Genomic DNA, 57,671 nt, shown 5'->3' on the forward strand with positions numbered 1-57,671 from the left:
GACCTGGTGCGCGAGCCGCGCCGACCCGAAGGGCGTCCAGGCGAAGTGCGCGCGGCGGCACTTGCCGCGAGCGCGGCGCTGAACGCACGCCAGCAACCGGCGAAGAACTCGCCGCTCGGCTCTGCGGGGAAGACCCAGGCGAAGTCGCCGGCGAGGGCACAGGCCCAACCGCAAGCGACATCGCAAGCAAAGCCGCAGGCGAAGGCGCCGATCAAGGCGCCGGTGAACTCGACGCTGAACTCGCCTGTCAGCGCTCAGGCCAAGCCGCAAGCCAAACTGCAGGCCAAACCACACGCAACAACCGTCGGGCAAGGTTCGGCTGCGCGCGCCGCGCCAAAACCGGCGCCGGTGAACAAGCCCGCCGCCAAACTCAACGAGCGCGCCGCTGTGCCGAATGTCGCGTTGAACGGCGCTTTGGCACTGACTTCGGAACGGGTTCGCGAACGGATGGTCGAACGCCTGCGTGCGAACGGCGTAACCGATCAGCGCGTGTTGAATGCGATGTCGGTGGTGCCGCGCCACATGTTCGTCGACCCGGGCCTCGCGGCCCAGGCCTACGAAGATGCCGCGTTACCGATCGGCCATCACCAGACAATTTCCAAGCCCTCTGTGGTCGCGCGGATGATCGAACTGGCGGCCGCCGGGCGCGCGTTGAACAACGTGCTCGAAATCGGCACCGGTTGCGGCTATCAGGCGGCGGTACTGAGCCAGGTCGCGCGCGATGTTTACTCGATCGAACGCATCAAGCCGCTGTCCGAACGCGCGAAGACAAACTTGCGTCCGCTGCGCATTCCGAACATCCGGCTGCACTACGGCGACGGTCGCCTCGGGTTGCCGTCGGCGGCGCCGTTCGACGCGATCGTGATCGCCGCAGCCGGACTCGACGTACCGCAAGCATTACTTGAACAACTCGCGATCGGCGGCCGTCTGGTCGCGCCGGTCGGCTCGCAGGAAGGCCAGAACCAGGTGCTGACTCTGGTCGAACGCCTCGGACCCGCGCAGTGGCGCGAGTCGCGGCTTGATCGCGTTTTCTTTGTACCCTTAAAATCCGGAGTGATTTGACACCGATGAGTATGTTGCGCGCGATGCAAAGAACCAGACTGACTACCCCCATGACCGTAACCCAGCGTAGCGTGTGCGTGCTCGCCTTGTCCCTGTTGATGTCGGCCTGTGCGACCCGCCTCGATCAGGCGCCGGTCGTCGACCGTTCCGGCAGCGGTGCGCTCGGCACGCAGGCCGCGCAGCAGCCGGCCGTGCCGCTCGGACCGCCGCCGCCGGGCTACTACCGCGTGAAGCCGGGCGATACGCTGTATCGGATCGCGTTGGAGAACGGCCAGAACTACCGCGATATTTCGACGTGGAACAATCTCACTAACCCGAATCAGATCGAAGTCGATCAGTTGCTGCGCGTCGTGCCGCCAGGCGCGAACACCGCCGCGCTGACGCCGGGCGTGTCGACGGCGCCGATCGGCAACGGTGGCACGGTGCAGAGCGCGCCGCTTGGCAGCACGGGTGCCGCAGCGGGCGTCGCGGCGCCGCCGATCTATGGTTCGGGTGCGAACAACGCCTCGCTAACGCCGCCGGCCAACCCGGGTGCTGCGAGCGATTCGAGCGCCGGCGCATCCGGCAACGTCGCGTTCTCATGGCCTGTGCGTGGACCGATGCTCGGCACGTTCAACGATTCGACCAACAAGGGTATTAATATCGGCGGCGCGGCTGGCGATCCGGTTAAGGCTTCTGCGGATGGGCGCGTGGTTTATGCCGGAAATGGGCTGCGTGGTTACGGCAATCTCATTATCATCAAGCATGATGCAACTTATCTCACGGCGTATGCACACAACCGCGCTTTGATGGTAAAAGAGGGAGATGCGGTGACCAAAGGGCAGAAGATCGCCGAGATGGGCAATAGCGATTCCGACCGCGTGATGTTGCATTTCGAAGTTCGCCGTCAGGGTAAACCTGTCGACCCACTGAAGTATTTGCCGCCGCAATAAGCGATACGACCATGCCGAAATCGAAGCGCCGCCTGCCGCAAGCCGAGTCTGAGACGATTAGCCGCGTCACGCCCGCTTCGGTGGAGGAAAGCGGCGCTTCGGAAGTTGAAGAAGAGATCGCAGAGGAGCGCGATCTCGACGAACGTCAGGGTGGCGCGGAAGAGCCCAGCGAGGCCCGCGAAGTTCCTGCCGACGCAGACGACTTCCGTGCGCTTCTGCAAGCCGAGCTGACGGCCGACACGATTCAGCACTACCTGAACCGCATCAGCGTCAAGCCGCTCCTGACTGTCGAGGAAGAGCAGAAGTATTCGCGTCTGGCGAAGGCGGGCGAGTTCGAAGCGCGGCAAGTGATGATCGAGCGCAATCTGCGGCTCGTCGTCAGCATCGCAAAGGGTTACCTGAACCGCGGTGTGCCGCTGCTCGATCTGATCGAAGAGGGCAATCTCGGCCTCATGCACGCCATCGAGAAATTCGATCCGACGCGCGGCTTCCGTTTCTCGACGTATGCCACCTGGTGGATTCGCCAAAGCATCGAGCGCGCGATCATGAACCAGGCGCGCACGGTGCGTTTGCCGGTGCACGTGATCCGTGAGCTCAACCAGGTGCTGCGCGCGAAGCGCCATCTGGAAAAGAATTCGATGAATTCCGGCGAAGCGGCCGAGCGTCGCGACGCCAGTATCGACGACATCGCGTATCTGACCGGCAAGACCACCGACGAAGTCACCGACATTCTCGCGCTGAACGAACACACCGCATCGCTCGATGCGCCGCTCGATCTCGACCCGGCGAGCAGCCTGCTCGATCTGCTGTCCGACGACCAAAGCCAGTCGCCGGACGCCGAAGTGCAGCATCGCGAGCTGGAAACGCTTACACGCGCGTGGCTCGCGCGCCTGTCGGACAAGCATCGTCATGTGATCGAGCGCCGCTTTGGGCTGAACCATATCGAGCCCGCCACGCTCGAAGAGCTGGCCGACGAAATGGGCCTCACGCGCGAGCGTGTGCGCCAGATCCAACAGGAAGCGCTGGTGCGGCTGAAGCGCTTCTTTGCCTCCAACGGTGTTCGGAAAGACGCCGTTCTATAACCTGATGACACCGATTCTTGTTTTCGACATCGAGACGATTCCCGATGTCGCCGGCATTCGCCGCCTCGAAGATCTGCCCGCCACGCTGAGCGACGCCGAAGTCGCCGAGCATGCTTTTGCGGCGCGCCGCGAAAAGACCGGGAGCGATTTCCTTCCGCACCACCTGCAACGGATCGCGGCTATTTCCTGCGTGTTCCGCGACAACAACGGTTTCCGTGTCCGCTCGCTCGGCACGCTGGAAGACGGCGAGGCGGCGCTCGTGCAGTCGTTTTATCGTGTGATCGAAAAGTACACGCCGCAGCTCGTGTCGTGGAACGGCGGCGGGTTCGACCTGCCGGTGCTGAACTACCGCGCGCTGGTCAACGGCATTCCGGCCTCCCGTTTCTGGGATCTCGGCGAGGACGACCGCGAGTTCAAGTGGAACAACTACATCAGCCGCTATCACTCGCGTCACACCGATCTGATGGACGTGCTGGCGATGTATCAGGCGCGCGCCAATGCGCCGCTCGACGCGCTCGCGAAGATGTGCGGCTTCCCAGGCAAGATGGGGATGGACGGCAGCCAGGTGTGGCACGCTTACCAGGAAGGCCGTATCGAGGAAATCCGCAATTATTGCGAGACCGACGTCGTCAATACGTACCTGCTGTATTGCCGCTTCCAGCTCATCCGCGGCGCGTTTTCGGCCGAAGAGTATGCTGACGAGATCAACCTGGTCAAAAATGCGCTGGCGCTGGAAGCGGCGCCGCAATGGGCCGAGTATCTGGCCGCATTCGATCAGTAAGCGGTTTATCAGTCTTGTTGTAACGAAGCCGTTCGCCGCACACTAACGTGCTTGACGGCAGCCGCCGTGGTGCGAAGTCGTGCGCACGCGCCAGGGTTCGCCTTATGCTAATCGTGATCGAAGCGATCGGTGGGCGCGGCGCTTCGTCTACAATCTCGCCTTTCCCCCAAGTTTGTCAGGAAGTCGCAGGTGTCCCGAACTGCCCCCCAACGTCGCTCGCCGAAGCGCCAGAAGGCGCCCGCTCCGGCGAAAGCGCACGTCATTACCGGCACTGAGCCGATCATCGAAATCGTGTCGCTCGACATGGAAGCGCGCGGCGTGGGCCGCATCGAGAGCGAAGACGGCACGCCCGGCAAGGTGATTTTTGTCGAAGGCGCGTTGCCCGGCGAGCGTGTCAGCTACTCGACGCATCGCAGCAAGCCGAAATTCGAGCAGGCTGAGGTCGTCCAGGTATTCCGCGAAAGCGTGCTTCGCACCAAGCCGAAGTGCACGTACTTCGATATCTGCGGCGGCTGTTCGATGCAGCATCTCGACATCCGCGCCCAGATTGCCGTCAAGCAGCGTGTGCTCGAAGACAATTTCCAGCATCTGGCGAAGTTGCGTCCGGAGACCGTGTTCCGGCCGATTCACGGGCCGGCCTGGGGATACCGCTACCGCGCGCGTCTGGCGGTGCGCTATCTGCCGGAAAAGGGCGGCATGCGCATCGGCTTCTACGAGAAGAAGAGCAGCTATATCGCCGACATGAAGACCTGCGAGATACTGCCGCCGCATGTGTCGGCGATGCTGATGCCGCTGCGCTTCATGGTCCGCAAGCTGTCGATTTACGATCGTATGCCGCAGATCGAGCTGGCGGTCGGCTCATCCGTCACTGCGCTGGTGCTGCGCAATCTCGCGCCGATCACCTCCGCCGACGAGCAGGTGCTGCGCGATTTCGCCGACGAACACAAGATTCAGTGGTGGTTGCAGCCGGGCGGTCCTGACACGGTGACGCCGTTCTATCCGCTCGACATGCAACTCGACTACACGCTGCCGGAATACAACATCCGGATGCCGTTCAAGCCGACCGACTTCACCCAGGTGAATCACGCGATCAATCGCGTGCTGGTGAGCCGTGCGCTGCGTCTGCTGGCCCCGGCCAGAACGGACCGGGTGCTCGACCTGTTTTGCGGAATTGGCAATTTCACGCTGCCGCTTGCCCGGATTTCGAAGGAAGTGATGGGTATCGAAGGCAGTGACGTGCTGACTTCGCGCGCGCTTGCCAATGCCGAACTGACCGGTGTGGCGGGGCATCCCTCGTTCGCCTGCCGCAACCTGTTCGAAGTGACCGCCGACGATATGCGCGCGCTCGGCCATTTCGACAAATTCCTTATCGACCCGCCGCGCGAAGGTGCGCTGGCTGTCGCCAAGGCGCTCGCGGAGATTGCGCAGAGCGGCGATGGGCCGTTGCCCAAGCGTATCGTCTACGTGTCGTGCGCGCCAGCCACGCTCGCTCGCGATGCGGGCCTGCTGGTGCATGAGGCCGGCTACCGGCTGGTGGGTGCCGGTGTGGTGAACATGTTCCCACACACCTCGCACGTGGAGTCGATTGCGTTGTTCGAACGGGACTGAGGGCGCCCGGTTGCCGGCTGGTGCTGCATAGGCTGACGGCGCTGCACAAACAGAAACGCCACGACCGAAGTCGTGGCGTTTCTGTTTAAGGCAGCAGCTGGTCGAGGCTTAGAACTGCCACCACGACTTTTCCTTACCCGGCCTTGCATGGCCCGTGATGTACGGGCTGTCGGGGAAGGTGCCGGCCAGAATGCGCTTCGTGTCGTCGGCCATTTGCGGCTGGTTCAGCTTCTCATACGACAGCATCATGATGTGCAGTGCGTCTTCGATAGCCGGCGCGTTCTTGTATTCCTTCAGCGCCAGTTGCGCGCGGTTGATCGCGGCGACATACGCGCCACGGCGGTAGTAATAATCCGCCGCATGAACTTCGTGCGACGCCAGCGCGTTCACGATATAGCGCATGCGTTGCGCGGCGTCCGGTGCATACTTGCTGTTCGGGTACTTGTCGACCACGATCTTGAACGCGTCATACGACTCGCGCAGCGACTTCGGATCGCGCTCGCTCATGTCCTGGCCGGAGAAGCGGCCGAACAGACCGAGGTCGTCGTTGAAGTGGATCATGCCCTTCAGGTAGTACGCGTACGCGATGTCCGGGTGATCCGGGTGCAACTGGATGAAGCGGTCGATCGCCTGGTCGGCGGCGGCGTTTTCGTTATCTTTCCAGTTGCAATACGCGACGTTGATCTGCGCTTGCTGGGCAAAGTGGCCGAACGGATCACGGCCTTCGAGCATCTCGAAATACTTGGCGCACTTGCCGAAATCACCACCGGTCAGAGCGTCGTTCGCCTCCGTATATAATTTGTTGTTGTTCCACGTAGCCGTCTCGTCGGTCTTTTCCGGCAGGCCGTGGCAAGCCGCAACAACGGCGACGGCTGCGGCGCACGCAATGTATCCGGCCACTTTCCGGGCCATCTTCTTGATGACCGCCAAATTGATCGCCGCTTTAGTGATGGTGTTCAAGGCTCGCATTTTCCAGTCTAGCTTTACGTCCAGGTGACCCAGACTCAATGACCCGCTCAAATACTCCAGGCGCCGCAACCGGTGCCGGGAATAGCAACAAAGATTATAGCGTAAGCGCTGACCCCTCCGACGCGTTGGGCGTCGATTCACTCGACGACGATCTCGGCAGCGACGCGCTTGCCGCTGCCGGCCCGCAAAGCAGGGTGCCGACGGTGGCGGGCCCCGTGGCGGACGAGTCGCCGCGCAGCGTCGTCGTGCCCGACGAACTGGCCGGCGAACGCCTCGACAAGGTGCTCGCCCGAATCTTTCCGGAGTTTTCACGTAACCGGCTGCAAAGCTGGATCGAATCGGAGCGGGTGCGCATCGACGGCAAGCCGGCCAAAATCCGTCAGCCGGTACCGCTTGGGGCCACCATAGAGCTCGTGCCCGATCTGCTGCCTGAACAACTCGCGTTCACGCCTGAGCCGGTGCCGCTCGAAATCGTCTACGAGGACGACACGCTGGTGGTCATCAACAAGCCGGCCGGCATGGTCGTGCATCCGGCGGCCGGCAACTGGAGCGGCACCGTTCTTAACGGCCTGCTGTACCGCTACGGCGACGCCGCGGCAGGCCTGCCGCGCGCCGGTATCGTGCATCGGCTCGACAAGGAAACGTCCGGACTGATGGTGGTGGCGCGCACGCTCGAGGCGCAGACGGATCTGGTGCGCCAGCTCCAGGCACGCACGGTGAAGCGCCGTTATCTCGCGCTGGTGTGGGGCAACATGCCCGAAGAAGGCACGATCGACGCGCCGATTGGCCGCGATCCGCGCGAACGCACGCGCATGGCGGTGGTGACGAGCGCATCGGGCAAAGCGGCGCGCACGCATTTCCGGCGCGTGGACACGGCGATCTGGCAGCGTCAGCCAGTCACCGCGATTCATTGCGATCTGGAAACCGGTCGCACCCATCAGATTCGCGTGCATTGTGCGCATATCGGCCATCCGCTGCTCGGCGATCCGATTTATGGGCGCGCGCGCGGCAAGCGCTCGGTGACGCCGTTGCCGGACGGTTTCGCGCGTCAGGCGTTGCATGCATGGCGCCTCGGTCTGATCCACCCGAAAACCGGCCGGACCATGCAATGGCGCGCCGATGCACCGGAAGACATGCAGGTGCTGTCGGCGGCGCTTGGCTTGGGGCGTGACGATGCAGGCGAGTTCGACGAGACGTACTACGAGGAAGACGACTACGACGCTTCGCTGGACGACGACATCGATGAAGACAGCGCACACAGCGACGACGATCACGACGAAGACCAGGATCACGACGACGAACACGACGAGGACGGTCACGCATGAGCTTGCCCGCGCTGAGCTTTGCCGATGTTGTGCAACCCGCATGGAACGTGTCGCCGCGTGTGCGCGCGCTCGTCACCACGCGCAACGGGGGCGTGAGCGAGCCGCCGTTCGGCCGTTGGCAGGATGGCGCTGACCAGCCTGGCGGCCTGAATCTGGGGATGAAAAGCGGTGACGATCCCGCCGCGGTCGCAACCAATCGCGCACGCTTGCTGAGTCTGGCAGGCGTAGGCGAGGCCGCGTGGCTCGAACAGATTCACGGCGCGGGCATCGTGCGCGCGGAAGATGCGATCGCGCAGACTCATGCAAGCGGTACGCCGACCCGAGCGGACGCTAGCGTCACCGATCGGCCCGGCACGGTGTGTGTCGTGATGATCGCCGATTGCATGCCGGTGCTGTTGTGCGACGAAGCGGGACGCGCGGTCGGCGCGGCCCATGCCGGCTGGCGTGGTTTGGCCGCGGGTATCGTCGAGCAGACCGCGCAGCGCGTCGCCGCTCTCGCCGGCGTGGAGGCCGCATCGTTGCATGCCTACCTGGGTCCGGCGATCGGACCGGACGCATTCGAGGTGGGTGCAGATGTGCGTGACGCCTTCATGAACGGCGTGGGCGGCGCGCAACGCGACGCCACCGCAAATGCATTCATTACGCATCCGCAAACCCCCGGCAAATATCTCGCCGATCTCACGGCGCTGGCGCGTTTGCGCTTGCAACGGCTCGGCGTGACGCGCGTTATTGGCGGCGATCTGTGTACGGTCACGCAACGTGATCGTTTCTATTCCTATCGCCGTGATCGCGAGACAGGGCGCATGGCCGCGCTGATCTGGCTGGACGATCAGGCTACGCATTAGTCCGGCACTCAATCATCCACGCACGGCCGCATGATGGCGCTTTGTTTTGTCAGCGCAATCATGCGGCCGTGGCGCTTCTCGCCGTTGCCTCGACCGGCGCGACGTCTTCCTGCGAGCATCCGTATGAGGGTTTATTCGGAGGCGCGTTGCGTGTTTTTGCTGCGCTGCCGGATTTTGCCGCGCATGAGTTAATCTGCCGCTAAAAGTGCCCGCGGGTGAACGGATAAATGCGCGTAAATACACATAAGCCCATGCAATACGGGAGCTTTTTTTGCTTATGCGGGCACTTATCAACCCATGTTCCAAAAGCGCGATCTGCTATACAGGGAAAACGATAATTAAAAAACTATCGCACTGCGGCAAAATCGGGAACAAGCATTGACATGCCTTGCGATGGGGAGCAAGAATGTTCCTCACAGCTCCTCGTACATGGGACAGGGCGTGACGAGGTCGCGAGCAATCGCCCACGTGCGCATGAACCTGCCTCTCAACCCGTCCGCAAGGACTTACCGGTCAAAAGCAGGTATGGCAGCATCACATTCCTCAGCTTCTCCCAGCACGGACTCCTCGACGGAGCACACGCAGCAGGCCGGTACGAGCGGCGCATCACCAGCCGCAGGCATGCAGCAGTTATTGGACGCCTGGATGAACGCATGGCGGTCGCTGGGCACGCCGCCCGGCGGCAGTGACATGCCTTTCCAGATGCCGCAAGTGCCCCAGATGCCGCAAATGGGCTTGCCGCAGATGCCGTCGTTCCCCGGTATGCCTGACTTCAGCAAACTGGCTGCGGGATCCCTGCCGTCAATGCCGTCATTCGCCGGACTCAACATTCCGAGCGCCGCGATTCCATCGGAGCGCCTGCAAAAGCTGCAAGCCGATTATTCGCGCGAGGCGATGGAACTGATCCAGCAGGCAACCACCTCCACGGCGAAAGCCCCCGAACTCAAGGACCGCCGCTTCAGTTCCGACGCGTGGAGCGCGACCCCGGCCTATGCATTTACCGCTGCGTGGTATTTGTTGAACGCGCGCTATCTGCAGGAAATGGTCGACGCGCTCGAAACTGAACCGAAGATGCGCGAGCGCGTTCGGTTCGCGGTTCAGCAATGGACCGCAGCCGCATCGCCGAGCAATTTCTTCGCGTTGAATCCGGAAGCGCAAAAGACCTTGCTCGATAGCAAGGGCGAGAGCTTGCGCCAGGGCGTGATGAATCTGCTGGGCGACATGCAGCGCGGCAAGATTTCGCAGACGGACGAATCGCGTTTCGTGGTCGGCGAAAATCTCGCGAACACCGAAGGCTCAGTGGTGTTCGAGAACGACCTCATTCAGTTGATCCAGTACAAGCCGCGCACGGCCACCGTGCGTGAGCGGCCGTTGCTGATCGTGCCGCCTTGCATCAACAAGTTCTACATTCTCGATCTGCAGCCGGAGAATTCGCTGGTCGCGCACGGACTCGATTCGGGTCATCAGGTGTTTCTGATTTCGTGGCGCAATGCGGACGCATCGATCGCAGGCAAGACGTGGGACGACTACGTCAGCGAAGGCGTGCTCAAGGCGATCGAAACGGTTAGCAAGATCAGCGGCCGCGAGCAAATCAACACGCTGGGTTTCTGCGTGGGCGGCACCATGCTCGCCACGGCGCTGGCGGTGGCGGCCGCGCGCGGCGAGCATCCGGCTGCGTCGATGACCTTGCTCACCGCGATGCTCGATTTCTCGGACACGGGCGTGCTCGACGTATTCGTCGATGAGGCGCATGTGCAGATGCGCGAGCAGACCATCGGCGGAAAGAACGGCGGCAAGCCCGGATTGATGCGCGGCATCGAATTCGCCAACACCTTCTCGTTCCTGCGGCCGAACGATCTGGTGTGGAACTACGTCGTCGACAATTACCTCAAAGGGCGCACGCCGGTACCGTTCGATCTGCTGTACTGGAACAGCGATTCGACGAGTCTGCCGGGGCCGATGTATGTCTGGTATCTGCGCAACACGTATCTCGAGAATCGTCTGCGCGAGCCGGGCGCGGTGACCACCTGCGGCGAGCCGGTCGACCTCTCGAAGATCGACGTGCCCACCTTTATCTACGGTTCACGCGAAGACCATATCGTGCCGTGGCAAACCGCCTATGCGTCGGTGCCGCTGCTCTCCGGACCGTTGAAGTTCGTGCTCGGCGCGTCGGGTCATATCGCTGGCGTGATCAATCCGCCGGCAAAGAAAAAGCGTAACTACTGGGCGCTGGAGGGCGACGTCAAGACGCTGCCGGAAAGCCCGGACGAATGGCTCGACCAGGCGACCGAAGTGCCCGGTAGCTGGTGGCCGGAATGGACCACGTGGCTTGACCAGTATGGCGGCAAGAAAGTGAAGCCACGCGCCACGGCCGGCTCCGCCGAATTCCCGGTGATCGAACCGGCGCCAGGGCGATATGTGCGGCAACGGGAGTAGGCTTCAGCGCGCCTGAGGGCGCGGTGGTGTGGCGGTATGAGTGCGCGTCCTGATATATGCAAGGGCGCATTGGCAACAAGATTTTTAACTTGACGGGCAGCGGCGTATTTAGCCGATGTCCCGGAGGATATGGAAATGACTGATGTTGTGATCGTATCGGCCGCCCGTACGGCAGTTGGCAAATTCGGTGGGTCGCTGGCGAAGATCGCTGCGCCTGAACTCGGCGCTACCGTGATTCGTGCCGTGCTCGAACGGTCTGGTCTGAAGCCTGAGCAGGTCAGCGAAGTCATTCTGGGGCAGGTGCTGACGGCAGGCTCGGGTCAGAACCCGGCGCGTCAGTCGCTGATCAAGGCGGGGCTGCCCACGGCGGTGCCCGGCATGACGATCAACGTGGTGTGCGGCTCGGGCCTGAAGGCCGTGATGCTGGCGGCCAACGCGATCATCGCGGGCGACGCGGACATCGTGATCGCCGGCGGTCAGGAAAACATGAGCGCCGCGCCGCACGTGCTGCCTGGCTCGCGCGACGGTTTCCGCATGGGCGACGCCAAGCTGATCGATTCGATGATCGTCGACGGCCTGTGGGACGTCTACAACCAGTACCACATGGGCGTGACGGCAGAAAACGTCGCCAAGGAATACGGCATCACGCGCGAGCAGCAGGATGCGTTCGCGGCGCTGTCGCAGAACAAGGCGGAAGCCGCGCAGAAGTCGGGCCGTTTTAACGACGAAATCGTGCCGGTCGAAATTCCGCAACGTAAGGGTGAGCCGCTGCGTTTCGCAACGGACGAGTTCGTGCGTCACGGCGTGACGGCTGAATCGCTGGCGGGTCTGAAGCCGGCATTCTCGAAGGAAGGCTCGGTGACGGCGGCCAATGCGTCGGGTCTGAACGACGGCGCGGCGGCGGTGGTGGTGATGTCGGCGAAGAAGGCTGAAGCGCTCGGCCTCACGCCGCTCGCGCGCATCAAGGCGTACGCCACCTCGGGTCTGGACCCGAAGGTGATGGGCATGGGTCCGGTGCCCGCATCGCGCCGTTGTCTCGAACGTGCGGGCTGGACGCCGGCCGATCTGGACTTGATGGAAATCAACGAAGCGTTTGCCGCACAGGCGTGCGCCGTGAATCAGCAAATGGGCTGGGACACGTCGAAGATCAACGTGAACGGCGGCGCGATTGCGATCGGCCATCCGATCGGTGCGTCCGGCGCCCGGATTCTCGTCACGCTGCTGCATGAAATGCAGAAGCGCGATGCGAAGAAGGGTCTGGCGTCGCTGTGTATCGGCGGCGGCATGGGCGTGGCGCTGGCGCTCGAACGCGCTTGATAGACCTCCAAGTCCCTGGGGCCTCAGGTTGTCGGCTCAAGCAGGCTTAGATAGGTTTTAGCAGGCGGTAAGCAGGGTTGCCGCGCGCCACATTGCAGCAGGTAGCGCGCGGTGAGCAATGGCCTCGTCGGCCGGTCGCCCGGCGGCAGTGGAGATGAAGCACAGGCGAGGGAAGAGGTAGCCGGTCGGCACCTCGAAAACGAAAAACGGAGTGTGGTTTATGACACAGCGAATTGCGTACGTAACGGGCGGGATGGGTGGCATCGGCACAAGCATTTGCCAGCGTCTGCACAAAGAGGGCTTCAAGGTAGTCGCCGGCTGTGGCCCGAACTCGCCGCGCCGCGTGAAGTGGCTCGAAGAGCAGAAGGCACTCGGCTACGATTTCATTGCGTCCGAAGGCAATGTCGGCGATTGGGAATCGACCAAGGCGGCGTTCGACAAGGTCAAGGCCGAAGTCGGTGAGATCGACGTGCTGGTGAACAACGCAGGCATCACGCGCGACGTCGTGTTCCGCAAGATGACGCACGAAGACTGGACGGCGGTGATCGACACCAACCTGACCAGCCTCTTCAACGTCACGAAGCAGGTGATCGACGGGATGGTCGAGCGCGGCTTCGGGCGGGTCATCAACATTTCGTCGGTGAACGGCCAGAAGGGGCAGTTCGGCCAGACCAACTACTCGACCGCGAAGGCCGGCATTCACGGCTTCACGATGTCGCTGGCGCAGGAAGTGGCCACCAAGGGCGTGACGGTCAACACCGTATCGCCTGGCTACATCGGCACCGATATGGTCAAGTCGATCCGCCCGGACGTGCTGGAAAAGATCGTTGCAACGATCCCGGTGCGCCGTCTCGGTCAGCCGCAGGAAATCGGCTCGATCGTGGCATGGCTCGCCTCGGACGAATCGGGTTTCTCCACGGGCGCGGATTTTTCGCTGAACGGTGGTTTGCATATGGGCTGAGTCACCGGCACGCCGCTCACAAGGCAGCGTGCTTCGGCTCAGATGGTTCCGGCGGCGTCCCGGCTGCACAATTGCCCGATTGTGCGCCGGCATGACGCCGTTTCCGCGCTCAACTCGCGCTCAAAGGCGTTACATGACCACTACTACAAAGAAAACAGCCGAACGATTGATCAAGAAGTACCCGAATCGCCGGCTCTACGATACCGAGACAAGCACGTACATCACGCTGACGGACGTTAAGCAGCTCGTGCTGGATCAGGAGGATTTCAAGGTCATCGATGCGAAGAGCAACGAGGATCTGACGCGCGCCATCCTGTTGCAGATCATTCTCGAAGAGGAGAGCGGCGGCTTGCCGATGTTCTCGTCGTCGATGCTGTCGCAGATCATCCGTTTCTACGGCCATGCCATGCAAGGCATGATGGGCACGTATCTGGAGAAGAACATCCAGGCCTTCATCGACATTCAGGCGAAGCTCGCCGACCAGTCGAAGAATCTGTACGAAGGCAAGGCGATGAACCCCGAAGTCTGGTCGCAATTCATGAACATGCAGGCACCCATGATGCAGGGCATGATGACCAGCTACATCGAACAGTCGAAGAACATGTTCGTGCAGATGCAGGAGCAGATGCAGAACCAGGCGAAATCGATGTTCGCCACCTTCCCGTTCACGCCAGGCGGTCCGGTGAATGCGGCAGGCGGACCGGCTACGCCGGCTACGCCGCAAACCAATCCGGAGCCGGAGAAGAAGTAACGGCACGACGCTGCGCGGTGGGCGCGTCTTTACGCGTCGGCCCCATGGCCAAACGGCGCAGGGGTGGTGTGCCCGTCGCACGATGAGGCGGCGGGTGGACCACGGCGGCCTGCGCGCCGGGCGCAGGCGGATGGGCGCGGTACAATCACAGGTTGCGTGCGCCGGCGCTGTTGCGGGGTGTGGTCCTCGAGATCCTTTTGATCCCGTTACCCCTCAGGCCGTGTCGCAGCGTCCCATTTGTCACCGTCGCCACCGCTGTATCCCAGCCCCATCTATGTCGCAGACTGTTTTCCCTACCGCCCCCACGCTTTCGATTCCGAAGGCCGGATTTGTCAGCTTTGGCTGACCGCAAGATTTGCAGAAGCAGCTTGGGCGCCGTTCCCACATGAGCCGGCTGTTTCTTGCGCCCATGGAAGGGCTTGCGGACTACGTGTTGCGCGAAGTGCTGACCAGCACGGGCGGATTCGACGGCTGCGTGTCCGAATTCGTCCGGGTGACGGGCTCCGTGCTTCCCGAGCGTGTCTACGAGAGGGATACACCCGAAGTCCTCCACGGAGGACGCACACCCGGCGGCACGCCGATGGTGATCCAACTTCTAGGTAGCGATCCTGAATGGATGGCGCTGAATGCGGCCCAGGCGGCCAGTTTGTCGCCGCATGGACTCGATCTGAACTTCGGCTGTCCTGCCAAAGTCGTCAACCGGCACGGTGGCGGCGCGATGCTGCTCGCGCACCCTGAACAACTGAACCGGATTGTTTCTTCCGTTCGCGCCGCGGTGCCTGCCGGCATCGCTGTGACAGCAAAAATGCGGCTCGGCGTGTCAGATACATCGCTTGCGATCGACTGTGCCACGGCACTGGCGGAAGGCGGCGCGGCCTCGCTCGTCGTGCATGCCAGAACGCGCGACCATGGCTACCGGCCGCCGGCCCACTGGGAGTGGATCGCGCGAATCGACGACGCCGTGGACGTGCCGGTCACGGCCAACGGAGAAGTCTGGACGGTGGCCGACTGGGAGCGGTGCCGGGCGGTCAGCGGCTGTGCGGACGTAATGATCGGGCGGGGCGCCGTGTCGGACCCTTTTCTGGCATTGCGCATACGCGGTCTGATGGAGCGGACGTCTTCCGGCGAGGAATGGCCGGCCGTGCTCGGTTTGCTCGCCGACTACCTGAGAAAATTGCAAGCCCGTGTCGCTGCCCGCCATGAGCACGGACGCGTCAAAATGTGGCTCAGTTATCTGAAACGGACGTGGCCGCAGGCTGCCGAGCTGCATGCAGCCATCCGGCGCCTCCATGATTCGCGTGACATTCTTGACGTGATCGAGCGCGCCCAGGCACTCGGTGGCTTGATCCCGATGCCGGCACATCAACACGCGGCCCTTGGCCTCGCCGATCCGGCAACGCCCCGCTACCTGGCCGACTGCACGGTCGCCGGCGCGGTACAATAAAGGGTTGCGTGCGCGGGACGTTGTCCGGGCTGTGGTCTGTCTGACCATCGGGCCCTTGGCCTTGCCGCACCGTCCCCATTTGTCGCCATCGTCACCGCTATACGCCGGATCCATCCTATGTCGCAGACCATTTCCCCCGCCGTGCCGACCCCTTCGACTCCGAAGGTCGGTTTCGTCAGCCTCGGCTGTCCTAAAGCGCTTGTCGATTCCGAGCAGATCATCACGCAGTTGCGCGCCGAGGGCTACGAGATCTCCGGCACGTACGACGGCGCGGACCTCGTCGTCGTCAACACGTGCGGCTTCATCGACGAAGCGGTGCAGGAAAGCCTCGACGCGATCGGCGAAGCGCTCAGCGAAAACGGCAAGGTGATCGTCACGGGCTGCCTCGGTGCCAAGCAGAGCGCGAGCGGTTCGAATCTGATCGAAGAAGTGCATCCGAAGGTGCTGGCCGTGACCGGTCCGCACGCGTTGGGCGAAGTGATGCAGGCGGTGCACAATCATCTGCCGAAGCCGCACGATCCGTTCATCGATCTGGTGCCGGCTGCCGGCGTGAAGCTCACGCCGCGTCACTACGCTTACCTCAAGATTTCCGAAGGCTGCAACCACCGCTGCACGTTCTGCATCATCCCGTCAATGCGCGGCGACCTCGTGTCGCGCCCGGTCGCGGACGTGATGCTCGAGGCGGAGAACCTGTTCAAGTCCGGCGTGAAGGAACTGCTCGTGATTTCGCAGGATACGAGCGCATACGGCGTCGACGTGAAATACCGCACCGGTTTCTGGAACGGCAAGCCGATCAAGACGCGCATGACCGATCTGGTCGGCGCGCTTGGCGAACTCGCGGCGCAATACGGCGCATGGGTACGTTTGCATTACGTGTATCCGTATCCGAGCGTCGACGAAGTCATTCCGATGATGGCCGAAGGCCCGTTCAAGGGCCACGTGCTGCCGTATCTGGATGTGCCGTTCCAGCACGCGCATCCGGAAGTGTTGAAGCGCATGAAGCGTCCGGCCAATGCCGAGAAGGTGATGGAGCGCGTGAAGGCGTGGCGCGAAATCTGCCCCGATCTGACGATCCGCAGCACGTTCATCGCCGGCTTTCCGGGCGAGACCGAAGAGCAATTCCAGACGCTGCTCGATTTCATCCGCGAGGCGGAACTGGATCGGGTCGGCTGCTTTGCTTATTCGCCGGTCGAAGGCGCGAGCGCCAATGAACTCGACGGTGCGTTGCCCGACGAAGTGCGTGAAGAGCGCCGTGCGCGTTTCATGGAAGTGGCCGAAGAAGTGTCGGCCAAACGGATTGCGAAGAAGGTCGGCAAAACGCTGAAAGTGCTGGTCGACGAGATCAATGCCGACGGCGGCATCGGCCGCACCGCGGCGGATGCGCCCGAGATCGACGGCGTCGTGTATATCGCGCCGGCCACCAAGGCGTCGAAGCGTTATAAGGTCGGCGATTTTGTCTCGGTGAAGATCACCGGCGCCGACGGTCACGATCTGTGGGGCGAGGTCTAAGCGATGACGGTGAGCACAGCCGGCACGCCGGAAGGCCGGACCCCGGCAACCTGGTCCCCGGCAGCCCAGCACCCGGAGAGCCGGCCTCCGGAGATCCTCGCGTTTGGCGAGGCGATGATCGAGTTCAACCAGTCGGCTAAAGATCAGCCGAACTATCTGCAAGGCTTCGGCGGCGATACGTCGAACTTCTGCATTGCGGCAGCACGGCAGGGCGCGAAGACGGGTTTCGCGTCGGCCGTGGGCAGCGACCATTTCGGGCGTCTCCTGATCGATCTGTGGGAACGCGAGCAGGTCGAGACGTCGCTCGTGCGCGTCGATCCGCACGCGCCCACCGGCGTCTATTTCGTCTCGCACGGTCCCGCAGGTCACGCGTTCGACTATCTGCGCGCGGGTTCGGCCGCGAGCCGCTACGCGCCGCACAATTTGCCGCTCGATGCGATCGCCGCGGCCAAAGTCATCCATTTGTCCGGCATCAGCCTCGCGATCAGCCTGAGCGCCTGCGACGCCGCGTTGGCGGCGATCGAGCATGCACGAGCGAACGGTGTGCGCGTGAGTTTCGACACCAATCTTCGTTTGAAGCTGTGGCCGCTCGCAAGAGCGCGTGCGGTGATGCTCGAAGCCATTCGTCACACCGACATTTGCCTACCGAGCTGGGACGACGTCACCGAACTGACCGGCTTGACTGGCCGCGACGAGATCGTCGACTTTCTGCTGTCGCATGGTCCGCGTGTCGTGGCGCTCAAGCTCGGCAAGGAAGGTTCGTATATCGCCACGCCGGATGAGCGGCGCGTCGTGCCGGGCCACGTCGTCAACGCGGTCGATGCGACCGGCGCGGGGGACTGCTTCGGCGGCGCGTTTATCGCGCGCATCGTGGCGGGTGACGATCCGTTTCAAGCGGCGCGTTATGCGAACTGCGCCGCGGCACTGTCCACGCAAGGTTACGGCGCGGTCGCGCCGATCCCTTCGCGCGCGACGGTCGAACACATCCTGGCCGGCTGACAGTAACGCGCTGCGAGGCGCGCCCCGCAGCCGGTCAGGACAAGATCATCTTGAGACACTAAACAGGAGCGAGCGATGCAACGAGACGTAGTGGTGGTAAGCGGTGTACGTACGGCAATCGGCGGTTTTGGGGGCAGTCTGAAGGATTTTCCGCCGACCGATCTGGGCGCACGCGTCGTGCGTGAAGCGCTGGCGCGCGCGAACGTGTCGGGCGACGAAGTCGGTCACGTGGTGTTCGGCAACGTCGTGCATACCGAACCGAAAGACATGTATCTGGCCCGGGTGGCCGCGATCAACGGCGGCGTCGCGCAACATGCGCCTGCGTTGACCGTCAACCGTCTGTGCGGCTCGGGCTTGCAGGCCATCGTCTCAGCCGCGCAAAGCGTGCTGCTCGGCGACGCCGACATCGCGATCGGCGGCGGCGCGGAAAACATGAGCCGCGCGCCGTACTCCATGCCGGCTGCGCGCTTCGGTCAGCGCATGGGCGATGCGCGCCTCGTCGACATGATGGTCGGCGCGTTGAGCGACCCGTTCCAGTCGATCCATATGGGCGTGACCGCCGAGAACGTCGCCCGCAAATACGACATCTCGCGCGAGACGCAGGATGCACTCGCGCTCGAATCGCATCGCCGCGCGGCCAATGCGATTACGAGCGGCTACTTCAAGGACCAGATCCTGCCGATCACGATCCCGTCGAAGAAGGGCGATGTCGTATTCGATACGGATGAGCACACGCGCATGAACGCGACGGCCGAAGACTTCTCCAAGTTGAAGCCGGTGTTCGCAAAGGAAAACGGCACGGTGACGGCCGGCAACGCCTCGGGCATCAATGACGCCGCCGCGGCGGTCGTGCTGATGGAACGCAGCGTCGCTGAAAAGCGCGGGATCAAGCCGTTGGCACGGCTGGTTTCGTACGCGCATGCGGGCGTCGATCCGGCCTACATGGGTATCGGCCCGGTGCCGGCAACCCGCAAGGCGCTCGAACGCGCCGGTCTGACGGTCGCCGATCTGGATGTGATCGAAGCGAACGAAGCGTTTGCCGCTCAGGCGTGCGCGGTCAGCAAGGAACTCGGTCTTGATCCGGCCAAGGTCAATCCGAACGGTTCGGGCATTTCGCTCGGCCACCCGATCGGCGCAACCGGCGCACTGATCACGGTCAAGGCCTTGTATGAGTTGCAGCGGGTTGGCGGCCGCTATGCGCTGGTGACGATGTGTATCGGTGGCGGGCAGGGCATCGCGGCGATCTTCGAACGGATCTGAAGCCGAGGCGGGACAACGTGACGCCACGCGAGGCGTCACGTTGTCCCCGTCGAACGAAGCCGGGTAGCAAACCAGTATCGAGCAGTATCAGGCAACAAGGAAAGAACGGATGCAGGAATCCAAAGCGATGAAGGGTGCGACGCGTCGGCGCGCTTGGGCAGTCCTCCAGAGGCACGTCCTTCGGGGCGTAGTGAGCGCGGCCGCATTGCTGTGTGCCGGCGCCGGGGCTGTGCTGCCCGCGCAGGCATGGGCGGAAAGCGACGCGGTGAAGGAGCTGGCGGCGCCCCCGCCGATTCAGTTGCCGCTCAAGCCGAGCCCCGAATTCGCGAAGTTTCCGCGTTACGCCGGCATGCTGGGCTCGCGGCAGATCGTGCTGCGACTTGGCGCGAAAACCGACGATCCGGCCGGCGTGCACGGCGAGTATCAGTACACAGACACCGGCGAGGTGATCCTGATCGCGGGTGACCGCGACGGCGATACGCTCGAAGTCGAGGAATCGAACGACGGCACGCATATCACCGGCAACTGGGTGGGCAAGTTTGCCGCCGACGGTTCGGTGGCGGGCGACCGGATGAACGTCGACGATTCCAGCCCGCAGCCGTTCGATCTGAAACCACTGGCAGCGGGGCAGGCTGTGCCGGCTGCATCAGCGAGTGCCGGTCAGGCCGCTAACAAGACTGCGGTGGCGCCGCAGCCGTCCGCCGGCAGCGCAGCAGCGCCCGCCTCGGCGACAGGCGGTGGTCACGCCGTTGGCGGGGTGAGCAACCTGCAAACCGGCGAATAAAGTCTACCTACACCATGACCCAATCCAAACTCAAACGCGGTCTGCAAACCCGCGTCGTGCGCGCCGAAGACCAACTCACGCCGGGTTTCGAATCTTTCTCGATGCCGGTGACGCGCGCCTCGACTGTCGTTTTCCCTGATCTCGCGACGATGCGCGCGCTCGACTGGAAAAACGACGCGCAATGGCGCTATGGCCTGCACGCCACGCCGACTTCGCTCGCGCTGGCGCAGCGGCTTGCCACCATCGAAGGCGGTAATCACGCGTTGCTGCAGCCGTCGGGCTTGTCGTCGATTTCGAACGTGTACTTCGGCCTCGTGAAGGCCGGCGACGACGTGCTGATTCCCGATAACGTCTACTCGCCGAACCGCGATCACGGCGACTGGCTGGCGCGCGATTTCGGCATCACCGCACGCTACTACGATCCGATGATCGGCGCGGGCATCGCGGATCTGATCCAGCCGAATACGCGTTTGATCTGGCTCGAAGCGCCCGGTTCGGTCACGATGGAAGTGCCCGACGTGCCCGCCATTACCGCGGTGGCGCGTGCGCGCAACGTCGTTACGGCGATCGACAATACCTGGTCGGCCGGGCTCGGTTTCCGGCCGTTCGATCACGGTGTCGATATCTCGGTGCAGGCGTTGACCAAGTACCAGTCGGGCGGCGGCGACGTGTTGATGGGCGCGACGATCACCGTCGATCGCGAGTTGCATCTGAAGCTGAAGGCAGCGCGCATGCGCACGGGTATCGGTGTGTCGGTGGATGACTGTTCGCTGATTCTGCGCAGTCTGCCGAGCATGCGCTTGCGTTTCGAACAGCATGACCGTGCAGCGCTCGGCCTCGCCACCTGGCTGAAAACGCGTCCGGAAATTGCCGCGGTCCTGCACCCGGCGTTGTCCGACTGTCCAGGGCATGAGTTTTTCAAGCGCGACTTTACGGGCGCGGGCGGACTGTTCTCAGTGGTGTTCGACGCACGTTACAGCGCGGCGCAAATCGACACGTTCTGCGAGTCGCTCGATCTGTTTTCGCTCGGCTGGAGCTGGGGCGGAGCGCACAGTCTCGCGATGCCGTACGACGTCGCCTCGATGCGCACGGAAGGTCAATGGCCGTATCGCGGCACGCTGGTACGGTTCTATATCGGCCTGGAAGAAGAGGCCGATTTGCGCGCGGATATCGAACAGTGTCTGGCGGCGCTGGGTTAAGCGCCTGAGCGCTGATTGCCGATTGCCGATTGCTGAAGGTTGAGAAAGCCCATTGTGACGCGTTCACGATGGGCTTTTTGGTTTGTCAAGATAGCCAGTAAGCCTAACCATTCGGCCGAATGGTCGGCGATGGATCTCGACGCTACGATGGTGCGCACTTAACTAACGGTAGCCGCACTATGGTGAGTTCCGATGAATCTATTTTTCTGGATGTTACTGAATCTTGGCGTGCCGATTGTCGGCCCGATCTTTACGCTAGCGCTCGTCGCACCCACGCACGGCTGGCGCGTCGCGAAGGCGTTGATCGCCGCATCAGTGAAAGACGGCCAACTGTTCTGGTGTGCGATCGGTCTGTGCGCGGCGGCGGTCTATGAGGCGGTGACTGCGCTGGAGCTTGGGCGTGGCGCGGTGCCTGTGCTGGAGGGCGCCATTGCTGGATTCTGCATCCTGGCATTCGTCTGTTCGAATATCGTGATGTTGTCTTTGGTCAATACACGCCGTGATCAGACGGCTACATGCATTCGTGACGGGCAGAAACGGTTTGCTTCGGGGGCCTTGTCGCGTGTGCCCATTGCGATTTCGATTCTTGCAACATCTCTTGCAGCTACTCTGTTTGCAATCCTACACGTGCATATGATTTAGATTTTTTAGATAACGCAGCTCTTATACTGATCTCCTTTTAGGAGGCACTCATGCATAAACTATTCACGTTTCTGGAATCTGACGAAAACTACGCCCTTGTTCTGAAGTGGCATGGCGTCGTGATCGGAGTCACTGGGATCTCCATGTTGGGCATGTTCCTGATCGCCCATCTCAACAAATAATTCTCGCACCGGCGCTGGCCGCCATTGCATCGGCCAGCGCAAACCAGGTTTCAGAACAGGCGCAGCAAGCCATCCAGCCCAACGTGGTTGAATGCCACACTGGCTGCTTCGCGCACCACCGGCTTCGCACGGAACGCCACAGAAAGTCCCGCCGTCGCCATCATTTTCAGATCGTTCGACCCATCGCCCATCGCAATCGCGCGCGTCGGTTCGATGCCCAGTTGGGCGCATGTCTCGCGCAGCGTGCGGGCCTTCACGTCGGCGTTGACGATCTCGCCGATTACGTTGCCGGTCAACTTTCCATCCACGATTTCGAGCGTGTTCGCGTGCGTGAAATCGAGGCCGAGCCGGGCTTTCAGTTTTTCGGTGAAGAACGTGAATCCGCCGGACACCAACAGCGTTTTCAATCCCGCCGCCTTCGCGCCGGCCAGCATTCGTTCGGCGCCCGGCGAAAGTTGCAGCCGCTCTTCATAAACGCGTTCGAGCGCGCCGGCGTCGAGCCCCTTGAGCAGTGCCACGCGGCGCGTCAGGCTCTCGTTGAAGTCCTTGATTTCGCCGCGCATCGACGCTTCGGTAATCGCGGCGACTTCTGCTTTCAAGCCGCAGAAGTCGGCGATTTCGTCGATGCATTCGATCGTGATCAGCGTCGAATCCATGTCCATCGCGACGAGGCCGAAGTCACGCAACTGGCGCCCGGGTTCGACAAACGCGTAGTCCAGCTGATGCGTGCTGCAATAGACCTCGAGGTCGCCGCGCTGCGCAACGTTCGCGTCGGCGATGCGAATCGCGTTTGCGTCGATGACAGCGGCGCGTGAGCCGCGCGCGAGCGCGACAAGCGTTTTGTGGTGGTCGGCGGAAAGGGGCGCGGTGCTTTGGATGACGAGGTTCATGGGCGACGCATTGACGCGGAAAAGGGCGGGCGCGCAACGCGCGCGGAAAATCCCGTCATTGTAACGGTTCGGCGGTGTGCGGCCCGCAGGGGCAGCGGAGAACGGGCAACAGGTATCCCCGAGTGGCATCAAGCGGACGGGCAGCAATTGGCCAATAGACAAACAAACGACCCGCCAGGAAGCCAATCGCCCGGCGCATCGCGTATACATTCGGGCAATCCACCGTGCAACGATCAGGCGCCCGCGTCATACTGGCGCTTCGAACGACGCCCCGCAGCCTATCGAACCCGCCAAGCCCATCGCGTCCAAAAGCCGCGCAGCGCACCCGCATGTGGCACGCATCGGCGAGGTATCGGCACCCATGACGAGGCGCATCACCACGGAGACAAGCAATGCCCCCTGCGACAGCCAGCGACGCGCCCACCCTCGCACGCGATTTCGATCTGCGCCAGCTGAGTCCCGCGTTCTACGCCGACCCATACCCGGTCTACCACGCGCTGCGCACCTATGAACCGGTCAAACGCATGCCGGACGGCTCGCTGTTTTTGACGCGTTTTCGCGACGTGCAGGCGGTCTACCGCGACCCGAAAACTTTCAGTTCCGACAAGACCGTCGAATTCAAACCGAAGTACGGCGACTCGCCGCTCTACAGCCATCACACCACCAGTCTCGTCTTCAACGATCCGCCGCGTCACACGCGGGTGCGCAAACTGATCGCCGGCGCGCTGACGGCGCGCGCGATCGCGGCCATGGAGCCGGGGCTGATCCGCCTCGTCGATGGTTTGCTCGATGCAGCCGCCGCGCGTGGCCGGATCGATCTGATCGGCGAGTTCGCGTCGGCGATTCCGGTGGAGATCATCGGCAATCTGCTGGATGTGCCGCACGCTGAGCGCGAGCCGTTGCGCGACTGGTCGCTGGCAATCCTCGGCGCGCTGGAGCCGTCGCTGAACGAGGCGCAGCTCGAGCGGGGCAACCGGGCGGTCACAGAGTTTGTCGACTATCTGCGCGATCTGGTGGCACGGCGCCGGCGCGAACCCGGCGATCCGCAGCGCGACGTGCTGACGCGCCTGATCCAGGGCGAACAAGGAGAACCGGGCGGTGAGCAGTTGTCGGAAGCGGAACTGCTGCAAAACTGTATCTTCATCCTGAACGCCGGTCATGAGACCACCACGAATCTGATCGGCAACGGTCTCGTTACGCTCACCGCCTGGCCGGAACAGCGCGCCGCGTTGCTGCGCGAACCGTCGCTGATCGAGTCGGCGGTCGAAGAGTGTTTGCGGTTCGAGAGCTCGAACCAGCTAGGCAACCGGATGGTCACGGTCGACACGGAGATCGGCGGCGTCGCGGTGGCGCGTGGTACGCCCGTCACGCTGTGCATCGGCGCGGCCAATCGCGACCCCGAGCAGTTCGCGGAACCGGACCGCTTCGACATCCGCCGCGATCCGAACCGGCATCTGGCGTTCGGCTTCGGCATCCACCAGTGCGCAGGGTTGTCGCTCGCGCGACTCGAGGCGCGGATCGCCATCGGACGCTTCGTACAGCGCTTTCCGGCGTATCGGCTCGACGACGAGCCAACGCGCGGCGGACGGGTGCGGTTTCGCGGCTTCGCTGCGGTGCCGATCGAACTCGAACCGACGAGCGGCGGTTGAAGATCGGCGCTTGCCGAGCACCGTTGGACGAGCCCGCAAGCGCCGTATCTTTTGCCGATATGGCGCAAGACTTACAGCCGATGCCTGTGACAACCGGCACGGCACCACGGCGGCCATAGCGTCCAGAACCGTGGCAGCCACCGCCGTACCGAGCCCGGGATAGCGCGCAAAACCGTGGCACGCTTGCTGCTTCACCAAAGGTCTCAGGCCTTGGGAGCGCACGATGGCACATATGATCTGGAAGGGCGCAATCAGCTTTGGCCTCGTCCACGTTCCGGTGCAGTTGTATCCGGCCACGCAGTCGGAGAAAGTCGGCTTCAATTTGCTGGACAAGCGCACGATCGATCCGATCGGCTACAAGCAGATTAACAAGCGCACCGGCAAGGAAGTGGCGCGCGAGAACATCGTGCGCGGCTTCGAGTACGAAAAGGACAAGTACGTTGTTCTCTCGGACGACGAGATTCGCGCGGCCAATCCTGAGTCGACGCAGACGGTCGATATCCTCGCCTTCATTGACGCACCCGACATCTCGTTTCTTTATCTCGACACGCCGTACTTTCTGACACCTGACCGCAAGGGGGAAAAGGTGTACGCGCTGCTGCGCGAAGCGATGAAAGCGTCGGGCAAGATCGGCGTGGCGAGTGTCGTGCTGCACAATAAGCAACATCTCGCGGCGCTGATTCCAGTTGGGCCGATGCTGGCGTTGAACACCTTGCGCTGGGCCGCCGAGGTACGCGACTTCGACGAATTCAAACTGCCGCCGGAAGGGATGAAAGCGGCCGGCGTGACGACGCGTGAACTCGACATGGCGAAAAAACTGATCAACGACATGAGCGACAAGTGGGATCCATCGCAGTATCACGACACGTTCCACGACGACATCATGGCGCTGGTCGATCGAAAGATTCGCGCGGGCAAGACCAAGGAAATCACCGAGGTCGAGGCGCCGCGCGAATCGCGCCAATCCGCCGACATCCTCGATCTGTCCGACCTGCTCAAGCGCAGCCTCGGCCGCGGCAAAGGCAAGCCGGCGACGGGCGCGCGCAAGCATGCCGTGGACGATGATGAGGAGGGCGACAATGCCGAAGCCGAAGCAGCTGCGCCAGCCCGCAAGAAGCCGCGTGCGGCGCGCTCGGCGGGTACGAGTCGCAATGGCGGCAAGAGCAGTGGCGGCAGCACCAAGTCGGCCCCGGCTGCTCGCAAACGGCGTGCGGCCGCCTGATCGCTCGCTTGATCTATAACACCGCACCAGCTCGATCCACGACGAGTTCATCTCCATGAACGACAGGCTCGATCTCTACAGCCGCAAGCGCCGCTTCGACGAAACGCCGGAGCCATCGGGCACGGCTGCGCGGAAGAAAGCCGGTCGCAAGAGCGCTACGCGCGTATTGAACGAGGCGCTGTCGTATGTGATTCAGGAGCACGACGCGCGGCGCTTGCATTACGACTTCCGCCTCGAACTGAACGGCACGTTACTGTCGTGGGCGGTGCCAAAGGGGCCGAGCCTCGACCCGTCGGTGAAACGGCTCGCGGTGCATGTCGAAGATCACCCTGTCGAGTATGGTTCTTTCGAAGGCGATATCCCGCCTGGCAACTATGGCGCGGGGACCGTGATCGTGTGGGATCGCGGGACGTGGGAGCCGGTCGGCGGCGCGGCGGAGGCTGCCAGATCGTATAAGGCGGGCAAGCTCAAATTCCTGCTTTTTGGCGAAAAACTGCGCGGTGGCTGGACGCTGGTGCGCAGTCATATGCGCGGCAGCGGTGACAAGGAGCAGTGGCTGCTGATCAAGGAGCGCGACGAGGAAGCACGCGATCAGAACGAATACGACGTCTTGAAGGAGTGCCTTGGCAGCGTACTGGAGGGCAGTGCGTCGGTGGACAAGCGCGCAAAGGCCACGAGGACCGCGACAAGGACAACTGCGAGCGAGTCCACACGCCAGAGCGCGAGCAGGACCGGAGCGAAGACTGGAATTAAGGCTGCGAGGACTTCAAACGCCGCTAGGGCCAAAGAAACAGCATTGATCTCGAACACCACTGGCAGGAACGGCGCGAAAGCCAGCTCATCAAGCCTTCCCGACCCGAAAAAAACCGACATCGTGTCGACCCGTAGCACGCAGTCACTGCGCGAGCTTGCCGCATCGCCCTCGATCGAAGGCGCGGTCAAGGCCGCGTTGCCCGCCACCTTCAAGCCGCAACTGGCGACGCTCGTGGACACCGCGCCACCCGGCGATGAATGGGCATACGAAATCAAGTTCGACGGCTATCGTGTACTGGCTCGCATCGACCGAAACGCAAAGACCCGTGCGCTCAAGGTGTTCACGCGCGCAGGCAACGATTGGACCGCAAAGTTCGACAAGCAGGTGAAGGCATTCGAACAACTCGACATCGAAAGCGCCTGGCTCGACGGCGAAGCGGTGGTGCTCGATGGCAATGGCGTACCGAGTTTTCAGGCGCTGCAAAACGCGTTCGATGCGGACCGCCCGCAGGACATCGTCATCTATCTGTTCGACGTGCCGTTCCTGAACGGCTACGACTTGCGAGACGTGCCACTCGAACAACGCCGCGCGATTCTGCGCGCGTTATTGGAAGGCCTGGATGGGCACGACGACAGCGTACTGCGCTTCTCGAACGACTTCGCGTTCAGCGCCGACGATCTGCTGAAGAGCGCATGCGATATGGCGCTCGAAGGCATCATCGGCAAACGGCGCGATAGTGGCTACACCTCGGGGCGTTCGTCCGCATGGATCAAATTGAAATGCCGACGCCGCCAGGAATTCGTGATCGGCGGCTATTCGGAGCCGGCGGGTAGCCGTGCGGCCTTCGGTGCGTTGTTGCTTGGCGTCTACGACGGCAAAGGCAAACTACAATACGCCGGCCGTGTCGGCACGGGCTTCGACGCTGCGTTGCTGCGCTCGCTCAAGAAGAAACTCGACGCGCACGCAACCAGCCGCATGCCGTTCGCCGGCACGTCGCGCGAGCGCAGTCGCACGCCGGTGCATTGGGTCGAACCTGTGCTTGTCTGTGAATGCAATTTCGCTGAATGGACGAGCGAGGGCATCGTGCGGCAGGCGTCGTTCGTGAGCCTGCGCAATGACAAACCGGCGCGGCAGATCGTCCGGGAAGCACCCCGTAAAGGAGCCGATGTGCAGGAGCAAACCGATACCGCATCCGACACCGTGGCGAAGAAACGCACGACAAAAACGCCAGCAACCAAAACCGCCACAACGAAATCAAAACCCGCTACAACGCCAGCCGAAGTCGCCGGCGTTCGCGTATCCCATCCCGACCGCGTCATCGACAAAAGCACCGGCACCCGCAAAATCGATCTCGTGCGCTACTACGAATCGGTCGCCGACTGGATGCTGCCGCATCTTCAGGACAGGCCGGTGTCGCTGGTGCGCGCGCCCGAGGACATCGGCGGCGAGCTGTTTTTCCAGAAGCACAGCCAGAAGATGTCGATCCCCAACGTCACGCAGCATCCCGGACTCGACCCCGGTCATCCACCGCTGATAACCGTCGATACGCTCAAAGCGCTGGTCGGCGCCGCCCAGATGGGCACGATCGAATTTCACACGTGGAATGCCGTGGTGTCGAACATCGAAAAACCCAACCGCATGGTGTTCGATCTCGACCCGGACGCATCGCTCGGTTGGGAGCGGATGATTGAGGCCGCGCAACTGGCGCGCTCGCTGCTCGAAGAACTCGGTCTGACCTCGTTCTGCAAGACGAGCGGCGGCAAGGGGTTCCATGTCGTAGTGCCGCTCGCGAAGCACGCCGGCTGGGACGAAGTGAAGGCGTTTTCGCAGGCCGTCGCGCAGCACATGGCGACGACGTTGCCGAAGTACTTCAGCGCGAAGATGGGGGCCCAGAATCGCAAGCAGAAAATCTTTGTCGACTACCTGCGCAACAACCGCGGCTCGAGTACGGTGGCCGCATTCTCTGCGCGCGCCCGGCCGGGCCTGGGTGTTTCAGTGCCGCTCTCGTGGGACGAAGTCGCCACCACGACGAGCGGCGATCAATGGACCGTCGAAAACGTGCACGAGCGTCTCGCAGGCCTTAAGCGCGACCCGTGGGCGGACTACGCGAAGACACGTCAACGCATCACCGCAGCCATGAGAAAACGTCTGGATGAAGCGGAGTGATCGCGATCCAGCCGGCCTGATTCAACCTGAAAAAGGAGCAAACCATGAAGACCTCAGCGCAATCGTCTGACGGCGGGAAGCAGGCCGACCCGCATGCACCGACGCCATGGGTGGTCAGCACCTTGATGCGGTCTGACGTCTCGCCCGCCCGGCTCACACCGGCTCCACATCCCAATAAGGCGGATCGCCGAAATGCGCGGCAAGGAACTCGATGAACGCGAGCGTCCTCGGCGGCACGAACGCACGGCTGGGATAGACCGCCCAGATCGCCACTTGCTCCGCGAGCGGATAGGTGTCGAGCACGCTGACCAGTTCGCCGCTGCGCAGATACGGCGCCACGTCCCACGTCGACTTGAGCGCGATGCCGAAACCGGCCAGCAAGGCGTCGCGAATGACTTCGCCGTTGTCGACGACGAGGCGTCCGCTCACGCGCACCGTAAGCGGTCCGGCGGGCGTCACGAATGCCCAGTCGCGTTGGTCTGACAGGATGATGCATTCGTGCTGGGCGAGGTCCGAAGGATGGTGCGGCGCCCCACGCGCGGCGAGATAAGCGGGCGCGGCGCATAGCACACGGCGGTTGACGGCCAGGCGCCGCGCCACCAACGACGAATCCTTGAGCACGCCGACCCGGATCGCCACGTCGATACCCGCATCGACCAGATCGACCATCTGATCCGTCAGACGCAGGTCGACGCTCACGCCGGGATAGCGGCGCAGAAATTCGCTGATCACCGGCGATATGTGCTGCCGCCCGAAAGAGGATGGCATCGACACCCTCAGACGCCCCTGCGGCTCGGCCTGCGCGCGGCCGACTGAGGCGCGTGCGGCATCGGCTGCGTCGAGCAGCGCCTGAGCGCGTGTCATGAACACTTCGCCATCCTGCGTGAGACTGATGCGACGAGTGGTCCGATGCAGCAGTCGCGCGCCAAGGAGCCTTTCGAGCTGTGCGATGCGCGAACTCGCCACCGCCGCCGACAGGCCGAATTCGCGGCCGGCCGCCGACACGTTGGCGAGCAGGGCGGCCCGCACGAACAGGGCGACGTCGAGTAGATCGAGTCGTTCCCGTTCGCCGGACGAGGGCTTTGCGGCGGGTTCCACGGGGTCGGCAGGCTGGTCCATTATTCTGAAATTCAAAAAGATGTTTCAGTCATTATGATGCTTTTATGAGAATAAGAACCGCCTTACGATGACGTCAATGCGATCGATTGCCCTGCGTGGCGCCAGGCGCCGTGGGCATCGATCGCCGGTTTCTTAACCTCATCTGAAAGAACAGGAGCTGTGATGAAAGCTGTAGGTCTCTATCGTTATTTGCCGATCGATCAAGCCGAGTCCCTAGTCGACGTCGAGATTGCCAAACCCGAAGCCGCCGGCCGCGACCTGCTGGTGAAGGTCGAAGCCATCTCCGTCAATCCGGTCGACACCAAGGTGCGCGCCCCGAAAGACACCGTCGAGAAAGCGCCGCGGGTGCTCGGCTGGGACGCCGCCGGCACGGTGGTGGCGGTTGGCCCAGACGTCACGCTGTTCAAGGTCGGCGACCCGGTTTTCTATGCGGGCAGCATTACCCGGCCGGGCGCGAATAGCGAGTTCCATCTGGTCGACGAACGCATTGCCGGGCGCAAGCCGGCATCGCTCGATTTCACGCACGCGGCCGCTTTGCCGTTGACCGCGATCACCGCCTGGGAAGCACTCTTCGACCGCCTCGGCGTGTCGCCGCAAGGCGCGGATGAAGGCCGCACGGTGCTGATCATCGGCGGGGCGGGCGGGGTCGGTTCGATCGGCATTCAGCTGGCCAAACAACTCGCGAAACTCAAAGTGATCGCGACCGCCTCGCGCCCTGAATCGGCGAAGTGGGCGACGGAGTTGGGCGCGGATCATATCGTCGATCACTTCGACCATATGCCCGCGCAGTTGAAAAAGCTTGGCATCGACCAGGTCGATTACGTGCTGATCTTCAACGATACCGACAAGCATTTCCCGGCAGCCGCTGAAGTGATCAAGCCGCAGGGCGGCATCTGCACGATCGTCGAAAACAGCCAGCCGCTGCCTGTCGAACTATTGAAGGCGAAAAGCGCCGCGTTCCACTGGGAGTTCATGTTCACGCGTTCGATGTTCGGCACGCCGGACATGATCGAGCAGCATAAGCTGCTAACCGAGGTGGCGCGTCTCGTCGATGCGGGCACGTTGCGCACGACGGTCGGCCAGAATCTCGGCACGATCAACGCCGACAATCTGCGCCGTGCGCATGGGCTGCTCGAAGAGGGGCGCGCGATCGGCAAGCTGGTGCTGACGGGCTTCTAGACTGCGCGAGGTTTGGCGTTCCTGTCACGTCGCACGCGCAGAAAACGCCTCAACGCAAGCGGGGTAACACCCGATTCGTATGAAGCGCGCGCAGCGCCGCTTGGCGGTAGACTGGTGGGGCATCATGCTAAAACAGTTGCGCGTCTCGCAGCTCGTCTGGCAGGGCCTCAGCCGGGTTTAACCAGGTGCTACCAGGTGCTAACCAGGTATTCACCAGGTGTGAATCAGGCTCCAGTCAGGCGGTGCATTGGCAGTAGCGCTCGAGCGGGCGCGCAGCGGCACAACAACGAGGTGACAGTATGAGCTCCAGCTTCAAACTCTCCGCCGTTTCAGTTGTTGCTTCTCTCGCATGCGCGCTCGCGTCCGGCATGCTCGTGACGGCAGCTCACGCAGCCACGCCGATCACGGTGACGTCGCAGTCCGCCCTCGACGGTCCGATTCGCTATACGGTCCGCGTCACGTCGAAACAGTTCGGTAATTCACAGGAAACGCGTACGATCCGCTCCGGCGAATCGGACGACTTCACGTGGAAGACGGTGCCGCCAGGCGGCCCCGTGCCCGCGACGGATAGCTGCCCGAATTACTCGTCGCTGCCAACCGATACCAACGGCGCGATGATTCGCCAGACGCAGATCCGTTTTGCGCCGGTCGTCGGCAGTGACGGCACCGCGTCAGTGCAATTGAGCTTCCAGGCGCAGACGCCGCATGGCGTCAAGACGGTGACGAGCGGCGGCAAAACGCTCAAGTGTCCGAACAGCGTGGCAGTCAGCCAGATTCTGCGTTTTACGATGCCGACCAACGGCACCACAAAAACGCTGACGCTCAATGACGGCACCGAAGTGGCGGTCACCGCGAAACGCTGACGGTTACGGGTGAAGCCTGGGCGATGAGTGCCGCGTCCACGGCGCGCGGCCGATGAGACAAACCGCGAAAGGGCGACGCCGGCCGCGTCGCCCAGCGTATGTTGTTTGCCCCATCAACGCTGCGCTGCGGCCCGCTCCACCAGCCGCGCCGACAGAAACCGGTGCTCCGCCGAGAAGAGCCGCCGATACGTGAGCAGCACCGCGCCCACCGTCCCCAGGGCTGAGGCCGCCGCGATCAGGAACATGATCACGATCTGATAGCGCACTGCCTGCAACGGCGACTGACCGGCCAGCACCTGCCCGGTCATCATGCCCGGCAAACTCACCACGCCGACCACGGCCATCTGATTCAATGTGGGCATCATGCCCGCGCGCACCGCCTGGCGCGCCGGCGCCTGCGCTGCTTCCCAACGGGTCGCGCCGAGCGCGAGCGCCATATCCACTCGGTCGCGCCGCGCGGTCAGTTCCTCGGTCATCCGTTCGATGCCGAGCGACACGCCGGTGAGCGTATTGCCGAGGATCATGCCGAGAATCGGAATCGCGTACTGCGGCTCGTACCATGGGTGAATGCGGATCACGACGAAGAGTCCGACCGCGGCCACCAGCCACGAACTGACCCAGATCGACAGCACACTGTCCGCACGCTGCCCGGCGTAAGTGCGGCTGCCGCGCTGCGCACCCGCGAAGCCGGCGATCAGCGTCATCACGACCATCAAGGGCAGCACCACGAACCAGTGGTCATAGCGAAACACCCAGCCGAGCACATAGCCGATCGCCAGCAATTGCACGACGGTGCGTACCGCCGCCCACGCGAGCTTGCGTTCGAGATCGAGCTTGAGCGCCACCGACACCACGCCGTTCACCACGATCAGCAACGCGGCGATCGCGACGTCCCAGAGACTCAGGTTTTGCAATGTCATTGGCCGAGCTCCTGATGCGCGGGTGTCACTGAGGATTCGTCGAGCACGCCGGCGCGCATCGTGAGGTGCCGCTCGCTCATGCGCGCGGCTTGCGCCGGATCGTGCGACACCCACATCGACGCATGCCGGCCGGGTTCAGCCGCGAACCACGCGTGCACCAAAGCTTCGATCGCGCGCGACGACTCCGGGTCGAGCGACGCGGTGGGTTCATCCAGCAGCAGCACTTCGGGCGCGAGTTGCAGAACGCGAATCAGCGCGGTGATCTGCGCTTCTCCACCGGACAATTCGCTCGCGCGCTTGTCGAGAAAATCGTCGCCGCGGCCTGCCTGAGCGGCGAGGCTTGCCGCGCGTGCGCGATCGAAGCGCACGTCGCGATAGGTCCGCAATTCGAACGGGTAACGCAGGTTGTCCTCGACGCTGCCGTCGAGCAGCGCGGGCCGCTGCCGGATATACGCGACGTTGCGCCGGTAACGCGGAATGGCGGCGCGCTCGACCGCCGCGCCGTGCCACATGATGCGTCCGGCATCGAGCGGATCAAGCAGGGCGAGGGCGCGCAGAAACACGCTCTTGCCCGAGCCCGACGGCCCGGTGACCGCGACGCGGTCGCCCGCGCAGAGGGCGAAGGTCGTCGGCTGCAGCAGCGTTTGCCCGCGCAAGGCATCGCGCCGGGCGATGCCGTCCGCAAGGACGAAGGGAACATCTGTCATGAGTTGGGTGGTGGTGGATTTTTGCGTGGATTCGGAGGCCGCCATGACATTTCCTTACGTTTCCGTGGCAGGGAAACCTGTGCCCGAACTGTGCGGCATGATAAAACGACCCCTATTAGACAATAACACCAGGCACGATACGTGCTGTCCCTCATGTACAACGAAGAACAAAGGCGGAGCTTCTCAATGGCAGTGTCGAGCACGACTGGAAGACGGATAGGAAAAATCATCGCATGGTTGCTGGCGATCATCGTCATTCTGATTGTCGCCCTGACCATCTTCATTCTGACTTTTGACTGGAACCGGGCCCGTCCCTACATCGACGACAAGGTTACGCAGGCGATCGGCCGGCCGTTCGCGATCAACGGCGATCTGAAAGTAGGCTGGCAGCATCCGGTCGGCGAAACCGGCTGGCGTGGCTGGGTGCCCTGGCCGCGGTTTTCGGCGGCCAATATCACGGTAGGTAATCCCGACTGGGCCAAACAGCCGCACTTCGCGACGCTGGACGAAATCGACTTCCAGGTCAAGGTGCTGCCGCTGCTCGCGCACGACATCGTGATTCCCGCGATCAACCTCGTGAATCCTTCGGTCGACCTCGAACGACTGCTCGACGGGCGCGACAACTGGACCTTCAAACTGGCGTCTTCCAGCGGGCCTTCCGAATGGAAGCTCGATCTGCACGACATCGCGTTTGCCAAAGGCAATATCGGGCTGTCGGATCAGCAGAAGAAGGTCGAGATGCAGATGGCCATCGATACGCTCGGCCAGCCGATTCCGCTCGGCGAGGTGATGAAGCAGCAGGAGACGGCATCGCGCAGCGCATCGGCGGAGGCGGTCGGTAAAGCGGGGGCGAGCAAGCTGACGGCACAGGCCAACGCGCAGGCTGCATCGGAAGCGGCGGCGGCGTCCGCGGTGGCGGCTTCCGGCGCCTCGTCGACGGATATCGCCGCGTCGGGCGCGACGGCGGCGAATGGCGCTTCGGGTGCGCTGGTTGCCAGCGGGGCGAACGGTGCAAGCGAGGGTGCGAGTGAGGGTGCAAGCGGCGCCGCGGGAGCCTCGGCGTCGAGCGCCAGCGAGACAGGCACGGCGAACGGTGCAAAGCCGGCGATCCCGCCGTACGCGATCGGTTGGACAGTCAAGGGCACCTATAACAAGACGCCGGTATCCGGCAGCGGCAAGGTGGGCGGCGTGCTGGCGTTGCAGGACGCGAACCGGCCGTTCCCGGTGCAGGCCGATGTGAAGGCCGGCGATCTGCGCGTCGGCCTCGTGGGCACGATCACCGATCCGGCGCATCTTGCCGCGGTCGATATGCGACTTTGGCTGCAAGGCAACAGTCTGGCGCGGCTGTATTCGCTGACAGGCGTGACCTTGCCCGACACGCCGCCGTATGCGACCGAGGGGCGTCTTGTTGGCCAGTTCAAGTCCGGCGGCAACGTCTTCAGTTATGAAAATTTTACAGGCCGGGTGGGCGGCAGCGATCTGAATGGCTCGCTGACCTACACGGCGCGTGAGCCGCGTCCGCTGTTGCAGGGCGAACTGGTGTCGCATCTGCTGCAATTCGCCGATCTGGCGCCGGTCATCGGCGCGGACTCGAACGCCAGCAAGGCCAAACGGGGCGACGCGACGGTGCAGCCGGGCAACAAGGTTCTGCCGGTCGAAGAATTCCGCACCGACCGCTGGAAGGCGATCGACGCCGACGTGAAGTTCACGGGGCGCCGCATCGTCAAGGACGCCAATCTGCCGATCACGGACCTGTACACGCACGTCGTGATGACCGACGGCGTGCTGTCGTTCGAGCCGCTGAAGTTCGGCGTGGCAGGCGGCTCGTTGTCATCGGATATTCATCTGGACGGCAGCGCGACGCCGCTGAAGGGCCGCTTCGCGATGTCGGCGCGGCATCTGAAGCTCAAGCAGTTGTTTCCGAACTTCAAGACGATGCAGAATGCGCTCGGCGAAATCAACGGTGACGCCGCGCTGACCGCAACCGGCAACTCGCCGGCAGCGCTTGCAGCGACGTCGAACGGCGAGGTGAAGGCATTGATCACCGACGGGACGGTAAGCCGCCTGCTGATGGAAGCCGCGGGCCTGAACGTGGCGAACGTGGTCTATGAAAAGCTGTTCGGCAATCGCGACGTGAAGATCAACTGCGCGGCCGCGGATTTTGTCGCGACGAACGGTGTGCTGGATTCGCGTGTGTTCGCGCTCGACACGGACGACGCGGTCATCAACATCGACGGCAACGTGAATCTGCGCGACGAATCGATGGATCTTGGTGTGCATCCGCATACCAAGGGCTTCCGGGTGTTTTCGCTGCGCTCGCCGCTGTATGTGAAGGGGACGTTCAAGGATCCGCGCGTCGGGGTGAACGCCACCGCGTTGGCGCTGCGAGGGGGCGCCGTAATCGGGCTCGGGTTGATCAATCCGTTTGCGGCGCTGATTCCGCTGCTTGCGCCTAGCAATAACCAACCGCTGCCGTGCGGACAGTTGCTGTCGCAGGTTCGTCAGGCGCCGACCGCGCCGCCGCCGGGTATGAAGCAACAGCCCAAGCCGGCCATTTCCCTCGACGGCGCGCCAGTGAACAAGTCTTCCTCTGGCGCCGCCTCACCGGGTGCGGCCGACAGGAAGCCTGCGGTCACGGCGCCGGCCACGGGGGCCGAATATAAGGGGAGTTAATGTTTTCTGCTTTGTCTGCAGACCAACAGGCGCCGCGCGGGCGAAAGAAAAAACGGCAATCGGCGCCGCGTGCTCGAAGACATCGGCGCCGATAAAGAAAAGGAAAGAAAATAACTACCTTAGCGAGCGCGGAGCGGCATCCCCCGCCGCATCCTGCCTGCGAACCCCTCGCCGGGCGCCGCCAACGCGAGTGGCGCCAAACTCCGTCAGGATCTTGCCTCTGGCCCGGCTGGCAAAGACCAGGAACCCAAACCCGTCGGCTTCATACCAATACCCGCCGTTCTCGAGTCCATCGAGCGGCTGTTCCAATGCATTGGTAATGGATTCGATACAACGCCGCCGCAATTCGGCTGGCGCGGGATAGGGCGGCTGGGCACCGCGCACGCTGCACAGAAGAACGTCGAGCCCGGGCAGCACATGTGCATAGAGTACCGGCTCGTCCTGCGCGCGGGCGCGCGCAATTTTGGTGTCGAGCTGACCGAACGGCTTGAAATGCCGTAGTACCGCGAGGAACGACTCATCGCCGTCCACCTTCGCGCGTCTACGCTTTTTCGGGAAGGACATAAAAATTCGCCTGAAAAAGAATTGCAAGAAACGCAGCGTCCTCATGCGACAACTCCCGGCTTCGCGCGCCGCACGTCGATCTTTTATAGCATACGACAAGGCCGGATTCACGATGATTCGGCATCTACGCCGTCCCACCGCCTCCCGCACGAATCATGCCGAACCGCCTCGCCGCGCGCTTTCGCTTCCCAGCACATCTGTCTCCATCATAGACGCCCACGCCGCCGAAAAAACAACTCGTATCAATAAAAAAGTCATTTTTATGTGGGTGAGCGCATCTTGCCGCTACGTTGAAATATCTCACATTCACGTCGATAATGGCCCGTCCGGCTGCACCGCGGCGTGCTGGCCAGTCCTGCACCGCAACGGCCCGCCCGCATGCCGAGGCGAGGCGCATGGTCCGTGCGCACCGCCGCGGCTTGAACGACCCTTCGGGCGAACATGAAACTATTCACCAAGGGTCTGCTGCTGATTGCAGTGCCGAGCGTGGTCGAGCTGGCGCTTCTGGGCGTCGTCTTCGATACCCAGGAGCAAACAGCGCAGGCCGCGCGGTGGGTCAGCAACAGCAAGCAGATCCTTTATCAGTCGTCGGCCATTGTCGATCCGCTGCTGCGTCAGGCCGTGCGGGTCCGCACGGGCATGGTCGTCGGCGATCCGTCGTTTGTCGACCGCCACACCGTATGGGTCGATCTCGGCGACCGGCTTTCGAATCTGGAAACGTTGGTGGCCGATACGCCGCAGCAGGTGGTGCGCGTGCGCAAGATGCAACAGGCGATCGACGCCTATCGCGTGCAGGCCGCCGCGATCTCGCAGGCGCTGCGCGCAGGACGCAACCTGAATTCGTTTGCCGCGCTGGACACGGGCGCGCTTCCCCAGCAGATCGCACTGTTTCGCGATCAGCTCACCGAGTTCAGCAATGAGGCCTCGCGGCTCGACGCCGAGCGCGGCGCGGCCTTGGCACGGCGCCGCGAACGCCAGCAATACGCGCTGATCGCCGCGGTGTTGGGCTCGATGCTGATCTGGGCGGCCACTGCCGTCGTGTTTGCGCGCAGCATCGGCCGGCGGTTGGAGGTGTTGACCGGCAATGCCGAGCGCCTCGGCAGCGGGCGGCAGCTTGCGGCGCCGCTGTCCGGCAACGACGAAATTGCCGCGCTCGACGCGGTGCTGCATCAGACGGGCGAACGCCTAAGCGAGGCCGAAGGCGAGCAAGCCAGGCTGAAAGTGCGGCTCGAAGCGCGCGCGCGGGAACTGGCTGGCGTCAACGAGGAGCTGCGCCAGGAGACGCAAGACAACGAAATGTTCATCTACAGCGTGTCGCACGATCTGCGCTCGCCGCTGGTGAATCTGCAAGGCTTTTCGAAAGAATTGCAGGTGTCGTGCGACGAACTGGACAGCCTCGTCGAGGCGGCGAAACTGCCGGAGGCCGAACATCGGCGTATGGCGCATATTCTTGACGGCGACGTGCGCGAGTCTCTGCAATATCTACGCACCGCGGTGACGCGGGCGGCGGCGATCATCGACGCGCTGTTGCGGATTTCACGCGCCGGGCGGCTCGAATATCAGTGGCAGCGGGTGAGCGTCGGGCGGGTGGTGGGCAAGGTGGTCGATGCGCTGCAAGGCGTCATCAGTCAGCGCGGGACGGTGGTGACCGTGCGCGAGTTGCCGCCTGCATGGGGCGACCCGGGTGCGATCGAGCAGATTTTCGGCAACCTGATCGGTAACGCGCTCAATTATCTCGACCCGGCGCGCAACGGGCGCATCGAGATCGGCGCGCTGGAGCCGGAACCGGTCGACGAGACGGAGCCGCGCGCGTTGCGCACGCGCACCTATTATGTGCGCGACAACGGACTCGGGATTCCGGCGGCGTATATGTCGAAAGTGTTCCGGGCGTTTCAGCGCCTGCACGGCGACGTCGCGAACGGAGACGGCATCGGTCTCGCGGTGGTGCGGCGTATGGTAGAACGGCATGGCGGCCGCGTTTGGGTCGAGTCGGCGGAAGGCGCGGGATCGACCTTTTTTGTCGTGTTACCAGAACAACCTGCGCGCTATTGAACCGCGACAGGCACCAGGGGAAACGGTGGGGATAGTTAAAAGCACCATGCAAAAGTGGATTGTCGGTACGGAGGGCATATGAGTCACGGGGAAACGGTCAGTATCGTGCTGATCGAAGATGACGACGGCCACGCTACGCTGGTCGAGCGCAATCTGCGCCGCGCCGGTATTTCGAACGGTTTCGTGCGCTTTCGCGACGGCCAGCAGGCCCTCGATTATTTCTTCGGCCCGGCGCCGGCGGACGCCGCTGCCAGTCCTTACCCACCTCGCGAAGATCTGACGAATTTCGTCGTGCTGCTCGATCTGAAAATGCCGCGCGTGGATGGCTTCGAGGTGCTGCGGCGTCTGAAGGATTCGCCGCAGACAGCCGCGGTGCCCGTGATCGTGTTGACCACGACGGACGATCCGCGCGAAATTGCGCGCTGTTACGAACTCGGCTGCAACGTCTACATCACCAAGCCAGTCGAGTACGACGCGTTCATCGAAGCGGTGCGCCGCCTCGGCTTCTTCCTGCAGGTGGTCAAACTGCCGTCGGGCCACCGGCTGGCCGCGCCGTGACGGAAGGTTTATATGAAGGCGCTCCGCAAGCGCCCCATGACAAGATAGTCACACCAGACCTAGCCAGAGAAGACTCCGCATGACCGAAGACGTGTCCACGCAGCCTGCCGCGTTTGTGCTGGTCGTCGATGACGACGAAGGCATCCTGCGGCTCGCGCGCAAGTCGCTCGAACGCGCCGGCTGCCGGGTTGCAATCTGCTCGCAGGTCGAAGCGGCCCGCGCGCGCCTCGCCGCGGGCGCACCCGACCTGCTTGTGCTCGATTACCAGCTCAGCGGGCCGGAGACCGGCCTCGACTTCTTTCGCCGCTTGCGCGCGGAAGGCGTGCGGATTCCCGCCATCCTCGTGACCGGTTTTACTGACGAATCCCGTGTGATCGAAGCCTTGCGCGCGGGCGTATCCGACGTGGTGCCGAAATCCGGCGACTACCTCGATTACCTGCCCGAGGCGGTGGAGCGGGTGCTCTCCCAGGTGCGTTTGCAGAAGGCCTCGGACGAAGCCTTGCTGCTGCGCGATCGCGAACAGCATTACCGCACCTTGTCAGAGGCGTTGCCGCACCTCGTGCTGACCTGCAACGCCGCGGGCGATTGCGATTTCCTCTCGAAGCAGTGGTTCGACTACACCGGGTTGGCGGAAAGCAGTTCGTACGGTCTCGCGTGGCTCGAAGCGGTGCATCCCGACGATCGCGAAGAGATTCGCCGTACCTGGCTCAAGGCAGTGACGGGCGGCGCCGGTGACTACCGGCACGAACTGCGAATTCGCCGCCACGATGGCGCCTATCGCTGGTTCGACATCCGCGCGGTCGCCATGCGCGACGCCGAAGGCAACGTCAGCAAATGGTTCGGCAGTTGCACGGACATTCATCCGCAGCGCGAGGCGATCGAGGAGCGCGAACGGCTGCTCGCCTCGGAGCAGGCTGCCCGCCAGATCGCTGAAGAAGCCAATCGCGCGAAAGACCGCTTCCTCGCCATGCTGTCGCACGAATTGCGCACGCCGCTCACGCCCGTTCTGGCGGGGGCTAGCGTGCTGGAGATGATCCCGGGGCTGCCCGATCAGGCGCGTGCGAGCGTGCGCATGATTCGCCGCAACGTCGAGCTCGAAGCGCGCCTGATCGACGACCTGCTCGATCTCACGCGCGTGGCGAACGGCAAGCTGCGTTTGTCGCTCGAAACCGTCGACGTGCACGAGGTGATAGACAGCGTGCTCGAACTCTTTCGCAGTGAGATCCAGGTCAAGCAGCAGGACGTGCACGTCTGCACGAATGCGCAGCACCATTACGTGCTCGCCGACCGTGCACGGCTGCAACAGATGCTGTGGAACCTGATTCGCAACGCAGCCAAGTTCACGCCGGACGGCGGCCATATCTACGTGCGCACGCACGACGAACGCATGCATGTGCAGATATCGGTCGAGGATACGGGCATCGGCATCGAGCCCGAACAGATCGGCAAACTGTTCAACGCGTTCGAGCAAGGCAACCAGAACATGACGCGGCAATTCGGCGGCCTGGGCCTGGGTCTCGCGATCACGAAGGCCCTGACCGATGTGCACGGCGGCACGGTGGTCGCACAGAGCCCGGGCGCGCACTGCGGCGCGACTTTCACGATCACGCTGCCGACCGCCGCCGCGCCGGAGGAGCTAACACCCGTTGCAGCGCCTGATGAGGTTCGTCATCACGGCCTGCTGACCATTCTGCTGATCGAAGACCATGTGGATACCGCCGAGGTGATGGCGCAGTTGATTCGCAGCCTGGGTCACGACGTGACCATGGTGGGCCGTGTGGACGATGCTCTCGCCGCCACCCAGGCACAGACGTTCGATCTGGTGATCAGCGACGTGGGCTTGCCCGATGGCACAGGCCTCGATTTCGTCAAAGCGTTCCGCGAGCGTTCGGACGCACCGGCGGTCGCGTTGACGGGCTTCGGTACCGATGATGATGTGCGCCGTTGCCTGAGCGCCGGCTTTACTTCGCATCTGACCAAGCCTGTCAATTTCGGACAGCTCGAGACGATGATCGAAAGCGCGGTGAATCAGAAGGCGGAGAAGGACGAAGGGGACGAAAAGAACGCTTAGTGTGTTCGCCACGCCGACTCGGGCGACGCAATTTGCACGCGGCATGAAAAAGGCCTGTGGCGATTTCCTCGCGACAGGCCTTATTTAATTGCGCCGGTTAATGTGCCGACGCGAATGTTTAACGTGATTCAGGTTGACCCAACCCGGGTGACTTCACCCAGGCGGTTCAGCGCTGCGGTGAACTCTTCAGCGAATCGCGGATTTCACGCAGCAGCACGACTTCTTCGGGCGTTGGCGGCGGTTCTGCCGCCGCGGCATCAGCCGGCTTGCGCAGATTATTGATGAACTTGACCATCAGGAAAATGATGAACGCGAGGATCACGAAGTTGATGGCCACGGTGATAAACGAGCCATAACCGAACACTGCCACGCCTGCTGTCTGCAAGTCTTTATACGACTCAGGACTGCCTTTGAAGCTGGCGGGAATATCGCCGAGGCGAACGAACTTGTTGGAGAAATCGAGGCCGCCGGTGGCAACGCCGACAACCGGCATGATCAGGTCTTTAACAATTGAATTGACGATGGTGGAAAATGCGCCGCCGATAATCACCCCGACGGCGAGATCCATTACGTTGCCTTTGAGGGCAAATTCCTTGAATTCCTTGATCATGCCCATATACGTTCCTCCCAGAAGTCGATTATCGAATCATACCAATCTGAGAAGGATAGGCTAGTCTTTTGGCACGGAAAGGAAGGATTGGGTTTATTCTGGAAACTGTGACTGGCTATGGCGCGCCCGTTCGATATGCGCGGCGAAACTGACCGGATCGGTATTGGTGCCGCACAGCAGCACGCCCACGCGTTTGCCTTGCAGCGTTTCGCGCAGCGGTCCGAGCAGGGCTGCCGTAGCGGCGGCGCAGGCCGGTTCGACAGCTAGCTTCAGTTGTCCGAACAAGGTCAGCATGGCCGCGCGCAACTGGTCGTCGGATACCGTGACGAGCTGGTCGATATGGCGACGGCACAACTCGTAGCTGTATTCCTCGGTATGCGGCGATGCCAATGAATCGGCGATGGTGTGCATATGACCCATCTTGACCGTGTGATTGGCGGCAAAGCTTTTGCCCATCACATCCGATCCTTCCGGTTCGACGCCGTACATGTGCACCCGCGGATTCGCGAGCCGCATGGCGGTGGCCACACCGGCAGCGAGACCGCCGCCGCCGACCGGCACAATCACCGCTTCGAGGTCGGGCGTTTGCGTAGCCCATTCATAGCCGAGCGTGGCTGAGCCGAGCACGGTGCGATAGCCGTTGAACGGATGCACGAAATAACGGCCTTCCTCCGCCTCGATACGGCGCACGAGCTCGAAGGCTTCGGCAAGGTTTTCCGCGAAGACGATGTCGGCGTGATATTGCCGGCACAAGGCGACGCGTGCCGGATTGGCCGCGCGAAACAGCACGACCTTCGCACTGACGCCAAGACGCATGGCGGCGTACGCGACCGCCACCGCATGATTGCCGCCCGACACACAGGTGACGCCTGCGCTGCGTTGCGCTTCGTCGAGCGCGAGCAGGTTAGTGAACGCGCCGCGCGCCTTGAAGCTGCCACCCGCTTGCAGCAACTCGAACTTGAAGTTCACCACCGTGCCTTCCAGCGACGGAAAGTCGAGCCGGTCGAACACCGGCGTTCGCGTGACCCATGGCGTCAACGCAAAGTGCTGTGTGGCGATGTCGTCGAGAGTAGGGATCGGCTCGCCGTTGATCGTATGGTCGGTGTGCTGCGGTGTGGCGGTTGACATGGCGTGGGCGTGTTTTTCCTCGATATGGCTAAGACCGTTTTTACCGGGCTCAGTTTCAGTGCGCGTGCGCCTCGACCGACATGCTGTGGATGAATTTTTGCAGGAAGCGCTCGCATGCCACGAGCTGATCCAGCGCGACGAATTCGTTGGCTTTGTGCGCCTGCTGGATGTCGCCGGGACCGCACACAATGCTCGGAATGCCCGCCAGCGAGAACAGCCCCGCTTCAGTGCCGTACGCGACCTTACGCTTGTCCTGGTCCGCGGTCAGCGCACGCACGAGTTGCGTGATTGCAGCTTGTTCAGACGAATCGAGGCCGGGCGCCGCGGCGATCTTCGTGATCTCGATGGCCGCGGATGGATGCTCGCGCAACATTTTCGGCAGCAGCGTTTCGCGTGCGTATTGATCGATGCGCTCGAAGATCGGTTCGGGATCGAGCGTGGGCAGATTGCGGAATTCGAACTGGAACTTGCATTCGGCGGGCACGGTATTGATCGCGTTGCCGCCGATGATCGTGCTGGTTTGCGCCGTGGTGAAGGGCACGTCGTACAGTTCGTCGAAGGGGCCCTGCGCGCGGAATTGATCGGCCATATCGCGGATGTAGCAGATCAGGCGCGCGGCGTATTCGATCGCATTCAAGCCCTTCGGTGTGAGCGACGAATGCGCCGCCTGGCCGCGCACGCAGCACTGATATGCGTTGATGCCTTTGTGTGCCACGATCGGGCGCATGCTGGTCGGCTCGCCGACGATGCAGCCGTCCGGCTTCACACCACGCTTCATCAGATCGGCAATCAGGAGCGGTGCGCCGGCACACCCGACTTCCTCGTCGAACGACAACGCGAAGTGAATTGACCTCGCGAGTCTGGTGCGCTGCATCTCGGGCACGAGTGCAAGCGCCGCGCCAATGAAGCCTTTCATGTCGCAGGTGCCGCGGCCGTACAGCTTGTCGTCGCGAATTTCCGGCTTGAACGGATCGCTGTCCCATTGCTGACCGTCTACGGGCACGACATCCGTATGGCCCGACAGCACCACGCCGCCATTTGTCTCACCGTCGTGTGCGGGAATCGTTGCGAAGAGATTCGCCCATTTGCCGCTTTCGTCGTGGGTGAGTGTGGCTTCGATGCCGACTGCGCGCAATTCGTCGCGTACGATTTCGATCAGACCGAGATTCGGATTGCGGCTTACCGTGTCCATCGACACGAGACGGGTCACCCACGGAAGCGAGGCTGGCAGCGAGGCAGGCGAAGAAGAATTCGATTCAGAGGCGGGGCTTTGCGAGGACTGCGCTGTTTCAGCGACGTGAGACATGACAAGACTCCGGCATTTGAGTCTTTCGATCATACCCAAAAAAAACGCACCCGTATGCTGCGGCGCGCGTTTGCGCACCGCAGCATACGGCGTTAGCGCGCGGCAGCCGCGGCAGCCGTGCCGCGGCTGGGTGTACCGAGTGCGCGCAAGGTCTCTTTCACCGTCGCCACACGCACGGCCAGATCCGGGCTGCGCGTTTCAATGCGCAGCTTGTCCTGGCCCGCGAGCTTGATGTGCTTGTGTTTCTGCACCATCTCGATGATCCGCATCGCGTCGATTGGCGGATTGGGGATGAACTGCAAGCCGATCACCGTTTCGCCCGCATCGATCTTCGAAATGCCCAAGGGCTTCGCCGCCAACCGCAGGCGATGCGTCTCGACGAGCGCATGCGCTTGCGGCGGCAACTTGCCGAAACGGTCGATCAACTCTTCCTGAATGCTGTCGATTGAATCGTTGTGTTCGCAATTCGCGAGGCGCTTGTAGAGCGACAGGCGTTCCTGCACGTCGCCGCAATAGTCCGCCGGCAGAATCGCCGGTGCGTGCAGATTGATCTCGGTGGTCGCCGCGAGCGGTGCGGTGAGGTCCGGCTCCTTGCCTTCCTTGAGCGCCTTCACGGCGTCGTTCAGCATGTCGGTGTAAAGCTGGAATCCGATCTCCTGAATCTCGCCCGATTGCTTGTCGCCGAGCACTTCACCCGTACCGCGGATTTCGAGGTCGTGCATCGCGAGATAGAAGCCCGAGCCGAGTTCCTCCATCTGCTGGATCGCTTCGAGGCGGCGCTGCGCCTGCTTGGTCAGACCTTGCGGGTCATGCACCAGCAGATACGAATACGCCTGGTGATGCGAACGGCCTACGCGGCCACGCAACTGATGCAATTGCGCGAGGCCGAACTTGTCGGAGCGGTGAATCAGAATCGTGTTCGCACTCGGCACGTCGATACCGGTTTCGATGATCGTCGTGCACAGCAGAACGTTCGCGCGTTGGGCAACGAAGTCGCGCATAACGCGTTCGAGTTCGCGCTCATGCATCTGTCCATGCGCGACGGCGATACGTGCTTCGGGCACGAGCGCTTCAAGCATCTGCCGGCGATTCTCGATCGTTTCGACTTCGTTATGCAGGAAGTACACCTGGCCGCCACGTTTCAACTCGCGCAACATTGCTTCGCGAATCACGCTGTCTTCTTCGCGACGCACGAAGGTTTTGATCGCGAGGCGCTTTTGCGGCGCGGTGGCAATCACGGAGAAATCGCGCAGGCCTTCGAGCGCCATGCCGAGCGTACGCGGGATTGGCGTCGCAGTGAGCGTGAGTACGTCGACTTCGGCGCGCAACGCTTTCAATGCCTCTTTCTGACGCACGCCGAAACGGTGTTCCTCGTCGATGATCACGAGTCCCAGCCGCTTGAACTGCACGTCCGACGACAGCAGCTTGTGCGTGCCGATCACGATATCGACCGTGCCTTCGTTGATCTGCTGGATCGCCGCGTTGACTTCCTTGGTCGACTTGAAGCGCGACAATTCGGCGATGCGCACCGGCCAGTCGGAGAATCGATCGCTAAAGGTTTGCGTGTGCTGTTCGGCGAGCAGCGTGGTGGGCGAGAGCAGCGCAACCTGCTTACCGCCCATCACCGCGATGAATGCCGCGCGCAAGGCCACCTCGGTCTTGCCGAAGCCGACGTCGCCGCACACGAGGCGATCCATCGGTTTTCCGCTCGTCATGTCGCCGATTACGGCCGCAATCGCCGCGGCCTGGTCCGGTGTTTCTTCGAAGCCGAAGCTCTCGGCGAACTTCACATAGTCTCTCGGTTCGAGCGCGAATGCATGGCCTTCGCGCAGGGCGCGCCGGGCATACAGGTTCAGCAGTTCGGCAGCGGTGTCGCGGATCTGCTGCGCGGCTCTGCGCTTGGCCTTTTCCCATTGGCCCGAGCCGAGCGAATGCAATGGCGCGCTTTCCGGATCCGCACCGCTGTAACGCGAGATCACGTGCAATTGCGCGACCGGCACGTAAAGCTTGCTGTCGCCCGCGTATTCGAGGTGCAGGAACTCGGTTTCGCCTTCGCCGAGATCCATCGTGACGAGGCCCATATAGCGGCCGATGCCGTGCTGCGAATGCACGACCGGATCGCCGAGCTTCAGCTCGGACAGATCCCGCACCATCGAATCGACGTTGCTCGCCTGCTCCTGGCGGCGCCGTCCCGTGCGGCGCGCGAGTGGGCCGTAAAGCTCGGTTTCTGTGATGATCGCGATGCCGTCGACGGGCACCGCAAAGCCGTTCGCCAAAGGCGCGACGCCTAGCGAAAAACGTTCGTCGCTCGTGAGCCAGTCCTGGAAGCTGTCGCTCGATACAGGCCGGAGGTGATTATCGGCCAGCAGTTGCAACAGCGTTTCACGACGGCCCGCCGATTCCGTGGCGAACAGCACGCGGTTCGGCGTGGTCTCGAGATAGGTACGCAAAGCCGAGACCGGATCTTCCGCGTGACGGTCGATCGCAAGATCCGGCAGCGGGGTCGACCAGCCGCCGCCCGCGTTGGCGGGCAAGGCGAGCCGCGCGAACGGCTTGGCGAACGCAAAGAAATCCTCGTCCGAGAGGAACAGACGCTGCGGCTCCAGAATCGGCCGGTCGCGATCGTGCGACAGGAAGTTGTAGCGCTGTTTGGTGTCGTTGGTGAAGCGCCGGATCGCCGCGTCCAGATCGCCGACGAACGCCAGTTGCGCGCCTTCGGGCAGGTAATGGAACAGCGTCGCCGTTTCTTCGAAGAAGAGCGGCAAATAGTATTCGATGCCCGCCGACGGCACGCCGTTGCCGATGTCCTTGTAAATCGACGCACGGCTCGGATCGCCCTCGAAGGTCTCGCGCCAGCGGCTGCGGAAAGCCGTGCGCGCCGCTTCGTCGAAGGGGAATTCGCGGCCGGGCAAGAGACGCACGTCCTTCACCGGATAGAGGCTGCGCTGGGTGTCCGGGTCGAATGCACGGATCGAGTCGACCTGGTCGTCGAACAGGTCGATCCGGTACGGCAGGGGCGAGCCCATCGGGTAGAGGTCGAGCAGCGAGCCGCGCACGCAGTATTCGCCGGGACGCACCACCTGGCTCACGTGCTCGTAGCCGGCGAGCGTCAACTGCGCTTTAAGCTTGGCCTCGTCGAGGCGTTCACCTTGCGAGAAGGAGAAGGTGTAGCCCGCCATGAACGAGGCGGGCGGCATCCGGTACAAAGCGGTGGTGGCCGGCACCAGCAGGATGTCGCAGCGGCCTTCGCCCAGATCGTGCAGCGTGGCGAGGCGCTCGGAGACCAGATCCTGGTGGGGCGAAAAGGTATCGTAAGGCAGCGTTTCCCAGTCGGGCAGCAAACGCACGCGTGCCTCGGGCGCGAAAAAGCTGATTTCCTGCGCCAGCCGCTGCGCGTCGACGGCGCTTTCGCAGACGACCGCCAGCAGCGGCACCTTCTCGCGGTAGGCGAGATGGTAGCGGGCGATCAGCAGCGCGTCGGACGAGCCGTGCGTGCCGTCGAAGGCGAAACGCTGGCCGGCCTTGACGAGCGCGACGGGCGGGGAGTACTGCGATGATGCGGCGATGTCTGGCATAGAAGAGAAAAAGCGGCCTCGGGCTCACACGTGATCGGCAAGTTTACGCGTGTCGGGGCGTAGATGCGAAGGACCTATTATAAAATCCGTCCTTTACTTTGACCTCGCGGCATCCGCACTCGTGACTTCCCGTCTATTTGCCCTGATTCCGTGCGCTGGCACCGGCAGCCGTTCCGGCGCAGCGATGCCCAAACAATATCGCACTGTCGCCGGTCGCGACATGTTGCATTACTCGCTGGCGGCTTTCGACGCCTGCAGCGAGTTTGCGCAAACCCTTGTCGTGATTGCCCCCGACGACCAGCATTTCGACGCCCGCCGCTTCAGCGGCTTGCGTTTCGCCGTGCGCCGCGCCGGTGGGGCGTCGCGCCAGGCGTCGGTGCTGAACGGGCTGCACGCGCTGGCCGAGTTCGGCGCGCGCGACGACGACTGGGTGCTGGTGCACGACGCAGCGCGGCCGGGCATTACGCCTGGCTTGATCCGCACGCTGATCGGCGCGCTGAAGGACGACGCGGTGGGCGGCATCATGGCCTTGCCGGTGGCGGATACCTTGAAGCGGATCGACCCGGGCTCGTCTGACGGGCGGATTGCCCGCACGGAGGCACGAGATGGTCTGTGGCAAGCGCAGACGCCGCAGATGTTCCGCATCGGCATGTTGCGCGAGGCGATTTTGCGCGCGCAGGCGGACGGCCACGATTTGACCGACGAAGCGAGCGCGATCGAGTGGCTGGGACACGCGCCCAGGCTGGTGCAGGGGAGTTTGCGTAACTTCAAGGTCACTTATCCGGAAGACTTCGATCTGGCCGAGGCGATTTTGTGCCGGCCGTCTTCGGCTTCCTGAATGGATAAATCAGATTTTAATCAATGGGCTTGAGCATATGGATTTCAGAATTGGGCAGGGTTATGACGTGCATGCGCTGGTGCCGGGACGTCCGTTGATTATCGGCGGCGTGACGATTCCCTATGAGCGCGGGCTGCTCGGGCATTCGGATGCGGACGTGCTGTTGCATGCGATTACCGATGCTATTTTTGGCGCGGCCGCGATGGGCGATATTGGGCGGCATTTCTCCGATACGGATGCGAAGTTCGCCGGCGCGGATAGCCGGGTTTTATTGCGGGAGTGTTTTGCTCGCGTGACAGCGGCGGGGTTTTCTATCGCTAACGTGGATAGCAGCGTGGTGGCTCAGGCGCCCAAGCTGGCGCCGCATATCGAAGGGATGCGGGCTAATATCGCTGCGGATCTTAACCTGCCGGTTGAACGGGTTAATGTTAAAGCCAAAACTAACGAGAAGCTGGGCTACCTCGGGCGAGGCGAGGGCATTGAAGCGCAGGCAGCGGTTTTGTTGAACAAGAATTGATGTTGGGTTTTGGTGTTTGCGGTTCTTTCACAAAAACCATGAGCGCGCAGCGAAAAAATCTTAATCCCGCTGCGCGCGAAAAAAACCTGTTCACCTTCAGCAGCAATATGCGGATTACAGCGTTGCGCCGCCGATCGGGCGGTTGCACGGGCACTCTTCGTCCGTTTGCAGAGCGTCGAGAATACGCAGCACTTCTGTCGGGTTGCGGCCGACGTTCAGATTGTTCACCGAAACGTGTTGAATCGTATTGTCCGGATCGACGATGAACGTTGCGCGCAGCGCCACACCAGCTTCCTTGTCGCGCACGCCGAGCTGGTCGATCAACTCGCCCTTCACATCACCAAACGAATAGTGGTTTAGCCGGCTCAGGTCCTTTTGCTCGCGGCGCCAGGCCAGCTTGACGAATTCGTTGTCCACACTGCCACCGAGCAACACCGCGTCGCGCTCGTCGAAATCCTTGACCAGCTTGTCGAACTCGACGATTTCGGTCGGGCACACGAACGTGAAGTCCTTCGGATAGAAATAGATGATCTTCCACTTGTCCGGAAACGACTGCTCCGTGATCTCTTCGAACGCGGACACGCCGTTTTCTTCATGGTTGTTGAAGCCCGGCTTGGCCGCAGTGACGGTGAACGCTTCGACTTTATCGCCAACGGTTTTCATGCAGGGGCTCCTTCGTGAGATGGAAAAACAGCATGTTTGACGCTATCAGCTCGTCGGAACAACTACGTTGCACGTTTCCGAGTATGGCCCTATGAAGGTATCCGTTCAATAGTATCCATCTAACGCCTTGGGGGAGTTGTTACTCAACGCGGCCGGGGGGTGCACGGGCGACGCAACGCCCCTGCCGGTTCAGGCGCCTTTTGCGAGCGGAAACTCAATCGTGACCTCGAGGCCCGGGCCTGGTGTGCGATTGCGCAGACGCAGCGCGCCGCGATAGCGGCCTACCAGCCGCTGCACGATGGCCATGCCGAGGCCCGTGCCGTTCGCCTGGGTACGCGCGGAATTCACGCGATAGAACGGTCGCGTGACAAGCGCCAATTGGTCTTCAGGAATTCCGGGCCCCTCGTCGACCACGGACAATTCGACCCGCGAGTGCGATACCCGCGTTTCCAGAATCACGTGCGGTATGCCGTCGCCGTCGCTCAAACCGTACTTGCGCGCGTTCTCCAGCAGATTGCCGACCACGCGCCGCATGTCGGTCTCATCCGCCTCGATCACCGCCGATGGCGCGAGGCGCGTAATCAGCCGCATGCTGTCCTCGCTTTGCATCCGCGCGGCAAGCTCGCCTGCGATCACCGACAGGTCGACGGGCTCCGGCACCCGCTGCACCGGGCGGGCGTAGTCGAGGAACCGGCCGATGATCATGTCCATCTGCTCGATGTCGTCAACCATCGCGTCTTTAGTGGCCTGGTCGGACGGGCTCATTTCGGTTTCGAGCCGCAGCCGCGCGAGCGGGGTGCGCAGATCGTGCGAAATACCGGCGAGCATCAATGCGCGGTCGGCCTCGAGCTGTTCGAGGTCCTGCACCATCTGGTTGAAACTGCGATTGGTCTCGGCGGCCACGCCCATGCCGCGCTCGGGCAAGGGCTCTGGCGACTGGCCTGAGCCGACCTTGCGCGCGGCCATGGCGAGCCGGGCGAACGGACGGTTCACGAGACTGGTGATGAACGCCGCGCCGAAAAGTGACAGCGCCAGCGCAAATACGCCCCAGCCGGCCCATTGCAGGCCCGTCGCGTTGTCCAGTTGATCGCGGTCGAGCGCCACCCAGTAATCGTCGTCGTCGATCTTGAAGCTGATCCAGACGCCGGGGATGTCGTTCACGCTCTGTGCAATGACCGTGTCGTCGCCGAGACGGCCACGAATGTCGTGTTCGATCAGCCGGTTCAGCGACTCGTCGGGCTGGAGTTTGTACTTGTCGGTGGTTTCGCGCGGGTATACGCGCACCCCTTCATTGCTCTCCAGATCCTGCAGCAGGGCGCGCCGCAGATCGGGATCGGAATAGAGGAGTGCGGTGCGCGTGAGCTTGACGATGGCGACCAGTTGCAACGCCACGCGCTGCGCGCGCGGCTCGCGTTCGATCACCCGAAAGCTCTGGAACCACGCGGCGAGACTGACTGCGATCAACAGCGCGATCAACAGAAAGGTCCGCCAGAAAAGGCCGCCGAACGCGAGCGTCAGGAGGCGCCGGTCGATCCGCATGGGCCCTTCTTATCTGGAACTATCTTGTAGGGGACCAGAGATAAGGCGCTAAAGCGCCAACTCTGGTCGACCGCTTTGCATGGGACCAGAGATAAGGCGCTAAAGCGCCAACTCTGGTCGACAGGAGGCGAGAGCAAACTCAGGCTGCACCGTCAGGAATGAACACGTAGCCGAGGCCCCAGACGGTTTGAATGAAACGCGGGCTGCCCGGATCCGGTTCGATCAGCTTGCGCAGACGCGAAATCTGCACGTCGAGACTGCGGTCGAACACTTCATATTCACGGCCGCGCGCCAGTTCCATCAGTTTTTCACGCGACAGCGGCTGACGCGGGTGACGCGCAAATACCTTTAGCACCGAGAACTCACCCGTGGTCAGCGGGATTTCCTGGCCGGCCTTGGTGAGCGTGCGGGTGGCCAGATTCAGCGCGAACTCGCCGAACTCGAACACCTCGGTGGTTTCGGACGGCGCCCCTGGCAACTCCGACGGCGATTGCCGGCGCAGCACTGCGTGAATCCGCGCGACCAGTTCGCGCGGGTTGAACGGCTTGGGCAGATAGTCGTCGGCGCCCATTTCGAGGCCGACGATACGGTCGACGTCTTCACCCTTGGCCGTCAGCATGATGATCGGCGTGCGGTCGTTGCTGCCGCGCAGGCGGCGGCAGATCGACAGGCCGTCCTCGCCGGGCAGCATCAGATCGAGCACCAGCAAGTCGAAGCGCTCACGCACCCAGAGCTTGTTCATGGACGGCGCGTTCTCGGCAACGTAGACATTGAAGCCCTGTTCACCGAGGTAGCGGCGCAGCAGATCGCGCAGGCGCGGATCGTCGTCGACGACGAGGATTTTCGAAGGGTTTTTGGTTTCCATGGTCGGCATCTTAGCGCGATTAGAAAGTAGCGCGCGGTTGCATCATTTATCGGGTTACAGTCAGTTACAAAATTTACCCGCACTGTGGCACGACGTAAAGCACGGGCAGGTAGACTCCTTTACTGAATGCGGCTGTTCGGTGGATACTTCACTCGACTAAAACTCTCGCACCCGGCTCGCTACCGGGGTTTGTATACGCATTTGAGGTAGCCGGTTGCCGCGCCACGAAGGGAACAACATGAAGGGAGGGGTTTGGCCGAATGTGCGCCTGAGCGTAATTGCACTGGCGATTGCCGGTACGCTTGCAGGCACACTAGGACCAACGCTCGCCCACGCCCAGCCTTCGGCCGACAGAGCTGCAAGCGAACGTACGCCAAAACTGCCTAATTCCAAAGCGAGTCGCCGCAACCCCAGCGTCACTAACGACCGCCCTGCGTCAGACGTGATGTTGCGCACCGCAGTTCCCCCCGATCTCGATCAACGCCGTCGTGATGGTCATATGACGCCCGACGAACGGCGTCTGTTACGGCAGCACATCGAAGACGCTGTCCGCGAGCTCTATAAACGGTAGCTATTTTCGTGCCTGCTCCCGGGCATGCCGGTCGCCCGCCGGTCGCTGTTTCTCCGCGCGTGAAAGATTTCGTTGCACTTCCCCCGTCAACTTTCCCGTTCCATCTGCCGTTGAGTTGCCAGAGCACAGCGCGTTTCGCATGCGCGAATGCCTTTCCGTGATGCCCCGCAACCGGATGACCGATGATGAAAGTGCTGACAGGCGGTAAAGATGCGCGCTGGCTGGCAGTCATGGCCACGGCGTTAGTGGCCGTGACGTGGTGTGCACCGGCGCCGGCCGTGCAGCAGGGCGCCCCTACCTCTCATGCTCCCCATAACAAGCATCGCGCGCCGTCTGCCGCGTCTGCCGTTTCCGTGGCCGACGAGGACATCCTCGACGCCGACGACGCCCGCTTCTTCCTGACGCGCGTCGGCTTTGCGCCCGATAATGGCGAGGTCGCGCAATACGTTGGCCTCACACGCGAGCAGGCAGTGGACAAGGTGCTCGCGACAGCCCGAACCGAAGCTGTCACACCGCTGCCGGAGTGGGTGCTCGAACCGGTCCCGACGCGCGACATTCGCAAGACATGGACGGACGATCAACGTCGCGACGAGCAGCGGCTGCGCGGCCAGCGTTACGAACTATTACGCGCGTGGTGGGTGCGCGAGATGCTGGGCACGCCGTCGCCGCTGACCGAACGCATGACGCTCTTCTGGCACAACCACTTCACGTCCGGCCAGGACAAGGTCCAGTATCCGCAGCAGATGGCGCAGCAAAACATGCTGTTGCGCCGTGACGCGCTCGGCAACTTCGGCGAACTGTTGCACGACGTCGCGAAAGATCCGGCGATGCTGCAATACCTCGATGGCGCGAGCAATCGCAAGGGCAAGCCCAATGAAAACTTCGCGCGTGAAGTGATGGAGCTGTTCACGCTGGGCGAAGGGCACTACACACAACGCGACGTATCGGAAGCCGCGCGTGCCTACACCGGGTGGAGCCTCGATCCCGACACCCAGGCGTACGTGTGGCGCGCCAACCAGCACGACGATGGCGACAAGACCGTGCTCGGTCAAACCGGGCCGTTCGACGGCGATCAGGTGCTCGACATCCTGCTTGCGCGACCGGAGACCGCGACTTTTGTCACGACCAAGCTGTGGCGCGAGTTCGTCTCCGATACACCGGACCCCGCTCGCATCGCGCCGATCGCCGCGCAGTTCCGCGCGAGTCACTACGATATCAAGGTCGTGCTGCGCGGCCTTTTCATGAGCGACGCGTTCTGGGACGACGGCGATCGCGGCGTCCTCGTGAAATCGCCGGTTGAATTCGTGGTTGGGACACTGCGTGCGTTCGACATCGGCTACGACAACACGGCAGCGTTCGCCGCGCAGATCCGTACGCTCGGCGAGAACCTGTTCTACCCGCCCAACGTCAAAGGATGGCCGGGCGGTACGATATGGATCAATAGTTCGACGCTGCTGGCGCGCAAGCAATTCGTCGAGCAACTGTTTCGCGCGACTGAGACCGCCCGTCCGCAGCACATGAACAATCCGGTGGGCGCAAAGATCGCGGCGAGTGGCGCACCAGGCAATGTGCAGGCGAGTCCGCCGATGCAGCACGCGATGGCGCGTGTCGGCCCGGTCGGCCAGGGTGGCGTACGCTTTGACATCGACACGTGGCTTGCGCATTACAACACCGCGCCGACGGCGAAGCCGGGGCTGTCGGCGGAGCTTCAGTTGCAGCACGCGGTCTTGCCGCTCACACCGGTCGACGCGATCGAAACCGATTCGACCGCCAGCGCTTATCTGGAGGCGTTGCTGATGGACCCGGCTTATCAATTGAAGTGAGGAAGTGAGCAGCGCGGACCGGCGACGGAATTGAGCTGCTCATCCGTGTAACGCCGATGAGCAGCGCAAATAAACGATCCGTCGACGGCGGCACGACACGCGCCATGACAATCGAACGAGGTGCAGGATGAAACGACGCAGCTTTCTCTCGATGGGCGCAGCCGCCGGCGCGACGCTGTGGTTGCCACACGCGTTCGGTGCGCTGGCGGCAGAAGTGGGCGGCTCAACGAATCGAGGTTACGGCAACCTGCTGATCCTCGTCGAACTGAAGGGCGGCAACGACGGTTTGAATACCGTGATTCCGTTTGCCGATCCCACTTACTATCAGCTGCGTAAAAACATCGGCATCAAACGCGAGCAGGCAATCCAGCTCGACGAGCGTACCGCGCTGCATCCGTCGTTGCAGCCGCTGATGCCGCTTTGGCAGAGCCAGCAACTGGCGATCGTACAGGGCGTCAGCTACGCGCAGCCGAACCTGTCGCATTTCCGCTCGATCGAGATCTGGGACACCGCGTCGCGTTCGGATCAATATCTGCGCGAGGGCTGGCTCACACGTGCGTTCGCGCAGGCGCCGGTGCCCGCGGGTTTTGCAGCCGACGGCGTGGTGATCGGCAGTGCCGAAATGGGACCGCTCGCCAACGGCGCACGCGCGATTGCGCTGGTCAATCCGGCGCAGTTCGTCAAGGCTTCGCGCCTCGTCACGCCGGTGTCGCTGCACGAGCGCAATCCGGAGTTGGCGCACATTCTCGACGTCGAGAACGACATCGTGAAAGCCGCCGATCGTCTGCGTCCCACGCAAGGTCAGGCGCAATTGAAGACGGTGTTTCCCGGTGGCGCATTCGGCGGTTCGATCAAGACGGCGATGCAGGTGCTCGCGGCTGGAAAAACCCCGCAAGGCCAGCCGAAGAGCGGGCAGGGCGTCGCGGTGATCCGTTTGACGCTGAACGGCTTCGATACGCACCAGAACCAGCCGGGTCAACAGGCGGCGTTGCTCAAGCAACTGGCCGATGGGTTTGCGTCGATGAAGTCGGCGCTGATGGAACTCGGCCGCTGGAGCGAGACGCTGGTGATGACGTACGCCGAGTTTGGCCGGCGCCCGCGTGAGAATCAGAGCAACGGCACCGACCATGGCACCGTGGCGCCGCATTTCGTCATGGGCGGGCGAGTGCGGGGCGGTTTGTACGGCGTGCCGCCGGTGCTCGCGCGGCTCGATGGCAATGGCAACTTACCGGTCGGCGTCGATTTTCAGCAACTCTACGCGACCGTGCTCGGGCCGTGGTGGGGACTCGACGCGTCTGCGATCCTGCAGCAGCGGTTCGAGCCGCTGCCGTTACTGCGCGTCTGATGATGGACGGCGTTGGCTCATCAGCATGAGCTGGCGGCCGTTGCGTCCGCCGCTTACCTCGCGCGCCACGCGATCCAGAGTTTGCGGATCGGCGTCAACGCAATGCGCTGATGCAGCACGTGATAGCCGTCACGTTCGATTTCATCCAGCAGCGCCAAGGCAAGTGCCGCCTGCGCCACGAGCGTGCGCTGCGAGCGGCGCTCATTCGCGGGCATGGCAGCGAGCGCTGCTTGCAACGCGTCGCGCGCCCGCTTGGTCTCGAAGCGCATCAGCTCGGTAAACGCATCGGAGTATTTCCGATTGATCAGATCCGCAGCGGTGACGTTAAAGCGCTGCATTTCATCGATCGGAATATAGATGCGGCCGTGGCGCGCATCATTGCCGGTTTCGGCGACGAACTGCGCAAGCTGCAGTGCCTCGCCGAGCGGCGCGGACCAGTTCGACGCCTGCGCGGTGTCTTTCGCCGTAGCACGCGCGACCAGCGACGCGAAGGTGCCGCCGACGCCTTGCACATAGCGCCGCAGATTCGGGTAGTCGAGATAGCGCGCCTGGTCGAGGTCCATTTCGAAACCGGCGAGCAAGGCCTGCAACTCGGGATATTCGGCCTCGACGTTAGGCAGATAAGCCGCCAGCGCCTTGGAAACCGGATGTGACGGTGAACCCGAAGCCAGTGCGGCGAGCTCGTTTTGCCACCACGCGAGTTTGGTGCGGCCGATGGCCGGATCACTGGTTTCCTTAACGGTTTCCTCGAACTCGCGACGCAGCGCGAACAGCGCGGTCAGGAGCGGTTGGCTTGCCGCGGACGCCTGCCGAAGCGCATAGTAAGTGCTCGATCCGGGCGGCGCCGCTTTCTGGTGGCAGTATTCGTCGAAATTCACGGGATAGGAATGTGGGGAAGGGCAGGCGAACAGGGGCACGGTGTGCGTGCGTTTAGCCAAAAATTGTAGCATCGACGCCCCGCGGGGCGATGCACGAGCAAATGCAGACAAGTGCGAATCAATCGGTTAGAATCTCGCGCTTACGCTTTCGGGCGCGGGTTTTAACGCGGCCGTGAGCATGCAGGACATCGGGTAGAACGCACAGCGCTTTGCCCGGCTGCGAGGGTGGCGAAATTGGTAGACGCACCAGGTTTAGGTCCTGACGCCCGCAAGGGTGTAGGGGTTCGAGTCCCCTCCCTCGCACCATCCCTGTGTAGTAGAGAACCCGTTAAGCAGAGAACCCCGTTAAGTCTTTGGACTGGCGGGGTTTTTTGTTTTTCGTGTGACTTCGCGCCAGGCCTTGCGTGCCCGGCTGCGCTCAAGCGTCCGGTGCTGGCGGTTGCGCTTCGGCTTGCGTGCCTGGCAACTCGGCTTGCACGGCGCCTTCGAGAAAGCGGCGGGTCGATTCGAACGCCTGCAGCATCTGATCGGGCCACGG

At 62.7% G+C, this 57,671-nt stretch carries 48 protein-coding genes and 1 tRNA gene (1 of these 49 running past the window's edge); 34 read left to right on the forward strand and 15 right to left on the reverse strand.

The annotated features are described in order from the left end of the window. From FSO04_RS23795 to rlmD, 5 genes are all read left to right on the forward strand, one after another. On the forward strand, positions 1 to 1,062 hold a 1,062-nt coding region (locus FSO04_RS23795; RefSeq protein ID WP_233464964.1), incomplete at its 5' end, for a protein-L-isoaspartate(D-aspartate) O-methyltransferase. A gap of 5 nt (positions 1,063 to 1,067) precedes the next feature. Beyond that, positions 1,068 to 1,994 (forward strand): peptidoglycan DD-metalloendopeptidase family protein, encoded by a 927-nt coding sequence (locus FSO04_RS23800; RefSeq protein ID WP_154563077.1) that lies wholly within the window; start codon positions 1,068 to 1,070, stop codon positions 1,992 to 1,994. An 11-nt stretch (positions 1,995 to 2,005) separates the two neighbouring features. After that, positions 2,006 to 3,076 (forward strand): RNA polymerase sigma factor RpoS, encoded by a 1,071-nt coding sequence (gene rpoS / locus FSO04_RS23805; protein ID WP_054039479.1) that lies wholly within the window; start codon positions 2,006 to 2,008, stop codon positions 3,074 to 3,076. 4 nt (positions 3,077 to 3,080) lie between these two features. After that, entirely contained in the window at positions 3,081 to 3,857 is a 777-nt protein-coding gene (locus FSO04_RS23810) for a 3'-5' exonuclease (RefSeq protein WP_154563079.1), read from the forward strand. 189 nt (positions 3,858 to 4,046) lie between these two features. Beyond that, on the forward strand, positions 4,047 to 5,465 hold the full coding sequence (gene rlmD, locus FSO04_RS23815; RefSeq protein WP_168435806.1) for a 23S rRNA (uracil(1939)-C(5))-methyltransferase RlmD: 1,419 nt from the start codon (positions 4,047 to 4,049) through the stop codon (positions 5,463 to 5,465). A 108-nt stretch (positions 5,466 to 5,573) separates the two neighbouring features. Here rlmD and FSO04_RS23820 read toward each other — a convergent pair whose 3' ends face one another. Then, positions 5,574 to 6,377 carry an outer membrane protein assembly factor BamD gene (locus FSO04_RS23820; protein ID WP_166618237.1) on the reverse strand — a complete coding sequence of 268 codons (804 nt, stop codon included), beginning with the start codon at positions 6,375 to 6,377 and terminating at the stop codon, positions 5,574 to 5,576. 95 nt (positions 6,378 to 6,472) lie between these two features. Here FSO04_RS23820 and FSO04_RS23825 point away from each other — a divergent pair, with 95 nt between their 5' ends. From FSO04_RS23825 to FSO04_RS48335, 14 genes are all read left to right on the forward strand, one after another. Beyond that, positions 6,473 to 7,759, forward strand: a complete 1,287-nt coding sequence (locus FSO04_RS23825) for an RluA family pseudouridine synthase (protein WP_154563083.1) — start codon at positions 6,473 to 6,475, stop codon at positions 7,757 to 7,759. Further along, positions 7,756 to 8,604, forward strand: a complete 849-nt coding sequence (gene pgeF / locus FSO04_RS23830; protein WP_154563085.1) for a peptidoglycan editing factor PgeF — start codon at positions 7,756 to 7,758, stop codon at positions 8,602 to 8,604. Before FSO04_RS23825 ends, pgeF begins: the two co-directional genes overlap by 4 nt. 621 nt (positions 8,605 to 9,225) lie before the next feature. Beyond that, positions 9,226 to 11,040, forward strand: coding sequence for a class I poly(R)-hydroxyalkanoic acid synthase (gene phaC, locus FSO04_RS23835; protein WP_166618236.1), 1,815 nt, complete (start codon positions 9,226 to 9,228; stop codon positions 11,038 to 11,040). 135 nt (positions 11,041 to 11,175) lie between these two features. Beyond that, the gene (locus FSO04_RS23840; protein WP_154563089.1) at positions 11,176 to 12,357 is read left to right on the forward strand and encodes an acetyl-CoA C-acetyltransferase; all 1,182 of its coding nucleotides are present in this window, start codon (positions 11,176 to 11,178) and stop codon (positions 12,355 to 12,357) included. A 220-nt stretch (positions 12,358 to 12,577) separates the two neighbouring features. Beyond that, a complete protein-coding gene (locus tag FSO04_RS23845; RefSeq protein WP_054039485.1) occupies positions 12,578 to 13,318 on the forward strand; it encodes a 3-ketoacyl-ACP reductase in 741 nt (246 codons plus the stop codon). A gap of 133 nt (positions 13,319 to 13,451) precedes the next feature. Next, positions 13,452 to 14,069, forward strand: a complete 618-nt coding sequence (gene phaR / locus FSO04_RS23850; protein ID WP_054039487.1) for a polyhydroxyalkanoate synthesis repressor PhaR — start codon at positions 13,452 to 13,454, stop codon at positions 14,067 to 14,069. Between the two features lie 385 nt (positions 14,070 to 14,454). Further along, a complete protein-coding gene (locus FSO04_RS23855) occupies positions 14,455 to 15,513 on the forward strand; it encodes a tRNA dihydrouridine synthase (RefSeq protein ID WP_154563091.1) in 1,059 nt (352 codons plus the stop codon). A 117-nt stretch (positions 15,514 to 15,630) separates the two neighbouring features. Next, positions 15,631 to 17,022 (forward strand): 30S ribosomal protein S12 methylthiotransferase RimO, encoded by a 1,392-nt coding sequence (gene rimO, locus FSO04_RS23860; protein WP_154563093.1) that lies wholly within the window; start codon positions 15,631 to 15,633, stop codon positions 17,020 to 17,022. A gap of 3 nt (positions 17,023 to 17,025) precedes the next feature. Continuing rightward, a complete protein-coding gene (locus FSO04_RS23865; RefSeq protein ID WP_154563095.1) occupies positions 17,026 to 18,021 on the forward strand; it encodes a sugar kinase in 996 nt (331 codons plus the stop codon). Positions 18,022 to 18,096: 75 nt separating this feature from the next. Further along, positions 18,097 to 19,281, forward strand: coding sequence for a beta-ketothiolase BktB (gene bktB, locus FSO04_RS23870; RefSeq protein ID WP_154563097.1), 1,185 nt, complete (start codon positions 18,097 to 18,099; stop codon positions 19,279 to 19,281). 109 nt (positions 19,282 to 19,390) lie between these two features. Next, positions 19,391 to 20,065 carry a hypothetical protein gene (locus FSO04_RS23875; protein WP_154563099.1) on the forward strand — a complete coding sequence of 225 codons (675 nt, stop codon included), beginning with the start codon at positions 19,391 to 19,393 and terminating at the stop codon, positions 20,063 to 20,065. 14 nt (positions 20,066 to 20,079) lie between these two features. Next, positions 20,080 to 21,264: a cystathionine beta-lyase gene (locus FSO04_RS23880; RefSeq protein WP_154563101.1), complete on the forward strand. Its 1,185-nt coding sequence runs from the start codon at positions 20,080 to 20,082 to the stop codon at positions 21,262 to 21,264. Positions 21,265 to 21,456: 192 nt separating this feature from the next. Next, positions 21,457 to 21,906, forward strand: a complete 450-nt coding sequence (locus tag FSO04_RS23885; RefSeq protein WP_154563103.1) for a hypothetical protein — start codon at positions 21,457 to 21,459, stop codon at positions 21,904 to 21,906. 50 nt (positions 21,907 to 21,956) lie between these two features. Beyond that, a complete protein-coding gene (locus tag FSO04_RS48335; protein WP_266238934.1) occupies positions 21,957 to 22,088 on the forward strand; it encodes a hypothetical protein in 132 nt (43 codons plus the stop codon). A gap of 50 nt (positions 22,089 to 22,138) precedes the next feature. On the opposite strand, the gene serB is transcribed toward FSO04_RS48335, so the two are convergent. After that, positions 22,139 to 22,978 (reverse strand): phosphoserine phosphatase SerB, encoded by an 840-nt coding sequence (gene serB / locus FSO04_RS23890; protein ID WP_154563105.1) that lies wholly within the window; start codon positions 22,976 to 22,978, stop codon positions 22,139 to 22,141. A gap of 392 nt (positions 22,979 to 23,370) precedes the next feature. Between serB and FSO04_RS23895 the strand changes: the two genes are divergently transcribed. From FSO04_RS23895 to ligD, 3 genes are all read left to right on the forward strand, one after another. After that, on the forward strand, positions 23,371 to 24,627 hold the full coding sequence (locus FSO04_RS23895; protein WP_154563107.1) for a cytochrome P450: 1,257 nt from the start codon (positions 23,371 to 23,373) through the stop codon (positions 24,625 to 24,627). A gap of 223 nt (positions 24,628 to 24,850) precedes the next feature. Further along, the gene (gene ku, locus FSO04_RS23900) at positions 24,851 to 25,849 is read left to right on the forward strand and encodes a non-homologous end joining protein Ku (protein ID WP_154563109.1); all 999 of its coding nucleotides are present in this window, start codon (positions 24,851 to 24,853) and stop codon (positions 25,847 to 25,849) included. 55 nt (positions 25,850 to 25,904) lie between these two features. Next, entirely contained in the window at positions 25,905 to 28,769 is a 2,865-nt protein-coding gene (ligD, locus tag FSO04_RS23905) for a DNA ligase D (protein WP_154563111.1), read from the forward strand. Between the two features lie 153 nt (positions 28,770 to 28,922). On the opposite strand, the gene FSO04_RS23910 is transcribed toward ligD, so the two are convergent. Further along, positions 28,923 to 29,888, reverse strand: coding sequence for a LysR family transcriptional regulator (locus FSO04_RS23910; RefSeq protein ID WP_154563113.1), 966 nt, complete (start codon positions 29,886 to 29,888; stop codon positions 28,923 to 28,925). A gap of 162 nt (positions 29,889 to 30,050) precedes the next feature. Between FSO04_RS23910 and FSO04_RS23915 the strand changes: the two genes are divergently transcribed. Further along, the gene (locus FSO04_RS23915; RefSeq protein WP_154563115.1) at positions 30,051 to 31,067 is read left to right on the forward strand and encodes a zinc-binding alcohol dehydrogenase family protein; all 1,017 of its coding nucleotides are present in this window, start codon (positions 30,051 to 30,053) and stop codon (positions 31,065 to 31,067) included. Between the two features lie 299 nt (positions 31,068 to 31,366). Then, positions 31,367 to 31,930 (forward strand): DUF6013 family protein, encoded by a 564-nt coding sequence (locus FSO04_RS23920; protein ID WP_154563117.1) that lies wholly within the window; start codon positions 31,367 to 31,369, stop codon positions 31,928 to 31,930. 113 nt (positions 31,931 to 32,043) lie between these two features. On the opposite strand, the gene FSO04_RS23925 is transcribed toward FSO04_RS23920, so the two are convergent. Then, positions 32,044 to 32,850: an ABC transporter permease gene (locus FSO04_RS23925; protein ID WP_154563119.1), complete on the reverse strand. Its 807-nt coding sequence runs from the start codon at positions 32,848 to 32,850 to the stop codon at positions 32,044 to 32,046. Further along, a complete protein-coding gene (locus FSO04_RS23930; RefSeq protein WP_154563163.1) occupies positions 32,847 to 33,557 on the reverse strand; it encodes an ABC transporter ATP-binding protein in 711 nt (236 codons plus the stop codon). Before FSO04_RS23930 ends, FSO04_RS23925 begins: the two co-directional genes overlap by 4 nt. A gap of 186 nt (positions 33,558 to 33,743) precedes the next feature. Here FSO04_RS23930 and FSO04_RS23935 point away from each other — a divergent pair, with 186 nt between their 5' ends. Further along, positions 33,744 to 36,230 (forward strand): AsmA family protein, encoded by a 2,487-nt coding sequence (locus FSO04_RS23935; protein WP_154563121.1) that lies wholly within the window; start codon positions 33,744 to 33,746, stop codon positions 36,228 to 36,230. 114 nt (positions 36,231 to 36,344) lie between these two features. Here the strand turns inward: FSO04_RS23935 and FSO04_RS23940 are convergent, their stop codons facing one another. Next, on the reverse strand, positions 36,345 to 36,839 hold the full coding sequence (locus FSO04_RS23940; RefSeq protein ID WP_028196609.1) for a hypothetical protein: 495 nt from the start codon (positions 36,837 to 36,839) through the stop codon (positions 36,345 to 36,347). Between the two features lie 396 nt (positions 36,840 to 37,235). Between FSO04_RS23940 and FSO04_RS23945 the strand changes: the two genes are divergently transcribed. From FSO04_RS23945 to FSO04_RS23955, 3 genes are all read left to right on the forward strand, one after another. Then, complete coding sequence (locus tag FSO04_RS23945; RefSeq protein WP_154563123.1) at positions 37,236 to 38,846, forward strand: sensor histidine kinase; 1,611 nt, start codon at positions 37,236 to 37,238, stop codon at positions 38,844 to 38,846. Between the two features lie 78 nt (positions 38,847 to 38,924). Next, on the forward strand, positions 38,925 to 39,404 hold the full coding sequence (locus FSO04_RS23950; protein ID WP_154563125.1) for a response regulator: 480 nt from the start codon (positions 38,925 to 38,927) through the stop codon (positions 39,402 to 39,404). 79 nt (positions 39,405 to 39,483) lie between these two features. Then, positions 39,484 to 41,475: a hybrid sensor histidine kinase/response regulator gene (locus FSO04_RS23955; protein WP_154563127.1), complete on the forward strand. Its 1,992-nt coding sequence runs from the start codon at positions 39,484 to 39,486 to the stop codon at positions 41,473 to 41,475. 166 nt (positions 41,476 to 41,641) lie between these two features. Here FSO04_RS23955 and mscL read toward each other — a convergent pair whose 3' ends face one another. From mscL to mfd, 4 genes are all read right to left on the reverse strand, one after another. Further along, positions 41,642 to 42,091, reverse strand: a complete 450-nt coding sequence (gene mscL, locus FSO04_RS23960) for a large conductance mechanosensitive channel protein MscL (protein WP_154563129.1) — start codon at positions 42,089 to 42,091, stop codon at positions 41,642 to 41,644. A gap of 87 nt (positions 42,092 to 42,178) precedes the next feature. Then, positions 42,179 to 43,213: a pyridoxal-phosphate dependent enzyme gene (locus tag FSO04_RS23965; RefSeq protein ID WP_154563131.1), complete on the reverse strand. Its 1,035-nt coding sequence runs from the start codon at positions 43,211 to 43,213 to the stop codon at positions 42,179 to 42,181. Between the two features lie 55 nt (positions 43,214 to 43,268). After that, positions 43,269 to 44,519 (reverse strand): acetylornithine deacetylase, encoded by a 1,251-nt coding sequence (gene argE / locus FSO04_RS23970; protein ID WP_154563133.1) that lies wholly within the window; start codon positions 44,517 to 44,519, stop codon positions 43,269 to 43,271. A gap of 92 nt (positions 44,520 to 44,611) precedes the next feature. Next, positions 44,612 to 48,094, reverse strand: a complete 3,483-nt coding sequence (gene mfd / locus FSO04_RS23975; protein ID WP_154563135.1) for a transcription-repair coupling factor — start codon at positions 48,092 to 48,094, stop codon at positions 44,612 to 44,614. A 121-nt stretch (positions 48,095 to 48,215) separates the two neighbouring features. On the opposite strand from mfd, the gene ispD reads away from it, so the two are divergent. Together ispD and ispF are read left to right on the forward strand one after the other, a co-directional pair. Continuing rightward, complete coding sequence (ispD, locus tag FSO04_RS23980) at positions 48,216 to 48,932, forward strand: 2-C-methyl-D-erythritol 4-phosphate cytidylyltransferase (RefSeq protein ID WP_168435807.1); 717 nt, start codon at positions 48,216 to 48,218, stop codon at positions 48,930 to 48,932. A gap of 37 nt (positions 48,933 to 48,969) precedes the next feature. Next, positions 48,970 to 49,449, forward strand: a complete 480-nt coding sequence (gene ispF, locus FSO04_RS23985; protein ID WP_154563137.1) for a 2-C-methyl-D-erythritol 2,4-cyclodiphosphate synthase — start codon at positions 48,970 to 48,972, stop codon at positions 49,447 to 49,449. 114 nt (positions 49,450 to 49,563) lie between these two features. On the opposite strand, the gene FSO04_RS23990 is transcribed toward ispF, so the two are convergent. The 3 genes from FSO04_RS23990 to ompR form a co-directional block, all read right to left on the reverse strand. Next, positions 49,564 to 50,112, reverse strand: coding sequence for a peroxiredoxin (locus FSO04_RS23990; protein ID WP_154563139.1), 549 nt, complete (start codon positions 50,110 to 50,112; stop codon positions 49,564 to 49,566). A 189-nt stretch (positions 50,113 to 50,301) separates the two neighbouring features. Then, positions 50,302 to 51,651, reverse strand: coding sequence for an ATP-binding protein (locus FSO04_RS23995; RefSeq protein ID WP_054039512.1), 1,350 nt, complete (start codon positions 51,649 to 51,651; stop codon positions 50,302 to 50,304). A gap of 139 nt (positions 51,652 to 51,790) precedes the next feature. Next, positions 51,791 to 52,525, reverse strand: coding sequence for an osmolarity response regulator transcription factor OmpR (gene ompR, locus FSO04_RS24000; protein ID WP_006048917.1), 735 nt, complete (start codon positions 52,523 to 52,525; stop codon positions 51,791 to 51,793). Between the two features lie 229 nt (positions 52,526 to 52,754). Here ompR and FSO04_RS47670 point away from each other — a divergent pair, with 229 nt between their 5' ends. From FSO04_RS47670 to FSO04_RS24015, 3 genes are all read left to right on the forward strand, one after another. Continuing rightward, complete coding sequence (locus tag FSO04_RS47670; RefSeq protein ID WP_154563167.1) at positions 52,755 to 53,087, forward strand: hypothetical protein; 333 nt, start codon at positions 52,755 to 52,757, stop codon at positions 53,085 to 53,087. A gap of 182 nt (positions 53,088 to 53,269) precedes the next feature. Next, entirely contained in the window at positions 53,270 to 54,910 is a 1,641-nt protein-coding gene (locus FSO04_RS24010) for a DUF1800 domain-containing protein (protein ID WP_154563141.1), read from the forward strand. Positions 54,911 to 55,037: 127 nt separating this feature from the next. Further along, entirely contained in the window at positions 55,038 to 56,255 is a 1,218-nt protein-coding gene (locus FSO04_RS24015; protein WP_154563143.1) for a DUF1501 domain-containing protein, read from the forward strand. A 53-nt stretch (positions 56,256 to 56,308) separates the two neighbouring features. On the opposite strand, the gene FSO04_RS24020 is transcribed toward FSO04_RS24015, so the two are convergent. After that, a complete protein-coding gene (locus FSO04_RS24020) occupies positions 56,309 to 57,133 on the reverse strand; it encodes a squalene/phytoene synthase family protein (protein ID WP_168435810.1) in 825 nt (274 codons plus the stop codon). 219 nt (positions 57,134 to 57,352) lie between these two features. Here FSO04_RS24020 and FSO04_RS24025 point away from each other — a divergent pair. Beyond that, a tRNA-Leu gene (locus FSO04_RS24025) sits at positions 57,353 to 57,439 on the forward strand. A gap of 112 nt (positions 57,440 to 57,551) precedes the next feature. Here FSO04_RS24025 and FSO04_RS24030 read toward each other — a convergent pair. Next, positions 57,552 to 57,671 carry the 3' end of a hypothetical protein gene (locus FSO04_RS24030; protein WP_168435808.1) on the reverse strand. 174 nt of this gene lie beyond the right edge of the window, so 120 of the gene's 294 nt are visible here — the last part of the coding sequence; the start codon falls outside the window, past its right edge; the stop codon is at positions 57,552 to 57,554.

This window comes from Paraburkholderia madseniana, from assembly GCF_009690905.1.
GTDB lineage: Bacteria > Pseudomonadota > Gammaproteobacteria > Burkholderiales > Burkholderiaceae > Paraburkholderia > Paraburkholderia madseniana.

Coding starts and splice junctions, on each gene's coding strand:
- FSO04_RS23800 (WP_154563077.1), top strand. CDS start 1,068: ATGAGTATGTTGCGCGCGATGCAAAGAACCAGACTGACTACCCCCATG.
- rpoS (WP_054039479.1), top strand. CDS start 2,006: ATGCCGAAATCGAAGCGCCGCCTGCCGCAAGCCGAGTCTGAGACGATT.
- FSO04_RS23810 (WP_154563079.1), top strand. CDS start 3,081: ATGACACCGATTCTTGTTTTCGACATCGAGACGATTCCCGATGTCGCC.
- FSO04_RS23820 (WP_166618237.1), bottom strand. CDS start 6,377: ATGGCCCGGAAAGTGGCCGGATACATTGCGTGCGCCGCAGCCGTCGCC.
- FSO04_RS23825 (WP_154563083.1), top strand. CDS start 6,473: ATGACCCGCTCAAATACTCCAGGCGCCGCAACCGGTGCCGGGAATAGC.
- pgeF (WP_154563085.1), top strand. CDS start 7,756: ATGAGCTTGCCCGCGCTGAGCTTTGCCGATGTTGTGCAACCCGCATGG.
- phaC (WP_166618236.1), top strand. CDS start 9,226: ATGCAGCAGTTATTGGACGCCTGGATGAACGCATGGCGGTCGCTGGGC.
- FSO04_RS23840 (WP_154563089.1), top strand. CDS start 11,176: ATGACTGATGTTGTGATCGTATCGGCCGCCCGTACGGCAGTTGGCAAA.
- FSO04_RS23845 (WP_054039485.1), top strand. CDS start 12,578: ATGACACAGCGAATTGCGTACGTAACGGGCGGGATGGGTGGCATCGGC.
- phaR (WP_054039487.1), top strand. CDS start 13,452: ATGACCACTACTACAAAGAAAACAGCCGAACGATTGATCAAGAAGTAC.
- FSO04_RS23855 (WP_154563091.1), top strand. CDS start 14,455: ATGAGCCGGCTGTTTCTTGCGCCCATGGAAGGGCTTGCGGACTACGTG.
- rimO (WP_154563093.1), top strand. CDS start 15,631: ATGTCGCAGACCATTTCCCCCGCCGTGCCGACCCCTTCGACTCCGAAG.
- FSO04_RS23865 (WP_154563095.1), top strand. CDS start 17,026: ATGACGGTGAGCACAGCCGGCACGCCGGAAGGCCGGACCCCGGCAACC.
- bktB (WP_154563097.1), top strand. CDS start 18,097: ATGCAACGAGACGTAGTGGTGGTAAGCGGTGTACGTACGGCAATCGGC.
- FSO04_RS23875 (WP_154563099.1), top strand. CDS start 19,391: ATGCAGGAATCCAAAGCGATGAAGGGTGCGACGCGTCGGCGCGCTTGG.
- FSO04_RS23880 (WP_154563101.1), top strand. CDS start 20,080: ATGACCCAATCCAAACTCAAACGCGGTCTGCAAACCCGCGTCGTGCGC.
- FSO04_RS23885 (WP_154563103.1), top strand. CDS start 21,457: ATGAATCTATTTTTCTGGATGTTACTGAATCTTGGCGTGCCGATTGTC.
- FSO04_RS48335 (WP_266238934.1), top strand. CDS start 21,957: ATGCATAAACTATTCACGTTTCTGGAATCTGACGAAAACTACGCCCTT.
- serB (WP_154563105.1), bottom strand. CDS start 22,978: ATGAACCTCGTCATCCAAAGCACCGCGCCCCTTTCCGCCGACCACCAC.
- FSO04_RS23895 (WP_154563107.1), top strand. CDS start 23,371: ATGCCCCCTGCGACAGCCAGCGACGCGCCCACCCTCGCACGCGATTTC.
- ku (WP_154563109.1), top strand. CDS start 24,851: ATGGCACATATGATCTGGAAGGGCGCAATCAGCTTTGGCCTCGTCCAC.
- ligD (WP_154563111.1), top strand. CDS start 25,905: ATGAACGACAGGCTCGATCTCTACAGCCGCAAGCGCCGCTTCGACGAA.
- FSO04_RS23910 (WP_154563113.1), bottom strand. CDS start 29,888: ATGGACCAGCCTGCCGACCCCGTGGAACCCGCCGCAAAGCCCTCGTCC.
- FSO04_RS23915 (WP_154563115.1), top strand. CDS start 30,051: ATGAAAGCTGTAGGTCTCTATCGTTATTTGCCGATCGATCAAGCCGAG.
- FSO04_RS23920 (WP_154563117.1), top strand. CDS start 31,367: ATGAGCTCCAGCTTCAAACTCTCCGCCGTTTCAGTTGTTGCTTCTCTC.
- FSO04_RS23925 (WP_154563119.1), bottom strand. CDS start 32,850: ATGACATTGCAAAACCTGAGTCTCTGGGACGTCGCGATCGCCGCGTTG.
- FSO04_RS23930 (WP_154563163.1), bottom strand. CDS start 33,557: ATGACAGATGTTCCCTTCGTCCTTGCGGACGGCATCGCCCGGCGCGAT.
- FSO04_RS23935 (WP_154563121.1), top strand. CDS start 33,744: ATGGCAGTGTCGAGCACGACTGGAAGACGGATAGGAAAAATCATCGCA.
- FSO04_RS23940 (WP_028196609.1), bottom strand. CDS start 36,839: ATGAGGACGCTGCGTTTCTTGCAATTCTTTTTCAGGCGAATTTTTATG.
- FSO04_RS23945 (WP_154563123.1), top strand. CDS start 37,236: ATGAAACTATTCACCAAGGGTCTGCTGCTGATTGCAGTGCCGAGCGTG.
- FSO04_RS23950 (WP_154563125.1), top strand. CDS start 38,925: ATGAGTCACGGGGAAACGGTCAGTATCGTGCTGATCGAAGATGACGAC.
- FSO04_RS23955 (WP_154563127.1), top strand. CDS start 39,484: ATGACCGAAGACGTGTCCACGCAGCCTGCCGCGTTTGTGCTGGTCGTC.
- mscL (WP_154563129.1), bottom strand. CDS start 42,091: ATGGGCATGATCAAGGAATTCAAGGAATTTGCCCTCAAAGGCAACGTA.
- FSO04_RS23965 (WP_154563131.1), bottom strand. CDS start 43,213: ATGTCAACCGCCACACCGCAGCACACCGACCATACGATCAACGGCGAG.
- argE (WP_154563133.1), bottom strand. CDS start 44,519: ATGTCTCACGTCGCTGAAACAGCGCAGTCCTCGCAAAGCCCCGCCTCT.
- mfd (WP_154563135.1), bottom strand. CDS start 48,094: ATGCCAGACATCGCCGCATCATCGCAGTACTCCCCGCCCGTCGCGCTC.
- ispF (WP_154563137.1), top strand. CDS start 48,970: ATGGATTTCAGAATTGGGCAGGGTTATGACGTGCATGCGCTGGTGCCG.
- FSO04_RS23990 (WP_154563139.1), bottom strand. CDS start 50,112: ATGAAAACCGTTGGCGATAAAGTCGAAGCGTTCACCGTCACTGCGGCC.
- FSO04_RS23995 (WP_054039512.1), bottom strand. CDS start 51,651: ATGCGGATCGACCGGCGCCTCCTGACGCTCGCGTTCGGCGGCCTTTTC.
- ompR (WP_006048917.1), bottom strand. CDS start 52,525: ATGCCGACCATGGAAACCAAAAACCCTTCGAAAATCCTCGTCGTCGAC.
- FSO04_RS47670 (WP_154563167.1), top strand. CDS start 52,755: ATGAAGGGAGGGGTTTGGCCGAATGTGCGCCTGAGCGTAATTGCACTG.
- FSO04_RS24010 (WP_154563141.1), top strand. CDS start 53,270: ATGATGAAAGTGCTGACAGGCGGTAAAGATGCGCGCTGGCTGGCAGTC.
- FSO04_RS24015 (WP_154563143.1), top strand. CDS start 55,038: ATGAAACGACGCAGCTTTCTCTCGATGGGCGCAGCCGCCGGCGCGACG.